We start from the raw sequence: 57671 nt of genomic DNA, 5'->3' as shown, positions 1-57671 counted from the left end.
CCGGCCGGACCGCCACCGGGCCCGACCTCGCCCTCGCCGGCCAGCTGGATGCGCGTGCCGTTGTCGACACCGGCCGGGATCTTGACCGTGAGCGTGCGCCGGGAGCGGACTCGGCCGTCACCCGCGCACTCCGGGCACGGAGTGGGGACGACCGTGCCGAAGCCCTGGCACTGCGGGCACGGCCGGGACGTCATGACCTGGCCCAGGAAGGACCGGGTGACCTGCGAGACCTCACCGCGGCCGCGGCACATGTCACATGTCTGGGCGGAGGTGCCGGGGGCCGCGCCCTCGCCGTTGCAGGTGTTGCAGACGACGGCCGTGTCGACCTGGATGTCCTTCGTCGTGCCGAAGGCCGCCTCGTCGAGCTCCACCTCGATGCGGATCATCGCGTCCTGGCCACGGCGGGTGCGCGAGCGCGGTCCGCGCTGCGACGCCGTGCCGAAGAACGCGTCCATGATGTCCGAGAAGTTCCCGAAGCCACCGGCTCCGAAGCCGCCCGCGCCGCCGCCTCCGGCCTGCGAGAGCGGGTCGCCGCCGAGGTCGTAGACCTGCTTCTTCTGCGGGTCCGACAGCACCTCGTAGGCGGCGTTGATCTCCTTGAACCGCTCCTGGGTCTTCGGATCGGGGTTGACGTCCGGATGCAGCTCGCGGGCGAGCCGCCGGAAGGCCTTCTTGATCTCTTCCTGCGACGCGTCGCGGCGCACGCCGAGTACGGCGTAGTAGTCCGTGGCCACTACGACTCCGCCAGGATCTGTCCGACGTACCGTGCCACTGCGCGTACCGCTCCCATCGTTCCCGGGTAGTCCATGCGGGTCGGTCCGACCACGCCGAGCTTGGCGACTGCCTCGCCGCCCGAACCGTAGCCGACCGACACGACGGACGTGGAGTTGAGTCCTTCGTGGGCGTTCTCGTGACCGATACGGACGGTCACGCCCGGATCCTTCGCCTCGCCGAGCAGCTTGAGGAGCACGACCTGCTCCTCCAGCGCCTCCAGCACCGGCCGGATCGTGAGGGGGAAGTCATGACCGAAGCGGGTCAGATTGGCGGTGCCGCCGATCATCAGCCGCTCCTCGTTCTCCTCGACGAGCGTCTCCAGAAGCGTGGAGAGCACCGTGGAGACCGTACCCCGATCCTCGTGCTCGAACGCCTCCGGGAGGTCCTCCACCAGACTCGGCACATCCGCGAAACGGCGGTTCGCCACCCGGCTGTTGAGCCGCGCGCGCAGATCCGCGAGCGAGGCCTCGCCGAAGGGCGCCGGGCAGTCGACCACCCGCTGCTCGACCCGCCCGGTGTCCGTGATCAGCACGAGCATCACGCGCGCGGGCGCCAGGGAGAGCAGCTCCACGTGCCGCACGGTCGACCGGGTCAGCGACGGGTACTGCACGACGGCGACCTGGCGCGTGAGCTGCGCGAGCAGCCGTACCGTACGCGCCACGACGTCGTCGAGGTCGACGGCGCCCTCGAGGAAGTTCTGGATCGCGCGCCGCTCGGGCGCGGTCATCGGCTTGACGCCGGCGAGCTTGTCCACGAACAGCCGGTAGCCCTTGTCGGTGGGGATGCGCCCGGCGCTGGTGTGCGGCTGGGCGATGTATCCCTCGTCCTCCAGGGCGGCCATGTCGTTGCGGACGGTCGCCGGGGAGACGCCGAGGTTGTGCCGCTCGGTGAGGGCCTTGGAGCCCACCGGCTCCTCGGTGCCGACGTAGTCCTGGACGATGGCGCGCAGCACCTGAAGCCTGCGTTCACTGAGCATCGCGCACACCTCCAGAAGTCTCCGCCTGCTGCCCTGCCGGTCGCGGTCTGGCACTCTGCGCATGCGAGTGCCAGCATTCCCCGGCCCAGTGTACGGCGGTGGGGTACACCCCCGGCAAGGCTGGTCGTGCGGCGCCGTGCCCCGGGCGGGGCGCACGGCTAGCGTCGCCGTATGACGGTGACTTGGGAAGAGCTGGGGTGGGAGCGCTTGGCCGCCGGGGTGGGGCGGTGCCGGCTTCCGGTGTGGGACTGCACGGCGGGGCTGGTCGCCGGTGCGGACGCGGTCCTGATGATCGACGCGGGGTCGAGCCCGGCCGAGGGCGCGCGGTTGCACGAGCAGGCGCAGTCGCTCACCGGCCACCGTGTGACACATCTCGCGCTGACCCATCCCCACTTCGACCATGTCTTCGGGGTCGCGGCGTTCCCGGGCGCGGAGATCTTCGGCGCGGTGGGCGTGGACGCGGTGCTGACGCGCGTGCGGGACCGCCAGGAGCTGCGCGCGGACGCGGTACGCAACGGCCTGGCGGAGACCGTCGCGCGGGAGTCGGCGGACCGGCTGGTCCCGCCCCGCCACCTGGTGTCCGGCGAGTGGACCCTGGACCTGGGCGGCGGGCGCCAGGTGCTGCTGGCGAACGTCGGCCCGGGGCACACCGCGCACGACCTGGCCGTGCTGGTGCCCGGCGACCCGGAGGTCGTCTTCTGCGGCGACCTGGTCGAGGAGTCCGGCGAGCCCCAGGCGGGCCCCGACGCCGTGCCGTCGCACTGGCCGGCCGCCCTGGACCGCCTGCTCGGCCTGGGCGGCGAGGACGCGCTGTACGTACCCGGTCACGGAGCGGTGGTGGACGCGGCGTTCGTCCGGGCCCAGCGGGACGCGCTGGCGACCCGTTTCGGCGTGTCTCCGTGACCGCCCACCGGCTTCTCCTATCGTCATGCGAATGCGCCAGTACTCTCCGGACCTGACCCCGCCGTGGAAGAAGCCCCAGCCGGTCCCCGAGGTCCCGGCGGAACCGGGCCTGGTGGTCGAGGAGCCCGGCACCGGCTTCTGCGGGGCGGTGATCCGCTGCGAGGCGGGCACGGTGACGCTGGAGGACCGCTTCGGCAAGCACCGCGTGTTCCCGATGGAGCCGCGCGGGTTCCTGCTGGAGGGCAAGGTGGTGACGCTGGTCCGCCCCGCGCCGGGCAGCCCCGCGCGCCCCACCCGTACGGCCTCCGGCTCGGTCGCCGTCCCCGGCGCACGCGCGCGCGTGGCCCGCGCCGGCCGCATCTACGTCGAGGGCCGGCACGACGCCGAGCTGGTCGAGAAGGTGTGGGGTGACGACCTGCGCATCGAGGGCGTGGTCGTGGAGTACCTGGAGGGCGTGGACGACCTCCCGTCGATCGTCGACTCCTTCTCCCCCGGCCCCGACGCCCGGCTCGGCGTCCTGGTCGACCACCTCGTACCGGGCTCCAAGGAGTGGCGCATCGCCCAGTCGGTGACGAGCGACCACGCGCTGGTGGTGGGCCACCCGTACATCGACATCTGGGAGGCGGTGAAGCCGGCGTCCCTCGGCATCGAGGCGTGGCCTTCGGTGCCGCGCGGGCAGGACTGGAAGACGGGGGTGTGCCGGGCGCTGGGGTGGCCGGAGAACACGGGCGCGGCGTGGCAGCGGATCCTGTCCGGGGTGCGGTCGTACAAGGACCTGGAGCCGGAGTTGCTGGGTTGTGTGGAGCGTCTCATCGACCACGTGACCGTGCCCTGACGTTTGCCGAGTCGTTCACACATCGGGCCTGGTGGTCTGCTCTCCGCCACCGCGGAGGTGGTCCCTCGATCAGTTCGTCGACGCTGCCGAGCAGCTCGTGCTCCCCGCCGCAGCGGGGGTCGGCCCTTCAGTCCACCAGGTCCCGCACCACCGCATCCGCCAGCAGCCGCCCCCGGAGGGTGAGCACCGCGCGCCCCTCCTCGTACGGCGTCTCCTGGAGGAGACCGTCCGACAGGGCGCGGCGGGCGGCGGCGAGGCCCTGGTCCCGCAGCAGTGACAGCGGAGCTCCCTCCCGCAGCCGAAGCTCCAGCAGAATCCGCTCGACCCGCCGGTCCTCCTCCGACAGCACCTCACGCCCGGCCCCGGGCGAACGACCGGCCGCCAGCGCAGCCGCATACGCGCCCGGATGCTTCACGTTCCACCACCGCACCCCGCCCACATGACTGTGCGCACCGGGCCCGGCCCCCCACCAGTCGGCCCCCCGCCAGTACAGCTCGTTGTGCAGGCACCGCCCCGCCTCCGAGGTCGCCCAGTTCGACACCTCGTACCACTCGAACCCCGCGCCCGAGAGAACCTCGTCCGCGATCAGATACCGGTCGGCGTGGACGTCGTCGTCGGTCATCGGCACCTCGCCCCGCCGGATCCGGCGCGCCAGCTGCGTCCCCTCCTCCACGATCAGGGCGTACGCGCTGACATGGTCCGGCCCGGCCCCCAGCACGGCGTCCAGCGACGCCCGCCAGTCGTCGTCGGACTCCCCCGGCGTGCCGTAGATCAGGTCGAGGTTCACGTGCTCGAACCCGGCCGCCCTGGCCTCCGCGACACACGCCTCGGGCCGGCCGGGCGTATGCGTACGGTCCAGCACCTTCAGCACGTGCTGCCGCGCGCTCTGCATCCCGAACGAGATGCGGTTGAAGCCCCCCTCGCGCAGGGCCGCCAGATACGCCGGATCCACCGACTCCGGGTTCGCCTCCGTCGTGACCTCGGCGTCCGCCGCGAGCCCGAACTCGTCCCGGACGGCCTGCAGCATCCGCACGAGATCCCCGGCGGCCAGCAGCGTCGGCGTACCCCCGCCGACGAACACCGTACGGACGGGACGCGGATCGTCCCCCAGGACCTTGCGGGCCAGGCGGATCTCGTCGACGAGCGTCTCGGCGTAGTTGTCGCGGGAGGCGAGCACGCCGCCGGTGCCGCGCAGCTCGGTCGCCGTGTACGTGTTGAAGTCGCAGTAGCCGCAGCGGGTCGCGCAGTAGGGAACGTGCAGGTAGAACCCGAGCGGGCGGTCGGCGGCCCCGGCTAGGGCGGACGCGGGCAGCGCGCCGTCCTCGGGGACCGGCTCGCCGTCGGGGAGTGCGGAAGGCATGCCTTCCATTGTCCAGCACCCGGGCGGTGACTCCGCCTGGAGCAGTGATCACTCCGCCTGGAGCACCAGCAGCGCCAGATCGTCCGCCGGCGGCCGCGCCCCGAACTCGTGCACCAGCCGCTTGATCCGCTCGGCTATCAGCTCGGCGTCCAGCCCTACGCAGCCCGCGAGCGCCGCCGCGAGTCCGTCCCCGTCGTCGAACTGGCGGGACCCGGAGCGGCGCTCGGTCACGCCGTCGGTGACGCACAGCAGCGTGTCGCCGGAGCGCAGCTCGAAGGTCTCGCTGGTGTACGTGGCGTCCTCGACGACGCCCAGGAGGGTCTGCGGCTGCGCGCAGGCGTGGACCTCGCCGCCCGCCCCGAGCAGCAGGGGCAGCGGGTGCCCGGCGGAGGCGACGGTGCAGCGGAGGCCGCCGTCGAAGGGGACCAGCTCGCCGTACAACAGGGACAGGAAGCGCGTCTGGGGGCCGTCGCCGGGCGGGGTCGGGCGGGCGCCCGCCGCCACCAGTGCCCGGGCCGCCGCGTCGGCGGCCTCCGTGGCGTCGTCGAGCAGGAGCTGGTTGAGGCGGTCGAGGACGTCGGCGACCCGGTAGCCCTCGCGGGCCAGCAGCCGCAGCCAGGGCCGGGCCAGGCCGATGACGACGGCGGCCTCGGGCCCCTTGCCCTGGACGTCGCCGACGGCGAAGCACCAGCGGCCGTCGCCGGCCGGGAACAGGTCGTAGAAGTCGCCGCTGGGCCCGCCCTTGTCGCACGGCTCGTAGACGAGGGCGCTGCGCACCCCGGGGATCTCGGCCACGGCACCGGGCAGCAGCCCGCGCTGGAGGACGGCGCTGATGGTGGCCTGGCGGGCGTACTGGCGGGCCGCGCCGATGGCGAGCGCGACGCGGCGGCTCAGGTCCTCGACGAGGCCGGTGATCTCGTCGGGGAAGCCGGCGGTCCCGGACCGTCCGATGACGAGGGTGCCCAGCGGACGTCCCCCGGCGACCAGCCGGTACGCCAGTGCCTGGCCCGGCGCACCGGGCGCGTCGCCGAGCGCCTCACCGGGCCAGGGGTAGTCGACGGGCCCGGATCCTGGAGGATCGGACGGAGGCGGCGGTTCCTTCTCCAGCGCCCACCGCAGCTCCTCGATGTGGTTCTCGCTGCCGTGCCAGACCCGGGCCAGCCGGGGCCCGCCCGCTCCGGCCCCGCCGCCCCAGCCGCCGCCGGTGGCCTCGTCCTCCAGCCAGACCGCGCACCAGTCGGCCAGCCGGGGCACGATCAGCTGCCCGGCGAGGGCGGCGACCAGGTCCTCGTCGAGCTGCCCGGCGAGCAGGTCGGAGGCCTCGGCGAGGAAGGAGAGGGCACCGCGGCCCAGCCAGACGCCGTCGGGGCCGTCCCGCCCGTCGCTGCCCTCGTGCCGGTCCCGCCAGTCCCGCAGGTCGTTCCAGTCCCGGCAGTCGCGCAGGCCGTGGTGGTCCCGGGAGTCGTGGTGGTGCTCGGAGTCGTGGTGGTGACCGACGTCAGGGTGGTCCCAGGAGTCCCCGCGGTCATACGCCCAGCCCTGGCGAGGCTCCGGCGCCAGAATCTCCGCCACCCGCAAGCCGCGCGCCAGCGCCTGCTCCCCGGCGTACGCCTCGATCTGCTCCCCTGCCGCACCCCCCACGGCGGGCAACCGCGCCCATACGGTCTTCCGCCCCGTGCGGTACGTGATCCCCCACGCCTCGGAGAGCGCGCCGACGAGCCGCAGGCCGCGCCCGTACTCGGGGGTGTCGTGCGGCGTCTCCGGCTCGCCGCCGCGCGGGGCGCGGGAGGGGTGGTGGTCGCAGACCTCGACGACGAGCGCGGCCGTGGCCTGGTCGTCGCCTTCCAGCCGGCACTCCATCTCGACGTCCGTGCCCGCGTGCACGACGGCGTTGGTGACGAGTTCGCTGACGACGAGCGCGGCGTCGTCGGCGAGGCGGTCGGTGAGGTGCTCGGCGCCGGGCAGGCCGCGCTCGGTCCACTCGGCGAGCGCCGCGCGCACCAGGGCGCGTGCGGCGCCCGGCGCGAGGGAGCTGCCGGACAGGGTCGCGCGCGCCCGCGCGCACTCCTGCGCGAGCGCCCCGACAACCGGCATGGGCGCCCCGGAAACCGGCACAAGCGCCTCGGCAGCCGGCACGGGCCCCTCGGCAACGGGCCCTTCATGAGCGGGCACGGGCATCTCCCCAGCGTGTGCAGGCGCCTCAGAGGCACGGGAAGCGGTCTCCCGTTGCGTCGGAATGGCCCCCATGGGCAGCTCCCCGGGCAGTTCGTACGAATACGCCACAGTCGATGCCGACAGAGTGACAGACTGACCACGCCCATAAGCGCCGAGTTACCGAAGTGGGCCGCCATGAGTGAGAACAGTGCTACTCCTGTGGTCGAAGACCGGTACGAAGACGGTCAGATTCGTGCATCCGATCTGCGTCCGCTGCTCGCGGCCATGACAGCCGCACGCGACGGCGACTTCACGAAGGTGCCGGAATCCGGCCACGGGATGGTGGCCGAACTCACCGCGGTCTTCAACCAGATCATGGACCGCAGCGTCCACTTCACCACCGAGGTGCGGCGCGTCAAACGCGAGCTGGTGCGGCACGGCCGGCTCGACGAGCGGCTCTCGGCGAGCCCGGGGCAGGGCCTGTGGACGTCCCGCGTCGACGACGTCAACCAGCTGCTCGACGCCCTGGTCGCCCCGGCGGCGAACGCCACGCGCGTGCTGGACGCGGTGGCCGGCGGCGATCTGACCCAGCGGGTCGATCTGCACGACGGGACCCGCCAGTTACGCGGCGACCTGCGCCGCCTCGGCCGGGCCGTGAACAAGATGGTGGACCAGCTGTCCCTGTTCACCGGCGAGGTGACGCGGGTCGCCCGCGAGGTCGGCACCGAGGGCCGGCTCGGCGGCCGGGCCAAGGTGCGGGGACTCTCGGGCAGTTGGCGGGATGTGACCGAGGCCGTCAACACGATGGCGGCCCGGCTGACGGCTCAGGTGCGGGACATCGCGGCGGTGACGACGGCCGTGGCGCGCGGCGACCTGACCCGCACGGTCACGGTCGAGGCGACCGGCGAGCTGCTCGAACTGAAGCTCACCGTCAACACGATGGTGGACCAGCTCTCCGCCTTCGCCGACGAAGTGACCAGGGTGGCCCGCGAGGTCGGCACGGAGGGCCAGCTGGGCGGCCGGGCGCAGGTGCGGGGCGTCTCGGGGGTCTGGAAGGACCTCACCGACAACGTCAACTTCATGGCGTCGAACCTGACCTCGCAGGTCCGCAACATCGCCCAGGTGACGACGGCCGTGGCCAACGGCGACCTGTCCCAGAAGATCACGGTCGACGCCCGCGGCGAGATCCTCGAACTCAAGTCGACCATCAACACGATGGTGGACCAGCTCTCCGCCTTCGCCGACGAGGTCACCCGGGTCGCCCGCGAGGTCGGCACCGAGGGCAACCTCGGCGGCCGGGCCCAGGTCCGGGGCGTCTCCGGCGTCTGGAAGGACCTCACCGACAACGTCAACTTCATGGCCGACAACCTCACCTCCCAGGTGCGGAACATCGCGCTCGTCTCCACCGCCGTCGCCCAGGGCGACCTCGGCAAGAAGATCACGGTGGAGGCCAAGGGCGAGATCCTGGAGCTGAAGTCGACGATCAACACGATGGTCGACCAGCTCTCCGCCTTCGCCGACGAGGTCACCCGCGTGGCCCGCGAGGTCGGCACCGAGGGCAACCTCGGCGGCCAGGCGCAGGTCCGGGGCGTCTCCGGCGTCTGGAAGGACCTCACCGACAACGTCAACTTCATGGCGCTGAACCTGACCTCCCAGGTCCGCAACATCGCCCAGGTGACGACGGCCGTCGCCAACGGCGACCTCTCCAAGAAGATCACGGTCGACGCCCGCGGCGAGATCCTCGAACTCAAGGACACCGTCAACACGATGGTGGAGCAGCTGCGCGCCTTCGCCGACGAGGTCACCCGGGTCGCCCGCGAGGTCGGCACCGACGGCCGGCTCGGCGGCCGGGCCCAGGTGCTGGGCGTCTCCGGCGTCTGGCGGGACCTGACGGACAACGTCAACTCCATGGCCGACAACCTCACCTCCCAGGTGCGCAACATCGCCCAGGTCGCGACGGCCGTGGCGCAGGGCGACCTGTCCCGGAAGATCGACGTGGACGCGCGCGGCGAGATCCTGGAGCTCAAGACCACCATCAACACGATGGTCGACACGCTGTCCTCCTTCTCCTCGGAGGTCACGCGCGTGGCCCGCGAGGTCGGCTCCGAGGGCCGACTCGGCGGTCAGGCGAGGGTCGAGGGCGTCTACGGCACCTGGAAGCGCCTGACGACCAACGTCAACGAACTCGCGCTCAACCTCACCACCCAGGTCCGCGCGATCGCCGAGGTCGCCTCGGCCGTGGCCCAGGGCGACATGTCCCGCTCGATCACGGTGGAGACGCAGGGCGAGGTCGCCGAGCTGAAGGACAACATCAACCTGATGGTGGCCAACCTGCGCGAGACGACCCGCGCGAAGGACTGGCTGGAGTCCAACCTGGCCCGCCTGGCCGCCCTGATGCAGGGCCACCGCGACCTGATGGAGGTCGCCGACCTCATACTCAGGGAACTGACCCCGCTGGTGAACGCCCAGTACGGCGCCTTCTACCTGGCCGACCCGGAGGAGGACGGCGCGGCGGTCCCCACCAAGGGCCTGGCCTTCATCGCCGGCTACGGCGCCGCCCAGGACGCGACCGTCGAGACCGGCGGCCTGCCCGTGCACGGCCTGGTCGCGCAGGCGGCCCGGGAGAAGAAGCGGATCCTGGTCGAGGGCGCCCCGCCCGACTACATCAAAATCAACAGCGGCCTCGGCGAAGCCGCCCCCACCACCATCGTCATCATCCCGATCCTCTTCGAGGACAAGCTCCTCGGTGTCATCGAGCTCGCTTCCTTCTCCCGCTTCTCCGATGTGCACCTGGCGTTCTTCGACCAGTTCGTCAACACCATCGGCGTCGCCATCAACACGATCATCGCCAACTCCCGCACGGAGTCCCTGCTCGGCGAGTCCCAGCGTCTCGCCAGGCAGCTCCAGGAACGCTCGGACGAACTCCAGAAGCAGCAGGGCGAGCTGCAGCGCTCCAACGCCGAACTGGAGGAGAAGGCCGCCCTGCTGGCCACGTCCTCGCAGTACAAGTCGGAGTTCCTGGCGAACATGTCGCACGAGCTGCGCACGCCCCTGAACTCCCTGCTGATCCTGGCCCGGCTGCTCTCCGACAACCCGGACGGCCATCTCTCCGAGCAGGAGGTGCAGTTCGCGACGACGATCCACCGCTCGGGCTCGGACCTGCTCCAGCTGATCAACGACATCCTGGACCTGTCGAAGATCGAGGCGGGCCGGATGGACGTACGCCCCAAGAGGCTCCCCCTCATCAAGCTGCTCGACTACGTCCACGCCACCTTCCGCCCGCTCACCCTCGACCGGGGGCTCGCCTTCGAGGTGGCGGTCGGCGAGGACGTACCGCGCGAGATGTACTCCGACGAGCAGCGGCTCCAGCAGATCCTGCGCAACCTGCTCTCCAACGCGATCAAGTTCACCGCGAACGGCAAGGTCGAACTGCGGGTGGACCGCGTGCGGGACACCGAGCACGGCTCTGTCCGCGACACCGACGACGTCATCGCGTTCACCGTGTCCGACACCGGCATCGGCATCGCGCCGGAGAAACTCGCGGTGATCTTCGAGGCGTTCCAGCAGGCCGACGGCACCACCAATCGCAAGTACGGCGGCACCGGCCTGGGCCTGTCCATCAGCCGGGAGATCGCGGGCCTGCTCGGGGGCCGGATCGTGGCCGAGAGCGAACCCGGCAAGGGCTCCACGTTCACCCTCTACGTCCCCGTCGTCAGTCCCGGCGACACGGCACCCGCCCCGCTCCCCGAGGCCCGCCCGGAACTCCCCCTGCCGCTCCAGCCGACGGCCGGCTCGTTCCCCTCCTCCCCCGACACGGACGACGCCTGGCCCGCACCGACCAGGCTGGAGGCGTGGACGTCCGGCAGGCCCGGCCGGATCCTGCCCGGGCGGCGGGTGCTGATCGTGGACGACGACATCCGCAACGTCTTCGCCCTCACCCATGTCCTGGGCCGGGTCGGCATGACCGTGCTGTACGCGGAGAACGGCCGCGAGGGCCTCGAGACCCTGGAGCGCGGCGCCGACGTCGAACTGGTCCTGATGGACATCATGATGCCGGAGATGGACGGCTACGAGACCATCTCCGCCATCCGCCGCACACCCCGCTGGGCGAGCCTGCCGATCGTGGCGCTGACCGCCAAGGCGATGCCCGGCGACCGGGAGAAGTCCATCGCCCGCGGCGCCAACGCCTACGTACCCAAGCCGGTGGACATCGACCGTTTGTTGACGGTCGTGTGCGATCTTCTGGATCCCGAGGCCGCGGAAGAAAAGGCATGAACAGAATCCAGGACCTCAAACGCCGCGCAGGGGAGATTACTTAGGGGCGCGGGGCTGTGTCGATGTGCGGCTCCGCCGCGTGGGCGCGAACAACCACAACGGATCCGCAGCCGCCCGCGCGCCCCGCGCCACCCCTTACGCCTCGCGGGACCCTTCGTACATCTCCTCGATCAGATGCTTGTACTCCCGCTCCACCACCGGCCGCTTCAGCTTCAGGCTCGGCGTGATCTCGCCGTGCTCGATATCGAGATCCCGCGGCAGGAGACGGAACTTCTTGATGGTCTGCCACCGCTGAAGCCCCTCGTTGAGCTGCTTCACATACCCGTCGACCATGTCGACGGTCTGCGGCGCCGCCACGATCTCCGTGTACGACTTCCCCTCCAGCCCGTTCTCCTTGGCCCACTCGGTGATGGCGACCTCGTCGAGCGCGATCAGCGCCGTGCAGAAGTTCCGGTCGGCCCCGTGCACCAGGATGTTGGACACGTACGGGCACACCGCCTTGAACTGCCCCTCGACCTCCGCAGGCGCGATGTACTTGCCGCCCGACGTCTTGATGAGGTCCTTCTTGCGGTCGGTGATCCGCAGGTACCCGTCGGGCGACAGCTCGCCGATGTCCCCGGTGTGGAACCAGCCGTCCGGCTCCAGCACCTCGGCGGTCTTCTCGGGCAGCTTGTGGTAGCCCTCCATGATCCCCGGGCCGCGCAGCAGGATCTCCCCGTCCTCGGCGATGCGGACCTCCGTGCCGGGCAGCGGCTTGCCGACCGTACCGGTGCGGTAGGCCTCGCCCGGATTCACGAAGGACGCGGCGGAGGACTCGGTCAGGCCGTAGCCCTCCAGGATGTGGATGCCGGCGCCGGAGAAGAAGTACCCGATCTCGGGGGCGAGGGCGGCCGAACCGGAGACGCACGCCCGCAGGTTGCCGCCGAAGGCCTCCCGGATCTTGGCGTACACCAGCGCGTCGGCGACCTTGTGCTTCGCGCCCAGCCCGAACGGCACGGACGCGGTCCCGGTGCGCCGGAAGTTGTCCTGCGCGACCTTGGCGTACTCGCGGGCGACCTCGGCGGCCCACTGGAAGATCTTGTACTTGGCCCCGCCGCCCGCCCGGGCCTTCGCGGCGACGCCGTTGTAGACCTTCTCGAAGATGCGCGGCACGGCCGCCATGTACGTCGGCCGCACCACCGGCAGATTCTCGATGATCTTGTCGACGCGGCCGTCCACGGCGGTGACGTGCCCGACCTCGATCTGGCCGGAGGTGAGCACCTTGCCGAAGACGTGCGCGAGCGGCAGCCACAGGTACTGCACGTCCTCGCCGCTGACGAGGCCGGTCGCGGCGATCGCCTTCGCCATGTACGACCAGTTGTCGTGCGGGAGGCGCACGCCCTTGGGGCGGCCGGTGGTGCCGGAGGTGTAGATGAGGGTGGCCAGCTGGTCCTTGGTGAGCGCGCCGACCCGCTCCCTGACCAGCTCGGGGTCCTTCTCCAGACGGGCCGCGCCGCGCTTCTCCAGCTCGTCGAGGGTGAGGATCCAGTCGGCGGTCTCGGCACCGGCGGGGTCGATGACCACCACATGGGTCAGCTCGGGCAGCTCCGCGCGCTTCTCCTTCGCCTTGGCCAGCTGCTCGGCGTTCTCAGCGATGAGCACCCGGCTCTCGGAGTCCGACAGGATGTACGCGGACTCCTCGGCGTTGGTCTGCGGGTACACCGTGGTCGTGGCCGCGCCGGCGCACATGATGCCGAGGTCGGCGAGGATCCACTCGATCCGGGTGGCGGAGGCGAGGGCGACGCGCTGCTCGGGCTGCACGCCGAGCTCGATGAGGCCCGCCGCGATGGCGTAGACCCGCTCGGCGGCCTGGGCCCAGCTCAGCGACTTCCACTCGTCCGGCCCCTGGCCGGAGGACGAGGGGACCGGATACCGGTAGGCCTCGGCGTCCGGCGTGGCCGCCACGCGCTCCAGGAAGAGGCCCGCCACGGACGGCGGACGGTTCTCGATCAAAGTCTGTGTGTCGCTCACGACATCCTCCGGGCCCGCGACAGTGCGGCTGGCTCAGGTGCGGCTGGTTTTGACTCACGAGGTGCTGGTCACAAGCCGTTGTTTAACTCGCGAGTAACTATCGAGCAGGGATCAGAGTAAAGGTCGACCGGCCCCTGCGTAAGGGTCCGCGGCCTGTCACTTCGTACAGACAGCTACCCCGTATACGCGCAGGGCCCGCCGCACTTTCGTACGACGGGCCCCCGTTCCACCCGGTTTGGGGTGTAACCCACGGTAATCCGTGATTACTTCTTGCCCTTGCCCGACCCCGCGCTGTCATCGCTCGACAGGACGGCGATGAAGGCCTCCTGCGGAACTTCCACGGAACCCACCATCTTCATCCGCTTCTTGCCCTCCTTCTGCTTCTCCAGCAGCTTCCGCTTACGGGAGATGTCACCGCCGTAGCACTTGGCGAGGACGTCCTTGCGGATGGCGCGGATGGTCTCGCGGGCGATGACCCGGGAGCCGATGGCCGCCTGGACGGGCACCTCGAAGGCCTGCCGCGGGATGAGCTCCTTGAGCTTGGCGACGAGCCGCACACCGTAGGCGTACGCCTGGTCCTTGTGGGTGATCGCGGAGAAGGCGTCCACCTTGTCGCCGTGCAGCAGGATGTCGACCTTGACCAGGCTGGAGGTCTGCTCGCCGGTGGGCTCGTAGTCAAGCGAGGCGTAGCCGCGGGTCTTGGACTTCAGCTGGTCGAAGAAGTCGAAGACGATCTCGGCGAGGGGCAGGGTATAGCGAATCTCGACCCGCTCCTCGGAGAGGTAGTCCATGCCGAGCAGGTCACCGCGCCGCGTCTGGCACAGCTCCATGATCGAGCCGATGAACTCGCTGGGCGCCAGGACGGTGGCCCGGACGACCGGCTCGTAGACCTCCGAGATCTTGCCCTCGGGGAACTCGCTCGGGTTGGTCACGGTGTGCTCGGTGCCGTCCTCCATGACGACGCGGTAGACCACGTTCGGCGCGGTGGCGATCAGGTCGAGCCCGAACTCGCGCTCCAGCCGCTCCCGGATCACGTCCAGGTGCAGCAGGCCGAGGAAGCCGACGCGGAAGCCGAAGCCGAGGGCGGCGGAGGTCTCCGGTTCGTAGACCAGGGCAGCGTCGTTGAGCTGGAGCTTGTCGAGGGCCTCGCGCAGCTCCGGGTAGTCCGAGCCGTCCAGCGGGTAGAGGCCGGAGAAGACCATCGGCTTGGGGTCCTTGTACCCGCCGAGCGCCTGCTCGGCCCCCTTGTGCTGGCTGGTGACGGTGTCACCGACCTTGGACTGGCGGACGTCCTTCACGCCGGTGATGAGATAGCCCACCTCGCCGACGCCCAGGCCGTCGGACGGCAGCATCTCCGGCGAGTTGGTGCCGATCTCCAGCAGCTCGTGCGTGGCGCCGGTCGACATCATCTTGATGCGCTCGCGCCTGTTGAGCTGCCCGTCGATGACACGGACGTACGTCACGACACCCCGGTAGGAGTCGTAGACGGAGTCGAAGATCATGGCACGGGCCGGGGCGTCCTTCACGCCGACCGGGGCCGGGACCTGCTCGACGACCTTGTCCAGCAGCGCCTCGACACCGAGCCCGGTCTTCGCGGAGACCTTGAGCACGTCGTCTGGCTCGCACCCGATGAGGTGGGCGAGCTCCTCGGCGAACTTCTCGGGCTGCGCCGCCGGCAGGTCGATCTTGTTGAGCACGGGGATGATCGTGAGGTCGTTCTCCATCGCCAGGTAGAGGTTGGCGAGGGTCTGGGCCTCGATGCCCTGGGCGGCGTCGACCAGGAGGATGGTGCCCTCGCAGGCGGCGAGCGACCGCGAGACCTCGTAGGTGAAGTCGACGTGCCCCGGGGTGTCGATCATGTTGAGGATGTGCGTGTTGCCCTTGTCATGGGTCGGGGCCCACGGCAGACGCACCGCCTGAGACTTGATCGTGATGCCGCGCTCGCGCTCGATGTCCATGCGGTCGAGGTACTGAGCGCGCATCTGCCGCTGCTCGACCACTCCGGTCAGCTGGAGCATCCGGTCGGCGAGCGTGGACTTGCCGTGGTCGATGTGCGCGATGATGCAGAAGTTGCGGATCAGAGCCGGGTCGGTACGGCTCGGCTCGGGCACATGGCTAGGGATCGCGGGCACGCAGGGTCCTGATTCTTGAGGCGTCCGCAGTGTCTGCGGTCTCGGGTCGGATCGATACGTAGCCTCCATGGTCCCACGGGTGGGGACCATGGACGGGTTTGGGCCGTGGATGGGCCCGCTGGTAGCCTGGGTGGCTGTGTCTCATGCCCTCTCGCAGGAGGCACAACCTCAAGAAATCACCGGTGCGGGGCCCCTGCGGTGCCGTGCCAGAACCTGAGAAGGCTCATTCGTGGCGAACATCAAGTCCCAGATCAAGCGGATCAAGACCAACGAGAAGGCCCGGCTGCGCAACAAGGCCGTCAAGTCCTCCCTGAAGACCGCGATCCGCAAGGCCCGCGAGGCCGCTGCCGCGGGTGACGTCGAGAAGGCCACCGAGTACCAGCGCGCTGCCGCGCGTCAGCTCGACAAGGCCGTCTCGAAGGGCGTCATCCACAAGAACCAGGCTGCCAACAAGAAGTCGGCGCTGGCTCAGAAGGTCGCCGCGCTCAAGGGCTGACATCTGATGTGACGCCGGGGGGAATCGAGCGGGCCCTCTCTCATCCGCTCCCGTCCGGCACCCCTCGGATCCGCGCGCGGCCTGCGTTCGCCACGCGGGCGCGGATCCAACAGCTTGAACCGAAGGCCGGGCGCCCTCCTGTTCCCCATGGGAGGCGGCCCGGCCTTCGGCCTGTTCAGGACCAGAACTCGTTGTTCTTGTCGATGTCCTCGACGCACTCGTCGATGTCGGTGACCTTGTCCCCGACGATCCGGAAGATGAGGGCTCCGGTGTCGTCGAGGCGCTTGCCGTTGCGCTCGGCTGTGAAACGGCTCATGCCGACCGCGTGACCGCGGCCGTCCACAGCGACGCCGATCAGTTCGGCGCGCATCGTCCCGTTGGTCTCCGCACCGAGCCGCTCGTACATCTCGATCATCGAGTTGACGCCTTTGAAGTCGCCCGACAGCGGGTGCTCTCCGGGCACGTGGTGTGTGGCGTCTCCCGCGATCAGTTCGCGCAAGGTGTCCATGTCACCGCGCGAGAAGGCCTCGAATCCCTTGCGGACCAGCGCTGCGTGGGGGTGTTCAGCCATGGCCTTCGCCACCTCTCCGTCACCTCGCGACGTACGGCTGATACACCCGATTCTCCTCCTCGGCAGGAGGAGGGCGACTCGATCACGGCACGGGCCTGGAGCCCGTCGGCGAACGGCCGGGCGGGCTGCTGTACCGGTGCGGCGGCGCGGAATTCGTGCCAGGTCCTCGCGGGCGTCCGGGTCGTCCGGGTCTTCCCGGGCGCCGGGTCGTCCGGGTCATCCGAATCCTCCGGGTCCTCCCGGGCGCCGGGTTGTCCGGGTCTCCCTGGCGCCGGGTCGTCCGGGCTCTTCTGGGTCGTCCGGGCCTTTCCGGGTCCTGCCCGCGGGCGCGCCCGGGTCATCCGGGTCTCTGGGTCGTCCAGGCCTTTCCGGGTCGTCCAGGTCTTCTGGGTCGTCCAGGTCTTTCCGGGTCCTTCGGGTCTTCTGGGAGCAGCCCGGAGGACAGGTGCCGCCGGGTGCCGCTAGCTCCGGCCCCGGGAGCGAGCCGCGCGGGCGATCGTGACCACCGCCTTCTCCAGGGCGTACGCGGGGTCGTCACCCCCGCCCTTCACTCCCGCGTCGGCCTCGGCCACCGCGCGCAGCGCCACCGCCACCCCGTCCGGCGTCCATCCCCGCATCTGCTGCCGCACCCGGTCGATCTTCCACGGCGGCATGCCCAGCTCCCGCGCGAGATCGGCCGGCCGGCCCCCGCGCGCCGACGACAGCTTGCCGATCGCCCGGACGCCCTGCGCCAGGGCGCTCGTGATCATCACCGGCGCCACCCCGGTCGCCAGCGACCAGCGCAGCGCCTCCAGCGCCTCCGCCGCCCGGCCCTCGACCGCCCGGTCGGCGACCGTGAAGCTCGACGCCTCGGCCCGCCCGGTGTAGTACCGCCCGACGACCGCCTCGTCGATCGTGCCCTCGACGTCCGCGACCAGCTGCGAGACGGCCGAGGCCAGCTCCCGCAGATCGCTCCCGATCGCGTCGACGAGCGCCTGGCACGCCTCCGGCGTGCCGGACCGCCCCACCGCCCGGAACTCCTGCCGCACGAACGCCAGCCGGTCCGCCGGCTTGGTCATCTTCGGGCAGGCCACCTCGCGCGCCCCCGCCTTGCGCGCCGCGTCGAGCAGGCCCTTGCCCTTGGCCGCGCCGGCGTGCAGCAGCACGAGCGTGATCTCCTCGGCGGGCGCCCCGAGGTACGCCTTCACGTCCTTGATCGTGTCGGCCGAGAGGTCCTGCGCGTTGCGCACGACCACGACCTTGCGCTCGGCGAAGAGCGACGGACTCGTCAGCTCGGCGAGTGTGCCGGGCTGCAACTGGTCCGAGGTGAGGTCCCGCACGTCCGTGTCGGCGTCGGAGGCCTTCGCGGCGGCCACCACCTCCTGCACGGCGCGGTCCAGCAGCAGGTCCTCCTGGCCCACGGCGAGCGTCACCGGGGCGAGGGGGTCGTCATTCGCAGTCTTCCTGGCCATCGCGCCAAGCATCCCACGCGGCACTGACAACGGGCCGGGCGCGGGGCCCAGGGCCGACGACGGGACGCGGCCGCTTTACGGCTCCTCCCGCCAGCCTTCCCACTCCCCCGCGAAGCTGTCCAGCTCCCCGGGGTCCAGCCGCCCTTCCTCGTCCCTCAGGACGACCAGCCACTGCGCGTCCTCGGCATCGTCCTCACCGGCCAGGGCGTCCCGCACGAGCCGCGGCTCCTCGACGACCCCGAACCGCTCCCCGAGCGCCTCCACCGCCTCTTCCGCGGCATCCCGGTCGGGCAGCACCAGCACATGTCGTACATCACTCACGCCGGACATTGTCCGACACCGCCGCGCCGCACGGCCGGTCAGCCCTTGCGCACGAGCTGCACATCGAGGTCGACCTTGATGCTCGGCCCGACCACCGCGATGCCCCGCGCCAGCATCGTCTGCCAGCTCACGGTGAAGTCGTCCCGGTGCAGCTCGGTCGTGGCCCGGCAGGCCGCCCGCACCTCGCCCTCCATGCCGTTGCCCAGCCCCAGGTACTCGGTGTCCAGCGTGACCGTCCGCGTCACGCCGTGCAGCGACAGCGCACCCGTCACGGCCCACCGGTTCCCGCCCCTGTGCACGAACCGCTCGCTGTAGAACTCCAGGGTCGGGAACCGCGCGACGTCCAGGAAGTCCGCCGACCGCAGATGGTCGTCGCGCATCCTCATGTTCGTGTCGATGGACGCCGCGTCGATCACCACGTGCATCGCCGACCGCTCCACCGGATCGGTGATCCGTACGACCCCCGCGAAGGACTTGAACTGCCCGTGGATCCGAGCCAGTCCGATGTGCCGTGCGGTGAAGCCGATCGAGGAGTGCGCCGGCTCGATCTCCCAGTCGCCCGGCGCGGGCAGCTCCGGCGGCCGGGCCACCTGGAGCGTCACCTCACCGAGCGACGCGAGCGCGTTCTCGCCGACCTGTGTGGTCGCCCGGTACGGCGTGTACCCCTCCGCCGACACCGCCAGCCGGTACTCCCCCGGAGGCACGGTCGTCACGAACGACCCGTAGGGATCCGCACCCCCGCTGACCACCGGGCGCCCCATGGCGTCGGTGACCGCGAACTCCGCGTGCCTGACCGGCTCGTGGACCGGGTCCAGCACCCGGCAGGCCAGCACCCCGGCGCTCGGCGGCGTCGGCACCGCCGCCAGGGGACTCGTCCGTTGCATCCGGTCGGTTCGGCTTCCCAGCCAGCGGCCGATCATCCACGACTCCCCTGTGTGACTCGAAATCGCCTGTTGATCACTGTTGATCATCTGTTACCGAAGACGCATTCGACCACCAGTGAGGCTTTCGAGGCAACACGGGACCACATCACGGGAATCCAGCACATGTGCCGGTACTCCGCATGAGTAGCCCCGTGTGGCCCGAATTGATCCCTAGCCGGGAGCGCGCACGGCCGGCACCCGGTCGAGCACGATCCCGAACCGCTCCCGGTACACCGCGAGCACCTCCTCGTCCGTGCCCAGCTCCCGCTCCTCCCGCGTCCCGTCGGCCGACGTCGCCTTGAGCCCGCGCCCGCTGAGCGTGATCCTCCCCCCGTCCTCCGTGACCCGCGAACAGACCAGCGAGCGCGTGAAGTGCGACACCGGCGACGTGCTGTGCCACCACGCCCCCGCCACGAAGTCGCCGAGCACCCGCGGCCGCACCTCCAGGCGGTACTGCGGCCTGCCGTCCCGGATCACGTCCAGGTCCGCCGCCTCCGCCGTGTCATGCCCACCGCGCACCCCGGCCGCGTCCGGCCCCGCCTCGACGATCCGGAACGTGCCCCCCGGATCCTCCTGCTCCCCCCGGTCCCCGAACTCCAGCGGCAGGTGGCTGTGCGCCCCGAACCCGACGTCGGCCAGCCAGTCGCCCCCGTCCACCGTCCGTACCCGCAGCGCGAGGTGGTCGTACGGGATCCCGAGCCGCCCCCCGTCCCCGTACACCCGCGCCGCGAGCAGCGCCACGTCGTACCCCAGCGCGGCCAGCAACGCCCCGAAGGCGCCGTTGAGTTCGTAGCAGAACCCGCCCCGCCGCGCGCCGACCACCTTGTCCAGCAGCCGCTTCTCCTCCAGCACGATCTCCTCGCCGAGATGGATGGAGAGGTTCTCGAACGGCACGGTCAGCAGATGGCGCAGGTGCAGCTCGCGCAGCACGTCGACGGTGGGCCACGCGGGGTGCTCGACTCCCAGACGGCGGAGATAGGCATCAAGCTGTGCTGAGTTCATGCCCTCAGTCTCGCGCCACCCGCAGCTCCCCGCCCCCGCCCCCGCCCACGACCGCCAGCGCGCCGTCCCGGTCCGTCCGCAGCACCGCCGCACCCCCGGCCCGCAGCGCCGCGACCGTGCCGGGCGCCGGATGGCCGTAGGGGTTGTCCTCGCCGCAACTGATGAGCGCCAGCCGCGGGGCCGCCCGGCGTATGAGGCCGGGGTCCTGGTAGGCAGAGCCGTGGTGGGCGACCTTCAGTACGTCCACGCCGTCCAGCGCCTCCGCCGCCGGTGACCTGGCCAGTGCCCGCTGGGCCGGAGGTTCGAGGTCCCCGAGGAGCAGCAGGCGCAGCCCGCCCGAGCGGACCAGCATGGCGACACTGGCGTCGTTCGGCCCCTCCGGCTCCGGGTGGGCCGGGAGCAACCACGGGTGCGCGTCCGGCGGAGGGCTCGGGGGCGGCCACACCACCTGCCAGGACAGCTCCCCCGTGCGCCGCTCCTCCCCCGCCGCCGCCCGCGTCACAGGAACCCGCCGGGCCGCCGCCGCCCTCCGCACGAACGCGGCCTGGTCCGCGGGCTCTTCGAAGCCGGTCGTCTCGATCGCGCCCACCGCCCGTCCCCGCAGCACTCCGGGCAGGCCCGCCACGTGATCGGCGTGGAAGTGGGTGAGCACGATCAGCGGGATCCTGGTGATGCCGAGGGCGCGCAGGCAGTGGTCGACGAGGTCCGGATCCGGTCCCGCGTCCACCACCACGCCCCTGCCCTCGCCCGCCGCGAGCACCATGGCGTCGCCCTGCCCCACGTCGCACATCACCAGCCGCCAGCCCGGCGGCGGCCAGCCGGTGACCACCCGGGTCAGCGGCGGCGGCTGCACCACCGCCAGCACCAGCAGCAGCCCGCACGCCCCGCACCACCAGGGATGCCCGAGCAGCCGCCGTCCGGCGAGCAGCACGACCAGGGTCACGGCGGCGAGCAGCGCCGCGCCCGCCCAACTGCCCGGCCAGTCCACTCCGCCGCCCGGCAGCGCCGCCCCGGCCCGGGCGACCTCCGCGATCCACTCGGCGGGCCACTGCGCGCACCACGCCAGGGCCTCGGCCACCGGCATCGCCACCGGGGCCGTGCCCAGTGCCGCGAACCCCAGCACGGTGGCCGGCGCGATCGCGAACTCCGCGAGCAGATTGCACGGCACCGCCACCAGGCTCACCCGCGCCGACAGCACGGCGACGACGGGTGCGCACAGGGCCTGCGCGGCGGCAGCGGCAGCCAGCGCCTCGGCGAGCCTCGGCGGCACCCCGCGCCGCCGCAGCCCGGCGCTCCAGCGCGGCGCGAGCGTGAGCAGGGCGCCGGTGGCCACGACGGACAGCAGGAACCCGTAACTCCGCGCCAGCCACGGGTCGTACAGCACCAGCAGCAGGACCGCCGTCGCCAGTGCCGGGATCAGGGATCTCCGGCGGCCGGTCGCGAGGGCGAGCAGCGCGACGGCTCCACAGGCCGCGGCCCGCAGCACGCTCGGGTCCGGTCGGCACACGACGACGAACCCGAGGGAGAGCACGCCTCCGAGCACCGCGGTCCCCCGCAGGGAGATACCGAGGCGGGGCGCGAGCCCCCGCCGCTCCACGTGCTGCGCCAGGCCCGGCGGCCCGAGCAGCAGCGCGAGCAGGATCGTGAAGTTGGCACCGCTCACGGCGAGTGTGTGGGTGAGGTCGGTCTCCTTGAAGGCCTCCTCCAGTTCCGGGGTGATCCGCGAGGTGTCCCCCACGACCAGCCCCGGCAGCAGCGCCCGGGCGTCCGCCGGCAGCCCGTCGGTCGCCTCCCGCAGCCCCGCACGAAGCCGCCCGGCGAGCCGCTGAGCCCTCGATGGTTCCCCCACCACCTGCGGTTCGGCCGCGCCCCGCACCCGCAGCACCGCCGCGACCCGGTCACCGCGCGTCATCGCGGGCGCCAGCCGCGCGCCGACCCGCAGCCGCGTCGACGGCAGCAGCCCGAGCCACGCCGACCGCACCGGCCCACCTGCCACACGACCGGGCGGGGACGAGTCCACGTCCACGACCATCAGCACCGGCGTCCGCGTCGCCACCGTCGAGCCACCCACCTCGTGGACGCGCCGCACCTCGGCGTCGATCAGCACCGCGGTCGGAGCCACATGGTCACCCCGGACCCTGGGACGGGTGAGCCGAGGATCGGAGGTGAGCTCGACCTCGGCGGTCACCGTCGCATACTCCCGCGCCAGGCCGGGCACGGGCCCCCGGCGCAGATCCGCCCCGTGCAGCCCGGCCGAGGCGGCGGCCGCGGCGACGCACAGCAGCACGGCGGCGGCCGAGGCCCGCGGCCAGGACGCCGGCCCTGGTCGCCGGCGCAGCGGCAGCAGGGCCACGGCGACCAGACAGCCGGTCACGATGGCCAGGACCCAGCCCGGCGACGCGTCCAGGACCAGCGCCGCCGTCGCCCAGGCCGCGAGGGCGGGTGGCACGAGGCGCAGGTCCGTGGGTCCCTCCTGGCGTGGGCGGGCGGTGCCCAGCCGCTTCCCGGAGGCGGCGTGCACGGCCGACCGGGCGGGGCGGGCAGCAGGTGCGGTCTCGTCCCACCGCTCCGGCGTGTCGGGGAGGCGCCTCATGGCCGTACGAGGTTCCGCAGGTCGGCGAAGCGGCGGTCGCCGATGCCGGTCACCTCGCGCAGCTCGTCCACGGAGCGGAAACCGCCGTGCTGCGTGCGGTAGTCGATGATGTGCTGCGCCAGCACCGGGCCGACGCCGGGCAAGGTGTCGAGCTGGTCCACGGTGGCCGTGCTGAGGGAGACCGGAGCCGCCGGCACCGCGCCGCCCGCCGCCGCACCGGCCGGGCCACCGGCAGCCGCACCGCCCGCCCCGGCCGCCCCGGCCCCCGTGGCCGGAGCCGGTCCGCCGACGATCACCTGCTCGCCGTCCACGAGGAAGCGGGCCCGGTTGAGCCCGTCCGTGTTCGTGCCCGGCTTCACGCCACCCGCCGCGCTCAGCGCGTCCGCGACACGCGAACCGGCCGGCAGCCGGTGGATCCCGGGATCACGGACCTTGCCGCCGACGTCCACGACGATCTCGGGCGCCTCCGCCTTCACCGGCCCGGCAGGCGCCCCGCCGGCGCCAGCCGTTCGCTCCTCCCGGGCCGGCGCGCTCTGCTCCCGCTCTCCGTACGGTGCCGCCGCGCGCACCACCTCGGGCGGTTGCACGGACTGCGTCCGGCCGGCCCAGAAGTGCTGCACGGCGAACGCCGCGGCGACGACGAGCACCACCGTCAGGGCGAGCACGCTCCGCCGCTCCAGACCACACCTGGCCTGCAACCACAGGGGCATGCGCTCCCGCAGCGCCAGGCCGGCCCGTTCCCGCCAGGCCCCTTCCGCCACGCGGCCGTCGCCGCTGTCCGCTCCGGCCGGGACGTCCGGCAAGGCGGCGACGGGCTCCGCGCCAGGTCCGACACCGGGCTCCGCGCCGGGTCCCGCGACGACCTCCCGCCGCTCGGGTCCGGACCGAGCACGGCCCCCGGCAGCCGTCTCCCCGATGGCCCCGGCAGACCCGAGTGCCCCAACAGCACCGGCGGATCCGGCAACCCCCGCAGCCCTGGCGGACCCGGCAACCCCGGACCCGGCAACCCCGACAACTCCAGCAGTCCGGGCAACCCCGACAGCCCCGGCAACCCCGGCACGCCACTCCCCACCGGGCGGCCCCTGCCCCGACTCCCGCCGCTCCCCGGCCCGTTCGACCGACCAGGCCCCTCCAGCCGACCCGTCCCGTCCATCTGGTCCGGCCCGTCCAGCCGACGACCCGTCCCGTCCATCTGGCCCGGCCCCTCCAGCCGACCCAACCGGCCCGGCCCCAGCTGACCCAACCGGCTCGGCAGGCTCGCCGAACAACACCTCCGCGCGCCGGCGGAGTTCCTCCGCCGAGCCATGACGATGCCGTGCCCGGCCGCGCGCGGCAGGCGGCCGACGGCGGTGACGGATGCGGCCGTCGGACCCGGGTCCACGGCCCGGGCCGCTGGTCGCAGTCGCTGTGCGTGAACGTGATCGAAGTGCCATGCGACGAGGATCGGCCACATCGGCCCACCCGCGATGATCTTGGTCAATTCCCGGGGACAACCCCCCGGTTGTGGAAAACTCCGCCCCTCACACGGGTGATCGGAGCCCCGCAGCAACGTTCACCGCGGCGAAACCACAACCGCCAGCAACCCGGGGCCCGTATGCGCCCCGATCACCGCCCCGACCTCGCTGACATGCAGATCGGCCAGCCCCGGCAGCCGCGCCCGCAACCGGTCGGCGAGGGCCGACGCCCGGTCCGGGGCGGCGAGATGGTGGACGGCGACATCGACCTGGGCGCTGCCCGCCCGGTCGGCCGCGATCTCCTCCAGCCGGGCGATCGCCTTCGACGCGGTGCGCACCTTCTCCAGCGGTCCGATACGCCCGTCGGCCAGTTGCAGTAGCGGCTTCACCGCGAGCGCCGAGCCCAGCAGGGCCTGCGCGGCCCCGATACGGCCGCCGCGGCGCAGGTAGTCGAGGGTGTCGACGTAGAAGTAGGCGGACGTGCCCGCGGCCCGCTTCTCCGCGGCCGTCACGGCCTCGTCCACCGTGCCGCCCGACTCGGCGGCCTCGGCCGCGGACAGCGCGCAGAACCCGAGCGCCATCGCGATCATGCCGGTGTCGACCACCCGCACCGGCACCGGCGCCCGCCGCGCGGCGACGACGGCCGCGTCGTACGTGCCCGAGAGCTCGGCGGACAGATGGAGGGAGACGATGCCGGTGGCGCCGGACTCGGCGACCTTGCGGTAGGTCTCCTCGAAGACCGCGGGACTGGGCCGCGAGGTCGTCACGGGGCGCCGCTTCTGCAAAGCCTGGGCGAGGGCGCGGGTCGAGATCTCGGTGCCCTCCTCCAGGGCCCGGTCGCCGAGGACGACGGTCAGAGGGACCGCTGTGATGCCGTGCCGCTCCATCGTCCGGGCCGGCAGGTAGGCCGTTGAATCGGTGACGATCGCGACATGGCGGGACATGAGCTGGAGGTTACCTGCCGTAGTGCCCGTGCGGCAGCCCGGCCCCACGGCGCCGCGACGCGCGTGGCCGGATCAAGTCGTGCTCTCGGGGCGGGGCTTCTTCTGCCAGGGGTAGGTGGGACGCGGCGCCGGCGGGGTGATGGCGGGCCGTGCCGGCTCGGGCGCCGGGCTCGACTTCGGGGTCTCCGGCCAGGTCTGCCCGGCCGTGGCGGCATCGGCGGCGGGTGCCTCGGGCCAGGGCGGCGGGGCGGTCCCGGACTCCGGCGACGTCGTCCAGTGCCGCAGCGCGCCGGCCTCCACGTCGATCTGCGCGCTGAGCGTGTCCAGGTCGTCCTCCGCGAAGCGGCGGGCGCGGTCGCGGGCCGCCCAGCGCAGCGCGTCCGCGGACCGCGTGATGCGCTCGGTGCGCTCGCGCAGCTCGGGCAGCCGCTCGTGGAGCGCGGTGCGGTCCGGCTCGGACTCCAGGCGCTTGAGTTCGTCGTCCAGCTCGTGCCCGTGCGCGCTGAGACGCTCGAACAGGCCGAGGGACTCCTTCAGGGACTCGTCCTCGGCGACGGCCGCGTGCAGCGCGTCCTGGGTGGCCCGCATGGACGTGCGCAGCTTCAGCCGGAGCTGGGCCAGTTCGCCCGCGGCGCCGGGCTGGGCGAAGGACTTGGCCCGCAGGGTGTGGTCCTCGACCGTGCGGCGGGCCTGGGTGATGCCGCGGTCCACGCCGCGCTTGGCGGCGCCGACGACCTTGACCGTCGCGTAGGCGCCCAACCCGAGAAAGAGCACGAAGAGCAGAGCGAATACTGCGATCACTGCTTCCACCGGCTCCTCCTCAGGATGTCGCGTGACGCCTCGCGTCGCTCTTCAACGGTAAACGCAACAGGCAGGTCCGGAGTTCCAGAAAGACCCCGAACCTGCCCGTAGGGGACCACCCGGAGAGTGGTCCGCAGTCCCTCGCGGCTACGCCGGAACGATGTTCACCAGCTTCGGCGCCCGCACGATCACCTTGCGGATCCCGGCCCCGCCCAGCGCGGCGACGACCTTCTCGTCCGCCAGGGCGGCCTTCTCCAGCTCGTCCTCGGAGATCGACGGCGAGACCTCCAGCCGCGCCTTGACCTTGCCCTTGATCTGCACGACGCACGTCACGGTCTCGTCGACCACGTACGCCGGGTCGGCCACCGGGAAGTCCTGGTGGACGACCGAGTCGGTGTGGCCCAGCTTGCGCCACAGCTCCTCGGCGATGTGCGGGGCCAGCGGCGCGACCATCAGCACCAGCGGCTCGGCGACGGAGCGGGGCACGGCGCCGCCGGTCTTGGTCAGGTGGTTGTTCAGCTCGGTGACCTTGGCGATGGCGGTGTTGAACCGCATGCCCTCCAGGTCACCGCGCACCCCGTCGATCGCCTTGTGCAGGGCGCGCAGCGTCTCCTCGTCGGGCTCGGCGTCGACGACGGTGACCTCGCCGGTCGTCTCGTCGACGATGTTGCGCCACAGCCGCTGCAGCAGCCGGAACTGGCCGACCACCGCGCGCGTGTCCCACGGCCGGGAGACGTCCAGCGGGCCCATCGCCATCTCGTACAGGCGCAGCGTGTCGGCCCCGTACTCGGCGCAGATCTCGTCCGGAGTGACGGCGTTCTTCAGGGACTTGCCCATCTTGCCCAGCAGCCGGGAGACCTTCTCGCCCTGGTAGTAGTAGGCGCCGTCGCGCTCCTCCACCTCGGCGGCCGGCACGGCGATGCCGCGGCTGTCGCGGTAGACGTAGGCCTGGATCATGCCCTGGTTGAACAGCTTGTGGAACGGTTCCGGGGAGGAGACGTGCCCCAGGTCGTACAGGACCTTGGACCAGAAGCGCGCGTACAGCAGGTGCAGCACGGCGTGCTCGGCGCCGCCGACGTACAGGTCGACGCCGCCGTGCGGCTGGCCCTCGCGCGGGCCCATCCAGTACCGCTCGATCTCCGGGTCGACCAGCTTCTCGCTGTTGTGCGGGTCCAGGTAGCGCAGCTCGTACCAGCAGGAACCGGCCCAGTTGGGCATGGTGTTGGTCTCACGCCGGTACTTCTTCGGGCCGTCGCCCAGGTCCAGCGTGACGTTCACCCACTCCTCGTTGCGCGACAGCGGCGTCTCGGGCTGGGTGTCGGCGTCGTCCGGGTCGAAGGTGCGCGGCGAGTAGTCCTCGACCTCGGGCAGTTCCAGGGGCAGCATCGACTCGGGCAGCGCGTGGGCGATGCCGTCCTCGTCGTAGACGATCGGGAAGGGCTCGCCCCAGTAGCGCTGGCGGCTGAACAGCCAGTCGCGCAGCCGGAAGTTGACGGTGCCCTCGCCGATGCCCTTGCTCTCCAGCCATGCGGTGATGCGCGCCTTGGCCTCGGCGACGCCCAGACCGTCCAGGGAGACGTCCGCGGCGGCGGAGTTCACGATCTCGGCGTCGTACGACACGAAGGCGTCGTCCCAGGTCGAGGTGTCCGTGCCCCGGCCGTCGGTCGGCTCGACCACGCAGCGGATCGGCAGCTCGAAGGCGCGCGCGAAGGCGAAGTCACGCGTGTCGTGGGCCGGGACGGCCATGATCGCGCCGGTGCCGTAGCCCATCAGGACGTAGTCGGCGATGAAGACCGGGATCTGCTCGCCGTTGACCGGGTTGGTGGCGTAGGCGCCGATGAAGACGCCGGTCTTGTCCTTCGCCTCGGCCTGGCGCTCCACGTCGGACTTCGAGGCGGCCTGCGCGCGGTAGGCGGCGACGGCCTCGCGGGGGGTGGCGTGGCCGCCGGTCCACACCTCGTGGGTGCCCTCCGGCCAGGCGCCCGGGGTGAACTTCTCCACCAGCGGGTGCTCAGGGGCCAGCACCATGTAGGTCGCGCCGAACAGGGTGTCCTGGCGGGTGGTGAAGACCGTGATGTGCTCGCCGTCGATCGGGAAGTCGACGCGGGCACCCTCGGAGCGGCCGATCCAGTTGCGCTGCTGCAGCTTGATGGCCTCGGGCCAGTCCAGCTCCTCCAGGTCCTCCAGCAGCCGGTCGGCGTAGGCGGTGATGCGCATGTTCCACTGGCGCAGCTTGGCCTTGAAGACCGGGAAGTTGCCGCGCTCGGAGCGGCCCTCGGCGGTGACCTCCTCGTTGGCCAGGACGGTGCCCAGCCCGGGGCACCAGTTGACCGGCGCGTCGGAGGCGTAGGCCAGCCGGAACTCGCCCAGGACGTCGGCCTTCTCCGCCGCGCTCAGCTCGCTCCACGCGCGCGTGTGGCCCGGTACGGGCCGCTCACCGGACTCGAACTCGGCGACCAGCTCGGAGATCGGGCGGGCCCGCCGGGCCTCGTGGTCGTACCAGGAGTTGAAGATCTGCAGGAAGATCCACTGGGTCCACTTGTAGTAGTCCGGGTCGATCGTGGCGAACGAGCGGCGCTTGTCGTGGCCCAGGCCCAGCCGGCGCAGCTGGGATTTCATGTTCTCCATGTTGGCTTCGGTGGACACGCGCGGGTGCGTGCCGGTCTGCACCGCGTACTGCTCGGCGGGCAGGCCGAAGGCGTCGAAGCCCAGGGTGTGCAGGACGTTGTGGCCGGTCATCCGCTGGAAGCGGGCGAAGACGTCCGTGGCGATGTAGCCCAGGGGGTGCCCGACGTGCAGGCCCGCGCCCGAGGGGTACGGGAACATGTCCATGATGAACTTCTTGGGCCGGGCGACGGTCTCCGGGTCGCCCGCCAGGTCGCCCTTCGGGTTGGGGGCGGCGTAGGTGCCGTCGGCGTCCCAGAAGTCCTGCCAGCGGGCCTCGATCTCGGCAGCCATGGCGGCCGTGTAGCGGTGCGGCGCCGCCACCTCGGAGGTGGCGGCGGGGTTCGTCTCGCTCATGATCCTCAAAGCTCCATCGATCGTCTCTGCCTGCGGCTGTGTGGTTCGAGAAACGAAAAATCCCCTCGCACAGGAGGGGACGCCGCGCCGATTCCGGCCACTCGACTCGTCCGGTGGCCGGGACTGATCAGCGCGGCCCGCTAAGCAGAAGGCGTACGGCACGCATGGCGTTAGGGTACCGCAGGCCCCCAGCGCGCCGCGACGCGCTTCCGGAGGGCCGTCTCGGTGCCCGAAGAGCTGAACCAGGGTCAAAAGTTACTTCGCGTAACAGTCACTAAGGGACATCACAACAACCACATTGTCCTTTGATAACAACGCAATAACTCAAACCTCGTACCCATCGGTATGGCTCCGCTTAGAGTGCGGCAGCGGGACCGCTGCTTTCCCGAACCGCTCGGAGTTGCCCCCATGAACCCTCATCGCAGTACCACCTCACTCCCCCCGGTCACCGGGACGTGGGGAGGCAGGTCGTGAACCCCTACGACTCCACGGCCGACGACTCCTTCGCCGAGTTCCTCAACTTCGGTGCGGGCGTGCTGTCCCTCGTGTGTCTGACCTGCTCGGTGATCTGGGGCCTGGTCGCCCAGGACCGGGTCCTCCTCGACGCGCGCAGGCGCCTCCTGGCGCAGGCCGTGCACCGGACCACGGCCGTCGCCTCGATCCTCTTCCTGCTGGTGCACATCGGGGTCAAACTGGCGCTGTCCCACACCTCGTGGATCGCCGCCGTGATCCCCTTCGGGCTGCTGCTCACCGACGACGAGCTGGTCGCGGGCAGGTCGTTCCTGATCGGCCTGGGCACCCTGGCGGGCATGCTCATGATCTTCGTGGGCGTCACCGGCGTACTGCGCAACCGCTTCGCCTCCCCCGCACCCGTCGCCGCCCGCTGGCGGGCCATGCACATGCTGGCCTACCCGGCCTGGTGCGCCGCCCTCGTGCACGGCCTCTACGCGGGTCGCGCGGCCGCGCCGATCTTCGTCGTCCTGTACTGCCTGTCCCTGGCCGGGGTGGCCGGAGCCCTCGCCCTGCGCGCGGCTCCGCGCCCGGTCAAGCGCAAGGTCGCCGACAAGATCGCCGCGCTCATCGGGCCCGGCGAGGGCCAGGGCCGCAGGGACCTGGAGGAGAGCCGGGCCCGGGCGGGCGCCGGCTCCGCGCTGCCCGGCTACGAGAGCCGGGACGCGTCCGCGCGGGCCATGGCGTCCCCGTCGGCGCCGCGGTACGAGAGGGCGGAGCGCCCCGCCGCGCCGCAGGAGCCGGTGAGCGGCTTCGCCGCGGCCTATCGGGCCGTCTCGGGCCCGCCGCGGGACCAGGCCTTCGCGCCGGGGCCGACCACCAGCATGGAGCTGCCGCTGGACCTGCAGCCCACCGAGACCATCCCGACCGTGGACGGACCCTCCAGCACCTCGGGCAACTGGCCGATCCCGTCCCCGCCCCCGGTCGGCGAGGCCCCGCCGTCGGCCTACGACCCCCTCCAGGACACGGGCTTCAACATCCCGCCCTACGACCCCCTGCGGGACACCGGACAAAGCATCCCGGCCTATGGCAATCCAGGCGCCGCCGGCTATGGATCGAGTGACGTGTACGACACGGGTGAGACGAACGCCGTCTACGACACGTACTACCCGAACGACACGTACAACAGCGGTCCCGCCACTGAAACACTGCCCGGTGCGTCCTACGACTTCGACGCACCGGGCTCGGGCGAACCTTGGAACACGCCTTCCGGAGGCTTTAAGTGAACGAGGCCCTGCCCGACGTACCCGAAGTCCGCGTGGTCGGCCTTCCCCAGCTCACGTCGGGCTTCGACCTTGTCGATCGGCTCGATCTGCCCATGCATCTGAAGGTGCACGGGCCGCTCGAGCCGATGGGCGGCGAGCAGCTCGCGCAACTCGCCGAACGCATCAACCTGAAGGGCCGCGGCGGCGCGGGCTTCCCCTTCCACAAGAAGCTGCGCTCGGTCGCCGAGGCGGCGATCAAGCGCGGCGTCCGGCCGGTCGTCGTGGTGAACGGCAGCGAGGACGAACCGGCCTGCCGCAAGGACACGGTGCTGATCAACCGTGCCCCGCATCTGATCCTGGACGGCGCGCTGCTGTGCGCCGAGGCGCTGGGTGCCCGCACGCTCGTGGTGGGGGTCACCCGTGAGTCCACACAGCGCTCCATGGAGGCCGCGCTCGCCGAGCGCGGCCTCAGCAACGGCCGCCGATCGGCCCTGCGCGCCCGTGTGCAGCGCAATCCGGTCCGCATGGTCACCGGCGCCGCCGCGTCGCTGATCCGCTCGATCGACGGCGGCCCGGCGATCCCGCCCGGCCGCAAGGTCAGCGCCTCGCAGAACGGCGTCGGCGGCGCGCCCACCCTGCTGTCGAACGCCGAGACCTTCGCCCAGCTGGCGATCGCCGCCCGCATCGGCCCGGAGCGCTACGGCAACACGGGCCTGTACGACGAGCCGGGCACCGTCATGCTCACGGTCTCCGGGGCGGTCGCCCGGCCCATGGTGATCGAGGTGCCGACGGGCGTGCCGCTGCGCTACGTCCTCCAGCTCGCCGGCGCTCCGCCGGTGCCGCAGGGCGTGCTCACCGGCGGCTACCACGGCAAGTGGATCGACGCCGCGACGGTCAACGAGGCGATCGTCTCCCGCAACTCGCTGGACGCGGTGGGCGGCTCGCTGGGCGCCGGCGCGATCCTGCCGATCAGTCAGGACACCTGCCCGCTGGGCGAGTCGCTGCGGGTCGCCCAGTGGCTGGCCGAGGAGAGCGCGGGCCAGTGCGGCCCCTGCTACCTCGGCCTGCCGGCCGCCGCGCGCGGCTTGGAGGACATCCTCAACGGCGGCGGTCCGGCGGCCCTGGAGGCGCTCAAGCAGGTCGCCAAGAACGTGAAGCGGCGCGGCGCCTGCTCGCACCCGGACGGCTCCGCGATGTTCCTGGAGTCGACCATCAAGGCGTTCACGGACGACCTGGCCGCGCACGTCCTCGGCAACGGCTGTGGACGACGCGTGGAGGGCGTTCTGCCGCTCTTCGAGGGGGGCAGGGCCCCGACGGGCATCCCGGGCGGCGGCGAGTCCGAGGAGAACGGCCCGAGCCGCCAGAAGATCTACGTCGACTGGACGCTGTGCCGGGGCCACGGCCTGTGCGCGGACATCCTCCCGGAGGTGTTCCAGCTGGGCGCCGACGGCTTCCCGACCGTGGCGCAGGCGCAGGTGCCGCGGTATGCCGAGGCCAAGGCTCTGCGCGCGGTGCGGCGCTGCCCGGCGCTGGCCCTGCGCATCGAGGAGGAGCGTTCGCAGGGCGCGCCCTCCCGCAACCTCCCGGTGCTCTCCCAGGGCCGCGGACGCCGCGCTCTCGGCCGCTGAACAGACCTACGGCGGGTTCCCCTCGGGGGAGCCCGCCGTACGCGTACACGGGCAGCACACACAAGAAGGCGGGCCATCCGATCGGATGGCCCGCCTTCTCATCTGCTGTGGAGCTAAGGAGAATTGAACTCCTGACCTCCTGCATGCCATGCAGGCGCTCTACCAACTGAGCTATAGCCCCTTGTTGTGGTCCGCCCGGTTTCCCCGGCGGCGACGCCAACATTACTGGTCCTCCGGGCCCAACACCAAATCGATTTCCCCTTGCCCGATATGACCGTTTTGTCGATCCTCCGAGCCTCCGAGCCTCAGGCCGTCACGAACGAATAGAACCGCTTGAGCGTGCAGTGCTCCTCCAGAAGCCGGCCGTAGATCGGCTCGCCCTCCAGCTCGCGGTACGTCTCGATCGGGTCGCCTTTTATGATCAGCGCCCGCGCGCACTCCTCGCACCAGTACTGGTAGTCGGGATTGATCGGCTCCATGTCGCGGACGATCGGAGTCCCGCTGCCGCACCAGTCGCACTTCCGCCTGTGTGCACCCATCGATCAGCTCCAGCTGTGGCCGCAGGCCGTGCACACGTAGGAGATCCCGCCGTTGTCGCCGAGCATCTGGGCCACGTGCGCGGAACCGCAGGAAGGGCAGCTGAGGCGGGTGGACATGTCCCGTGTCAACGCTGCTCCGAGGAGGTGGTCGACCTCCTCGAGGATGCTCGCAGGCATCGCAACTCCCTCCCGTCGGGCCGCGCCCCCTTCCGGCCGTTTGATTCTGCCACGGCCGGACCAATACGGTCAGCGACGCCTCAGTACCAGTCCGGACACGGCACGCGTCGCGACCGTAGAGGTATACGCCTCAGCGGGCCCGAGTGACTCAACCCGGGGCACGAAAAATCCCGCTCCCTGGACGGGAACGGGATCTTGACGTGGAGCTAAGGAGAATTGAACTCCTGACCTCCTGCATGCCATGCAGGCGCTCTACCAACTGAGCTATAGCCCCTCGCGTTCCTCCCCGCCGACCGGCGGGGCGAACAAGAAGAACTTTAGCCTGCGACCTGCCGGAAAGTGAAATCCGGGGGTCAGTCGTCGTCGCCGAGCACCGGTTCCGGCAGCGTGCCGGCGTTGTGCTCCAGCAGGCGCCAGCCGCGGGCGCCTTCGCCGAGGACGGACCAGCAGCAGTTGGAGAGTCCGCCGAGGCTCTCCCAGTTGTGGGGGTCCAGGCCGAGGAGGCGGCCGATGGTGGTGCGGATGGTGCCGCCGTGGCTGGCCACGACGAGCGTGCCGTTCTCGGGGAGTTTCTCGGCGTGCCGGAGCACCACGGGGGCGGCGCGGTCGGCGACCTCGGTCTCCAGTTCGCCGCCGCCGCGGCGCACGGGCTCGCCGCGCTTCCACGCGGCGTACTCGTCGCCGTGCCGGGCGATGATCTCCTCGTGCGTCAGGCCCTGCCAGACGCCCGCGTAGGTCTCGCGCAGTGCCTCGTCGTGGGTGACGTCGAGGCCGGTGAGCGCGGCGAGCTCGGCGGCCGTGTGCGCGGCCCGCCGGAGGTCGGAGGCGACGATCGCGTCCGGCTTCAGGGAGGCGAGCAGCCGGGCCGCGCGGCGGGCCTGGGCGACGCCGGTCTCGGTGAGTTCGACGTCCGTGGTGCCCTGGAAGCGGCGCTCCACGTTCCACGAGGTCTGGCCGTGCCGCCAGAGGATGACGCGACGGCCCCGGCCCGGCTTGCCGGCCTCGCTGAAGGCGCTCACCGCCAGTCTCCGTCCAGCTCCGCCGCCTCCTCGGCCGCCTGGAGCTTGGCGTGCTCCTCGGCCTTGCCGCGGGTGGCCCTGGCGTCCTCGGGGAGCTCCAGCTCGGGGCAGTCCTTCCACAGCCGCTCCAGGGCGTAGAAGACGCGCTCCTCGCTGTGCTGGACGTGGACGACGATGTCGACGTAGTCGAGCAGGACCCAGCGGGCCTCGCGGTCGCCCTCGCGGCGCACCGGCTTGGCGCCGAGTTCCTTCGAGAGGCGCTCTTCGATCTCGTCGACGATCGCCTTGACCTGGCGGTCGTTGGGCGCGGAGGCGAGCAGGAAGGCGTCCGTGATGGACAGCACGTCACTGACGTCGTAGCCGACGATGTCGTGCGCCAGCTTGTCGGCGGCCGCCTGGGCGGCGGTGTTGATGAGCTCCTGGGAGCGGTCGGTCACGGTCACTACAAGGCTTTCGGTCGGCGGTCACTTGCCACCAAGGGTCTCACGGACCGCCGACCGCCCCCCCACGCGATTGCCGGGATCACCTGGGGAGCACCCTCCTGCCACCTAGTCGGAGGAGGGCTTGTAGTCCTGGCCGAGGATCACGGAGACGTCGGCGCTCCCCGAGAGCCGGCCCTTGGTGACGGAGCCCGCGGGCAGGCCCAGGGTCTTGGCGACCTCGGTGGCGTTCGCCTTGTCGGCGGCGTCGCCGTAGACGACCTCGGACGTGGCCCGGGCGCCGGCCGTGCCGCCCTCCAGGAAGGTGAAGCCGCCGTTGAGGAGTACGACGCGGGCCTTCTCGGTGTTGTCCTCGACGCCGGTGGCGTTCTGGACAGAGACGCTGACCGCGGCGTCCTTGTCGGGGCTCTTGGCGGTGCCGCCGAGGACGTTCTTGACGACCCCCGCGCTCGCCTGGGCGCTGAGTGTGCCGTCGCTCTGGACGGGCAGCAGGTCCGTCCGGTAGTCGCCGCCCTTGGCGAGGTCGGAGAGCCCGGCGAGGAAGGAGCCGAGGTCTTTGTCGGTCAGGGACGGGTCCAGGATCTGCGCCAGGGTCTGGATCGTGGTCGTCGCGGCCTGCGGGTCGGAGGACATCTTGCGCAGGACGCCCTGCATGACCTGCCCGAAGCGCTCCAGCTGGGCGTTCTGGGCCTCGCCGGGGGCGCGGTAGGTGGCGTAGGCGACGGCCATCTTGCCGCTGAGGGTCTGGTCCCTGCCCTTGCTGACCAGGGGGGCCTCGCCCTTCTTCTTGGCGGCGGGGTCGGGGACGTCCGCATCGGTGTCGACGTCGATGTTGCCGACGAGGTCGACGAGGTTCTGCAGGTAGGGGGTGTCCAGGCGCCAGGTGCCCTGGATGTCGGTGCCGAGGACCGTGTCGAGCGCGTCGCGGGTGCCGTCGGAGCCGTCGTCCTCGACCGACTTGGCGAGGGTCGTCGTGGTGCCGTCGTCGCTGGTCAGGACGAGGGAGTTGGGCAGCAGGACGGTGGTGCCGCGCTTGGTGGTGGTGTTGTCGACGAGGAGGGCCGTGGAGGTGCCGCCGCCCTTGGTGTCGTGCAGGTGGACGACGATCACGTCGCGCTTCTGGGCGCCCGCGGCCGTCGCGGTGCCCGTCTTGGAGTCGTCGGAGGACAGGCCGGGCAGCTTCCCCGCGTACCAGAGGTAGCCGACGCCGCCGACCGCGGCGAGGGCGAGGACGACGACCAGGGCGATGACCCGGCTGCGGGCGCGGCGCCGGGCCTCCTCGCGCCGCTCGGTGCGGTTCTCGGTGAACTTCAGCCAGTCGATGACGTCTTCGGAGTTGTCGTCCGGCTCCTCGACGAAGGCGAACTGCTCGGTGTGGTACTCCCGGTCGGGGGCCTGCTCGTCCTCGGCCGGGCCGGCCTGCTGCGGGATGTGGGCGGTCTGCTGGGCCGTCTGCTCGGCGACCCGGGGCTGCCGGCCGGTGCCGTCCGCCGCCGCGGTCTGGCCGTAGGGGTCGTGCGGGCCGCCCTGGTGCGGGACGGAGGCGTACGGGTCGTAGCCGTGGGTGGGCGCGGGCTGCTGCGGGCCGGTGCCGTAGTCGTACGCGGGCGGGGACTGCTGCCCGGCCGTGCCGTACGGGTCGTAGCCGTAGCCCTGCTGGTGCTGCTGTCCCTGCTGGGTGTACGGGTCGTAGGCCTGCTGCTGGGTCTGCTGGGTTTGGACCTGCCGGTAGACAGGTTGGCCGTACTCGTCGTAGCCGACGAGTTCGTACTGGTCGCCCCCGTACCCAGGGTCGTATCGGTCGTTCACCGGTGCCCCTCTCGGCTCACTCGCCGCGGTACAGCTCGCGCTTGTCGATATAGCGCACGACTCCGTCGGGCACCAGGTACCAGATGGGGTCGCCCTTGGCGACTCTCGCACGGCAGTCCGTGGAGGAGATGGCGAGGGCGGGGACCTCTACGAGCGAGACGCCGCCCTCGGGGAGTCCTGGGTCGTTCAGGTGGTGGCCCGGCCGGGTGACCCCGATGAAGTGCGCGAGGGAGAACAGTTCCTCGCTGTCCCGCCAGGTGAGGATCTGGCCGAGCGCGTCTGCGCCGGTGATGAAGAAGAGGTCCGTGTCGGGGTTGAGCGCGCGCAGGTCGCGCAGGGTGTCCACGGTGTAGGTGGGGCCGCCGCGGTCGATGTCGATGCGGCTCACGGAGAACTGCGGGTTCTCGGCGGTCGCGATGACCGTCATCAGGTAGCGGTCCTCGGCCGGGGAGACGCTGCGGTGGCTCTTCTGCCAGGGCTGGCCGGTCGGGACGAAGACCACCTCGTCGAGGTGGAACGCCGCGGCGACCTCGCTGGCCGCCACCAGGTGCCCGTGGTGGATCGGGTCGAAGGTGCCGCCCATGACGCCGAGGCGGCGCTTGCCCGGCTGCGCGGGGCTCTTTCCGGGGCCGTCGATCTGGCGGGGCGCCGCGGCGGCACGGCGGGGCTCCGAGTGTCGCTCGGTGCCGCTCGCCGTGTCCGGTGCCGGGTCGTGCGGCGTCTCGTGCACCGGACCGGTAGGCATGTCCTGCTCTCCCATGCGTGCAGACCCTACCGGCCCTGCCTGAGGGCTCCGGCCGCCCCCGTGGTCCTCGGGGCACCCCGCCCGGGGCGCCCTGCCGGGCTCAGCGGTCGCGGTTGAAGCGGGTGGTGATCCACAGCAGGAGCAGCAGGATGAAGAGGGCGGCGCCACCGGTGAGGTAGGGGCTGAGACTCTCGTGGTTTCCGCCGTGCTCCTCGCCCTCGGCGGCGAGGGTGGTGACCAACTGGGCAGCGGTGCTGTGGAAGCTCATCTTCGGCAGGACCTATCGCGTGTGGGCGGGTTAAAGACGTCGGCTCATCGTAAGCGGGCGCCCCTCGCGCGATCACCCCGACTCCGCCTGTTTCCCGCCCCGCCGGGCCGCGCGCCCTGCCGCCGGACCCGGTCCCGGGGCCCGGCGGGGAACCTTCGCGTCGCCTCAGTCGTCCTTCCGTCTGTAGCCGCGCAGCAGGAACCACGCGGTCAGCGCACAGCCCACGATCATCACGAGGAGCACGATCCGGAGGATCCCCGGCCCCCCTTGCCGGTCGGCGGCGCCGGCGGCCTCGGCGAGCCAGGCGGCTGCGGGGTGGTGCTGCATGGCGGTGGTTCCCTTCGCTGTACTGCCCGACCACCGTAACTCCGCCTAGGCTGGGCTCAGCCTCGGGGAAGCAAAGGGCCGCACAAGGGGCCGCAAAGGTCACACAGACGCATGGGGGAAGACATGTCCGACGGCCACGAGCACAACGGGCACGAGCACGTGCCCAGCAGGCAGCGCAGGCGCTTCCCCGGGATCTCCTCGCGTACGTACGAGCACCCGGCCGACCGCTCCGCCCTGGTGGCGCTGCGCAAGCTGAGCGGTTTCGACACGGTGTTCAAGGCGCTCAGCGGCCTGCTCCCCGAGCGCAGTCTGCGGCTGCTGTTCCTGTCCGACTCGGTGCGGGTGTCGGACCAGCAGTTCTCGCATCTGAACGTGATGCTGCGCGACGCCTGCTACATCCTGGACCTGGAGAAGGTCCCGCCGATGTACGTCAACCAGGACCCGCAGCCGAACGCGATGTGCATCGGCCTGGACGAGCCGATCATCGTCGTCACGACCGGGCTCGTCGAGCTGCTCGACGAGGAGGAGATGCGGGCGGTCGTCGGCCACGAGGTGGGGCACGCGCTGTCCGGGCACTCCGTCTACCGGACCATCCTGCTGTTCCTGACCAGCCTCGCCGTCCGGGTCGCCTGGATCCCGCTGGGCAACCTCGCGATCATGGCGATCGTGACCGGCCTGCGCGAGTGGTTCCGCAAGTCGGAGCTGTCCGCGGACCGGGCGGGGCTGCTGGTGGGCCAGGACCTCCAGGCGTCCATGCGCGGCCTGATGAAGATCGCGGGCGGCAACCACCTGCACGAGATGAACGTGGACGCGTTCCTCGCCCAGGCCGAGGAGTACGAGGCGGGCGGCGACCTGCGCGACTCCGTGCTCAAGATCCTGAACGTGCTGCCCCGCTCCCACCCCTTCACCACGGTGCGGGCGGCCGAGCTGAAGAAGTGGGCCGAGTCGCGGGACTACCAGCGGATCATGGACGGCCACTACCCGCGGCGCGACGAGGACCAGGACACCTCGGTCCGGGACTCCTGGCGGGAGTCGGCGAACCACTACACCACGCATGTGAAGAGCTCCAAGGACCCGCTGATGAAGCTGGTCACGGACCTGGCCGGCGGCGCCGGCGACCTGGGCGACCGGGTCCGCCGCGGCTTCGAAGGCTTCACGAGCCCGGCTCAGAAGCCGCCCCGGGACCCGGGGACGCCGGGCTCGCCGGACGCGTCGGACTCTCCGGGGGAGGACCAGCCGCCGCGCGACGACAGGTGAGGCACCCGCCGGCCCGCAGGGCCGCCGAAGGCCCGCCTCACACCTTCGGCTGCGCGCTCGTCGCCAGGGAGCCGCACAGGGCCGTGGCGCTGCCCGTGGCGTAGGGGTCCGTGCCCGCGGGGCCGCCTTCCTTGGCCGTCTGCCCGGCGAGCAGGGGGCGGAGGTGGTTCGTGGAGTCCTCGGCGCAGGACAGCGGGCCGGCCTGGACGTAGGAGACGACGAGCTGGGCCTGGTGCAGGCGCAGATCGTCGCGGTCGAAGCGGAAGTGCAGCTCGCGCCGGACGGTGAACAGGGAGACCTCGGCCTTGTCACCGGCCCCGGCCGGCCGCAGCGCGTACACGAACGTGTGGTCCGCGGTGACCTCGAGCGTGGACGAGTCGGCCTCGGCGGCCTGGAGCGTGCCCTGCACGCGGATCCTGCGGTCGGCCAGCTCGGCCCGGGCGGGGTCGAAGCGGACGAGCCAGCCGGTGGGCGCGTGGCGTCCGTCCGCGGTGGGGCGGGAGAAGCTCTGGTCGAACTGGTCCAGCTGGTCCGGGTCGAGCAGGACGCGGACGGCCCGGACCTCACGGCCCGTGAGCACATCGGGGTCGAGGGCGGACCGGACGATGTAGTCCTTGGCGGTGGTCAGGGCGGTCACGACCTGGCTGTCGGAGAAGTGCGCGGTGCGTCGCGAGGCGGGCAGCGGCACCCCCTCCGCGCCGCTCTTGAACTGCGCGGCGGGGCTGTGCTCGTACAGGTACGCCGGGTCGGCCGTGCCGGGCACCTTTCCCTCGGGGGCGAGCGGGATGACGGTCATCCGCAGGGGCTCGACGGGCTCCGAGGCGGTGGGGGCCTGGTAGGGGTGCCGTACCCCCATGTAGATCGCGGTGCCGAAGGCGATGGCGATCAGCAGGACCAGGACCAGTGCCTGCCGGGACAGGCCCCGGCGCAGGGGCGGGCGGCGGCGCACGGCGGGCGCGTGGTCGGCGATGCGCTCCTGGGCGGAGAACTCCTGAAGGCGGGCAGCACGGACGAACGACTCGTCGAAGACGACGGATCGGTACTCGTCCTCGCCACCTCCGGGAGCGCCCTCGGGTGTCCCCTCCGGTGGGTCTCCAGGCCCGCCCATATCTTCAGGGTAGGTCGCCGGAAGCTCGGGTAAACGCCCAGCTGCGCCAGAAGTTCTGACAGGTTCTCACCAAGACGGGCGGGTTCCGGTCAGGGGTTGCGGGGGATCACCGAGACGGCCGGCTGGGAGTAGTCGGCGGACGCGGAGGGGGTGGCCCCGCTGCCCTGTTCCAGCCCGGTCGTGGCGGGCGGCGGCACGGGTTCCTCGCGGTGGGAGGACGCGCCCCGGTAGACCGCCGTGAACGCCAGCGCGACCATGCCGATGCCCATCACGAGGGCGAGCAGCCAGGCGACGGGGCGGTGCCAGCGGACCGGTTTGGAGTACGGCCCCGTACCGCCGTACGGGTCCTCCAGGAGGTCGGAGTCGTCCAGCTCGTCGAGGTCGGGATCATGGCCGAATGCGCGGTGGTCGTCCGGGTCGTACCCGTCGTCGTACCGCTCGCCTGTGGTGTGGGCGCGGCGCGCCTCCGCCTCGGAGGCCTCGGCTCTCGCCTGGGCGGCGGCCAGGAGGCGCTCCACGGCGGTCGGCTCGTGCACCACGGCCGCGCGTACGAAGGCCTCGTCGAAGACCACGGAGGCGAACTCTTCGTCCGACACCCCGCGGTCGTGGTCGTCGTCGGGCTCCCGGCCGTCCGGAAACGGCGTGCCCCCCACGTCCTCCGGCACGGATCCAGAGTAGACCTGGGGGGTCATTTTGGGCAGACGGTATGGAAATTCATCCGCCGGCTGAGACGGCTTTCACGGGGTTCCGGACGGAGCGCGCCCGGCCGGCCCGCGCCTGCCGGGCGCGTGTACGCCGCCCGGCACATGCCCGCGCGCCGGGTGCCGTACGCGGCTCAGCGCCGTACGTGGCCGTCCCCGGTGACGATGTACTTCGTGCTGGTCAGCTCCGGCAGGCCCATCGGGCCGCGGGCGTGCAGCTTCTGCGTGGAGATGCCGATCTCGGCGCCGAAGCCGAACTGGCCGCCGTCGGTGAAGCGGGTGGAGGCGTTGACGGCGACCGTGGTCGAGTCGACCAGTTGGGTGAAGCGGCGGGCGGCCTGCTGGGAGGTCGTCACGATGGCCTCGGTGTGGCCGGAGGTCCACAGCCGGATGTGCTCGACGGCCTTGTCCAGCGAGTCCACCACGGCCGCGGCGATGTCGTACGACAGGTACTCCGTCTCCCAGTCCTCGGCCGTCGCCTCGACGACGGTGGCCCTGGAGTCCTTGGCGTAGGCCTGCACGCGCTCGTCGGCGTGCACGGTGACCCCGGCCTCCGCGAGGGCGTCCAGGGCGCGGGGCAGGAACTCGGCGGCGATGTCCTGGTGGACCAGGAGGGTCTCGGCGGCGTTGCAGACGCCGACCCGCTGGGCCTTGGAGTTGATCAGGATCTCGACGGCCATGTCGAGGTCGGCCTGCGCGTCGACGTAGACGTGGCAGTTGCCGGTGCCGGTCTCGATGACCGGGACGACGGACTCCTGGACGACCGTGTTGATCAGGGAGGCGCCGCCGCGCGGGATGAGGACGTCGACCAGGCCGCGGGCGCGCATCAGCTCGCGCACGCTGTCACGGCTCTCGCCGGGCACGAGCTGGATGGCGTCGGCGGGCAGTCCGGCCCCGCCCACGGCGTCGCGCAGGACGCGCACGAGGGCGGTGTTCGACTGGTACGCCGAGGAGGAGCCGCGCAGCAGGACCGCGTTGCCGGACTTCAGGCAGAGGGCGGCGGCGTCGACGGTGACGTTCGGCCGGCCCTCGTAGATGATCCCGACGACGCCGAGCGGCACGCGGACCTGGCGCAGGTCGATGCCGTTGGGCAGCGTGGAGCCGCGGACGACCTCGCCGACCGGGTCGGGCAGCGCGGCGACGTCGCGCACGTCGGAGGCGATGGCGCGGACCCGCTCGGGGGTGAGCGTGAGCCGGTCGATCATGCCGTCGCTGATGCCGGCCTCGCGGGCTTTGGCGACGTCCTTGGCGTTGGCCTCGACGATCTCGCTCGTACGGACCTCCAGTGCGTCCGCGATGGCGAGCAGCGCGTCGTCCTTCTCGGCGCGTGGCAGCGGCGCGAGGCTCGCGGCGGCGGCCTTGGCGCGGTAGGCGGCCTCGGTGACCGGGGACATGGAGTCGTACGGAGAGAGCGTGGTCATGAGGGAAGGGTAGTGCGCGGAGCGGCTCCGTTCACGGCTCGTTCCACACCCCGAGACACCGCGCGAGACGGGCCGGACCGGGTCAAAAGGGGTGCACTCCCACCGGGGACGCCGGCGGCGGCCCGTATCCCTCGGCGATGCGCTGGTGGTAGGTCGCGCGGTCGATGACCTCCAGGCCGACGATCTCCCAGGGCGGCAGCCCGGCGGTCTGCCGGTGCTCGCCCCACAGGCGCAGGGCGACGGCGGCCGCGTCGTGCAGGTCGCGGGCCTCCTCCCAGTAGCGGATCTCCGCGTGGTCGACCGCGTAGCGGCTGGTCAGGAGGAAGGGGTGGTCGTGGGCGAGCTGTTCCAGGGCGCGCCGGACCTCTGTGAGCGGGGCCTCCCGGCCGGAGACGCTGAGGGTGACGTGCCACAGGCGCGGGGTGTCCGCGGGTTCCTCGCCCTCGAACCGGTCCCCGGCCGCCACACTGCTCAGGGCGCGCTCCTCGCCGGCCGCGCGGGAGCCGGCACCACCACGGGACCCCGCGGTCCCAGGGCGCACTCGTCTCACGACGGCCTCCTTCGCTCAGTGGCGCTGCTGCGGAACAGTTCCCTGGGACAAAGTTGAGCAGGCCGAAAGGGATCGCGTGGCGGTTTTGCGGAACGTCCACCACCGGGGACGGACGTTTCGACATATTACGGGTGCAGGACCACCAGGTCGTCCCTGTGTACGACCTCACGTTCGTACGCGGGTCCGAGTTCGCGGGCCAGTTCGCGGGTCGAGCGGCCGATCAGCCGGGGGATCTCCTTGGCGTCGAAGTTGACGAGCCCGCGGGCCACCGCGTGCCCCTCGGTGTCGCGCAGCTCCACGGGGTCGCCGGCGCTGAAGTCGCCCTCGACGGCGGCGATCCCGGCCGGCAGCAGGGACTTGCGGCGGTCCACCACGGCCTGCACGGCGCCGTCGTCCAGGGTGAGCGCGCCCTGCGGAGTGGAGGCGTGCTGGAGCCAGAGCAGGCGGTCGGCGGAGCGCTTGCCGGTGGGGTGGAAGTAGGTGCCGGTGTCCTGGCCGGTCAGGGCGTCGGCCGCGTGGATGGCGCTGGTGAGGACGACGGGGACGCCGGCGGCGGCCGCGATACGGGCGGCCTCGACCTTGGTGACCATGCCGCCGGTACCGACGCCGGCCTTGCCCGCGCTGCCGATCTCGACGCCGGCGAGGTCGGAGGGGTCGCGCACCTCGGCGATGCGGGAGGTGCCGGGCCTGCCCGGGTCGCCGTCGTAGACGCCGTCCACGTCGGAGAGGAGGACCAGCAGGTCGGCGTGGACGAGGTGGGCGACGAGGGCGGCGAGGCGGTCGTTGTCGCCGAAGCGGATCTCGTCCGTGGCGACGGTGTCGTTCTCGTTGACGATCGGGAAGGCGCCCATCGCGAGCAGCTTGTCCAGGGTGCGGGAGGCGTTGCGGTGGTGGGCGCGGCGGCTCATGTCGTCGGAGGTCAGCAGCACCTGGCCGACGCGGACGCCGTAGCGGGCGAAGGAGGCGGTGTAGCGGGCGACCAGCAGGCCCTGGCCGACGCTGGCGGCGGCCTGCTGCCGGGCCAGGTCCTTGGGGCGGCGGCGCAGGCCCAGCGGGGCGAGGCCCGCGGCGATGGCGCCGGAGGAGACCAGGACGATCTCGCGCTCCCCGCCGCTGCGGACCTTGGCGAGCACGTCGACCAGCGCGTCCACGCGGTCCGCGTCCAGGCCGCCGGAGGCGGTGGTCAGCGAGGAGGACCCGACCTTGACGACGATCCTGCGGGCCTCGCCCACGGCCTGCCTTGCCCCTGCCACGTCGCCGCCCGCCCCCTCACTTCGATTCGGTCGCTCACCAGGCAATCTACGGGACGGCCGGAGGGCGCGCGGCCCCGGTCCACGCTACGGACAGTACGGCTCGCGTCACGGGACGACGGCCGCCCTCCGGCCGTCCCGGCGACACGCACGGGCTGCCGCGCCGTGCGGCCCTGGGTTCGGCCGTCCCGGCGACACGCACGGGCTGCCGCGCCCTGCGGCCCTGGGCGGGCGCGAGCCACCGCCCACCTGCGACCCGTGACGCGCGCAGGCTGGGCCCGCCCTCCGGCGAACCCTGCGCGCGTAGGCCTGCGCGTGAGCCGTTGCCCCCTTCCGTCCCCGAACGCACGGCGAACCGCCGCCCCTGCGGCCCCCGGACGCGCACATGAGCCGCCACCCCCTGCGACCCCCGGACGTGCACATGAGCCGCCGCTCCTGCGGCCCGTGGGCAGGCGCGAGCCGCGCCCCCTCCCGCGCCCCCAGCGTGCGCGCAGACCCGCGCGTGAGCCGCCACCCCCTGCGGTCCCGACGCAACGCACGTGAGCCACCGCCCCTGCGCCCCCCGAACGCACGGCGAACCGCCGCTCCACCGGCCCCCGGACACGCACAAGCCGCCGCCCTCCCACGCCCCCAGGACACGCGCGTGTCGTCAGGAGGTCGCCGCGCGTTAACCCGGACGGCCGACCTGGGCCGACCCGACGCTCCTGGAGATCGCAGTGCCCGTACCCCTCCCCCGCCCACCGGCCCTGTTGAAGGGGCTGGTCGCAATCGTCCTGGCCGTCGCGTTCGCCGCGCAGGCGGTCGCGGCGCTGCTGCCCCACGTACCGCTGCTGCTCGCCGCGACCGCCGTCTCCCTGGCCACCGAGGGTGCCCTGTTCCGGTGGCAGCGCGGGGTGCTCTCCCTGTTCGCCAAGTCGCACGCGGACATCACCGTGCGCCACGTCCTGCGGGACCTGTTGCTCGTCGTGGCCCTGCTGCGGCTCGGCGAGCAGGACCGGGAGACGGTGTACGCCCCGCTGGTCGCCGGGCTGCTCGCCTTCTACGTGCTGCACTGCGCGATCCAGGCGGTCTCCGTCCTGGTGCGCCGCACCCGCACCCTGCCGGTGGTGACCCGGAACATCGACGCCTCGGCGCTGCGGCTCTCCCCGGCCCCGTCCGTGCTGCTGCGCCGCCCCGGGCACCGGCTGCTGGTGTTCGGCCTGCCGGCGACGGCCGGACTGCTGGCCGCCGCGCCGGGCGACCGGCCGGTGTACGCGGCCGCGGGCATCGCGCTCTCCCTCACCCTCGCGCTCACCGGCCTCGGCGCGCTGTCGCTCCGGCTGCTGCCGGGACGCCGCCCGGCCGGCGAGCAGGAGGTGCTCGAGTGGTTCGACGGGTGGCTGGCCGCGTACCGGCCGACCGTCGGGCTGTACTTCTCGGGCGGCGCCTCCTCGGCCTACCAGGCGAACATGTGGCTGGAGCCGCTCGCGAAGCTGGACGGCAGGCCGGTCATCGTGCTGCGCGAGCGGTTCATGGTGCAGAAGATCGCGGCGACGGACATCCCGATCGTGTGCCTGCCGAAGGTGTCCACGCTGATGCGTCTGGAGCACTCCACGCTCCAGGTCCTCATCCACCCGTCGAACTCCGGCAAGACCTCCCAGGTGCTGCGCATCCCCACGATCAAGCACGCCTTCGTCAACCACGGCGAGAGCGACAAGCTGTCCTCGTGCAACCCGTACGCGAAGGCGTACGACGAGGTGTGGGTGGCCGGTCCGGCGGCGCGCGAGCGGTACGCGCTGGCCGAGGTCGGCGTCGAGGACAAGGACGTGGTGGAGACGGGCCGCCCGCAGCTGGACGGGGTGACGCCCTACGCGGGTCCGCCGGCGGGGGCCTGGACGACCGTCCTGTACGCGCCCACCTGGGAGGGCTGGGACGGCAACCCCGGCAACACGTCGATCGTCGAGGCCGGTGAGAACCTCGTGCGGGCGCTGCTCGCGGACCCGGGCGTGCGGCTGCTGTACAAGCCGCACCCGCTGACGGGCTCGGTGGACCCGCGCGCGGGCGCCGCCGATCTGCGCATCCGCGAGCTGATCCGGGCGGCCAACCGGGAACGGGCGGGGGCGCGTCCGCCCGCCGGTGCGGAACTGACCGACCGGACCGCCGAGCTGGACCGGCTCACCACGTCCGTCTTCCGGACCGGGGCCGACACCGTCGAGCGGATGCTGGTGCAGTCGGCGCCGGAGCCGGGCCGCGCGGAGGCGGTGGCGCGTGCGACGGCGGCCTGGGAGGAGGCGTACTGGGCCGCGCTGCCGGAGGGTGAGCACCAGGTCATCACGGACGCCCGGCCCGCGCTGTACCCCTGCTTCAACGTGTCCGACCTGCTGATCAGTGATGTGTCGAGCGTGATCAGCGACTTCCTGGCGAGCGGGAAGCCGTACGCGGTGGCCAACACCAGCGGGCTGCCCGAGGACGCCTTCCGTACGGCGTTCCCGACGGTCGCGGCGGCAACGGTGCTGACGCCGGACGCGGCCGGGGTGCCGGACCTGCTGGAGACGGTCCGCCACCCGGAGAAGGACGGGCTGGCCGAGGCGCGGGCCGCGCTGAAGCTGCGTCTGCTGGGGCCGGCCGAGCCGTCGTCGCAGGAGCGCTTCGACGAGGCCGTGCGGGCGCTGTGCACGGAAGCCCGGGACCACCGGGTGCGGGTGGCGGAGCGCCTGGCCGCGGAACTGCCCGGCCAGCGCACCGGGACGGCCGTCCCGACCGCACCGCGCTGACGGACAGGACGGCGGGACAGCGGGACGACCGCGGGGCCACGGGGAGTGACATCCCGTGGCCCCGCGCCGCTGTGGGCGTCGTGTCAGCGCCCGCCCGCGTTGTTCACGCCGCCGGCCGCATCTCCCGGGACGTCAGCACACGCCGCGCCTTGCGCACCGCTCGCCGCATGAACGTGTCGACGCCGCCCTCCCGGTAGCCCGGGAAGACGCGGGCCTCGCGGGGCTCGGCGAGGTAGACCGAGTCGGGTATGCCCGCGGCCCGGTCGCGGAAGTGCGGGTAGACCAGGTAGACCCGGCGGCCCTTCTTCTCCAGGAGGGCCGCCGCCTGCTTCTTGGCCTTGACGAACTTCACGACCTCCAGCAGCAGTTCGGGACGCTGCTCGGCGACCAGGTGCAGGCGCAGCCGCTCGTGGACCTTGAGGCGCTGGGCGACGCCCTCCGTCCAGTAGGCGTCCATCAGCGGCTTGGCCAGCTCGAACTTGTGCCGGCGGATCTCCTCGCTGTCCGTGAGGTACTTGGGTCCGAACTGCGGCAGCAGCGTGACGAGGAAGGGCCGGACCATCAGCTGGTCGCGCCGGCCGCCCGCGGGGACGTGCTCGGCGATGAGGTTCATCAGGGCACGCGCGGAGTCGAAGCGCAGGGTGTAACTGCCGCTCTTGGTCACGTGCTTGCCGTCGTCCCGGCCCACCAGGTAGTAGCAGGTGTGGTCGGCGACCACGGAGACGCCGTCCGCCCGCAGGTACGCCTCCATCGTGAACAGCGCGTCCTCGCCGGTGAACAGCGACTCGTCGAACCGCATGCCGTGCCGCTCCAGCAGCTCGCGGCGGAACAGCTTCTGCGCGCTGAGCGTGAACTTGATGTTCGAGGAGTAGACGTCCGTCCGCTCCACCGTCCTGCCCCACATGGACTTCGGGGCGGAGCGGTTGACGCCCTCGACCTTGCCGAGGACGACGTCCGTGCCCGCGCGGTCGGCCATGGCGACCATCCGCTCCAGGGCCTCGGGGCCCAGCCGGTCGTCGGCGTCGAGGAAGAAGACGTAACGCCCGCTCGCCTTGTCCAGGCCGACGTTGCGCGGGCCGCTCGGGCCGCCGGAGTTCTCCTGCCGGACCACCAGGACGTGCATGGGGGCGCGCTCGGCGAACTCCTCCAGGTACTCCCCTGTCCCGTCCGTCGAGCCGTCGTCCACCGCGATGACCTCGATGCGCGCCGGATCGAGGGTCTGCGCCTCCACGGACGCCAGGCACTCGATCAGGTACGGCATCGCCTCGTACGCCCCGATGATCACGCTCACATCAGGCTGCGCAACGGTCACGTTTCCCCCTAGTCAATGGGATATTCCCCCCGTATCGCCTCTTTCGCTACTTGGTAGACGTGTGATCGAGGCAAGCGGTTGCCTCAAACGCAGGTTTTAGTGAGCCACTTCACATGGTGAACCGACAGGAAACGGGAAGGCGAAAGGGTTCGGCCCCCGAGGAAGACTCCTCGGGGGCCGAACCCTTCAGCAGGTCGGCGGCGGTTCAGCCCGCGCCGACTCCGTCCGTCTCACCGGCCGCGGACCGCTGCCCGGGCACGGCGTTGGCCAGCTCGGCCTCGGCGGTGGCGGCCGCGACCCGGGACTCCTGGCCGACGTTGCGCGTCTCGGCCTTGAGGGCGAGGTTCGCGACGGCGGTGTTGAACTGGTCGATGGAGGCCGGCTCGTCCGGACCCAGCAGGTACTGCTTGAGCTCCTTGCGGTCCTCGGCCAGCGGGTCGGCGGCCGGGTCGCGCACGGCGCTCAGCAGCTCGCCCAGCTCCTTCGCGCTGTTGGACAGGATCACCGCGGCACGCACCGCCGTGTTGTTCCGCTTGAACTCCTCGGCGCCCACCTCCGCGGAGTCCGTGACCGCGTACGGCTTGCCGCTCGCGATGAAGTCGGAGACCACGCTGGAGATGTCCGAGACCATCGCGTCGGAGACGTTGAAGCAGTCGTACAGCCGCGGCTCGGCGCCGGTGATGACGCGGTGCTCCCAGGTGGGGAAGGCACGCCAGTAGGCGTCGTTCCACTCGGCGCGCAGCCGGGCGACCTCCTCGTGCCGGGCGACGTCGACCAGCCCGTCCCGGGTGGCCTCGGCCTCGTCGCGGCCCTTGTCGCCGCCGGTGCCGACCAGCTGGGCGATGCGGGCCTCGATCCGGGCCAGCTCCGTCTTGGCCTGCGCCTGGGCGGCGGTGTCGGCCGTGAAGCGCGCGTCGGCGGCCCGCTCGGCGGCGGCCTTCCGGACCAGGGCCGTGATGCGCTGGTGGGCGGCGCCGGCCTCCTTGCTGACCGTGCCGGTGAAGGGGTGCGGCTTGTACAGCACACGGACCGGCGGGTCGGCCGCGACCAGCTTCTTCACGATGTTCTCGCCGGCCAGCACGATCGACGTGTTGCCCGGGTTGCCGTCCCAGCCCTCCCAGGTGGGGGCGTACAGCACGGTCGGGATACGACCGTCCGGGACACCCTGCCAGGTCTGGATCGGGGCGAGCTGCGGGCGGCCGACCTCGACAATGTCGTCGTCGCGGACCCCGACGTCGGCGATGGCGTAGCGGTCGCGGCCCGCGCGGCCGGCGGTCCACACCTCGTCGTAGACCTTGCTGAACGGGTTGACGCTGGCGAGCTTGTCGCTGTCGCCGTGGCCGATGAAGACGTGCTTCATGGTGGGCACGCGCAGCATGTGGATGTTCTTGCCGACGTTCGCCGCGTAGAGCGCGACCCGCACCGTGGACAGGTCCAGGTTCATCAGGTGCACCCCTCCGGGCACGCAGATGACGGGGACCGTGGTCGGCGCCAGGTTGTTCAGGATGGCCCGCTCACGCAGGATGATCAGCGGCTTGGAGTCCAGGTTCTCCATGGTGTCCAGCCACATGTTGACCTGGTAGGCGGAGTCCTTCGAACCGGAGAAGTACAGGACCGTCTCCGGCTGGTACTCGCCCAGCCAGTCGTCGACGGCGGCCAGGACCTTCTCCGCCTTCGGCGGGATCTTCCGGCCGCGTACGTACGGCACGAGGGCCAGGACGTACAGGCTGCTGAGCGCCACCGTGATGCCGATGCCGACGAAGCCGACGAGGGCCGACTTCATGTGCGCGGCGACCAGGATGCCGGCGACCGCCGCGAGGTCGAGGTGCAGCATCTTCTCGGCCGAGCGGTGCAGCAGCCCGCGCGGCGGGGCGTCCGGGATGCGGATGCGGGACTTGAGGTCGATGTTGCGCGTGGCGACCGGCATCCGGCGGCGGTTGCGGATCAGCGTGACCAGCGCGCCGTGCGGGGCCTGCAGACCGTAGAAGGCGATGAAGCAGGCGATCGCCCCGTAGTAGATCAGGTTGTCCGCGTAGGACAGCCGGGCCAGCAGCAGGATCAGCAGCAGCTGCCGGATCAGGAAGCGGATCGACAGGCCGGCCCGGACCTTGCCGAGGCGGTTGATCAGATAGCTGCCCTTGCGGTGCAGATAGTGGTCCGCCAGGTACGTCACGGCGGCCGCTGCCGCGAAGGCGGGGACGCTCGGGACGAGCGCGGCCAGCATGAGGGCGGGGAAGCCCGCCACCATGAGGACCGCCGCGGCCAGCTCGGCCGCGCTGCCCACCCGGGCGACGCGAATAGCGGTGGATATCACGGAGAAACCTGCTCTTGGGAGGGGTGTGCCGGTCTTGTTCGGAAATGCGGCTGGTCTGTGAATATTCGCGGGACGGGATGGATTCAGGCCCCTGCGAACACTCCTGTGAACGAACCCGTTAACAGGAGGGCGCAGAGGCCTGAATTACTGAAGTCTATTTGGCGTCAATTATTACACGCCGTCCTGCCGGTCCAGCACCGAGGCCAGCGCCTGCTCGAAGCCGGACGCGCGGGCCGCACCGGCCGTCGGGTCCTGCTGACGGACGTCGATGACGTGGCCGGTCAGCTCGGACAGCAGCACGTCCAGCGAGGTGCGGGCCACGGCCTCGGAGGACAGCAGGGAACCCGCGGGCTCCTGGCCGAAAGCCTTCGTGCGCATCGGGGTGGCGGTGCGCTCGGGGTTGATGCAGTTGACGCGCACGCCGTCGCCGGCCCACTCGTCGGACAGCGCCTGGGTGAGGTTCACCATGGCGGCCTTGGTCGAGGAGTACAGGCTGTACTCGGCGCGACCGCGGGTGTAGCTGCTGGAGGTGTACAGCAGCAACTGGCCCTTGGTCTCGGACAGGTACTTGTACGACGAACGGGCGATCTGCACCGGGGCCAGGTAGTTGACCTTCAGCGCCTCCTCGATGGTGGCGTTGTCGGTCTCCGCGAGCTTGCCGATGCGCAGCACGCCGGCGGTGTTCACCACGTAGTCGATGCGGCCGGTCTCGGCGTACGCCTTGGACAGCGCGTCGTCGACCTCCTCCGGGTTCTCCACGTGGGTGCCGGTGGTGGAGCGGCCCAGCGCGTAGACCGAGGCGCCGTAGGACTCGGCGAGTTCGGCGATGTCCTTGCCGATGCCGTAGGAGCCGCCGAAGACGACGACCGTCCTGCCGGTCAGCAGCTCGCGGTAGGCCTCCTCGGAGACCTGCTCGGGCGCGGCCGTGGAGGCGAGCTGGAAGAGCTTGTCGGCGATGAAGACGTCGACGGGCTGGGTGACCTTCATGTTGTACTCGTCACCCGCGACGACGTGGATCGGCACGTCCGGCAGGTACTTGAGCACCACGGAGCAGTCGTCGGTGGCCTGGAAGTTGGGGTCGCCGGCGGCGACCTCGTAGGCCCGCTTGATCGTGGACAGCTTGAAGGCCTGCGGGGTCTGGCCGCGGCGCAGCCGGGAGCGGTCCGGGATCTCGGTGATGAACTCGCCGTCCTCGCCGTGCGTGCGCGTGACGATGATGGTGTCCGCGGACGGGATGGCCACGTCGACCGCCTGGTAGCGCTCCAGCGCCGTGACGCAGTCGTCGATGACGCGCTGCGACAGCAGGGGGCGCACGGCGTCGTGGAAGAGGACGTTGACGTCCTCGCCCTCGGCCAGGCCCTCGCCCAGGGCCGAGATGGCGCGCTCGGTGGTCTCGTTCCGCGTGGAGCCGCCCTCGATGATCCTCGAGACCTTCTTGAATCCGGCCTTCGCGACAATCTTCTCGATATCGGGCACATAGCCCGGCGCCATCAGCACGATGATGTCGTCGATGGACTCGGCGTTCTCGAAGGTGGTCAGCGTGTGCTCGATGACTGCCTTGCCGGCGATCTTCAGCAGCTGCTTGGGGATCGACAGACCCACCCGCTGACCGGTGCCACCGGCCAGGATCACTGCGGTGGTACGGGGCTTGGCTATGTGCTGGGACACAGGTGACCTACCTTGGGGCGACAGGGAACTCGGAAATGGTCCCACTTGTGGTTACCGCAGTGCAAGGTGAGCGACCTCTGCCGCATATGTGCGCGCAACCTGCCATTCACCTCCCGCTCCTGGTGATTGGCGAGACGGCTGCGCGGGCCCCGGAGAAATGCGCTGTGAGTAACTCCACAGAAGCTCAGCGACATCGGAGCAGCTCGGGACGGCGGTGACCGAGGACCTTCACGAGTTCCTTGGACGTTGTGACGATGTCCGGTGCACGGTACGCGCTTTGGCGGGGCCCCGCGTACCGGCTCCGCCGCTCGCCCGGCCGTTCATTGCCGCGGAATTCCTGGTCAAGATTCCGCAGCATTTCGGTCTCGGCCCGAGCAATACGCGGCAGGCCCGGGGGCGGACTTCTCACACGGCCCGCCCGTCCCGTACGACGAAGAGCCCGGCACTCCGAGGAGTACCGGGCTCACGCGCGCGTCGGTCAGGGACCGGGTCAGACCACCTCGACTCCAGGCCGGCCGGCCTCGACCCGCAGCTTGGCCAGCGTGCTCGGCGTCGCGCTCGGCTGCCGCACGGTGTCGACCACCCTCACCTGCGCGTCGATGCCGGCCCGGCGGATGTCGAAGAGGTGGTAGCCGCGGTGCGCGTCGAGCAGCTTCCAGTGCGGGTTGTCCGGCCGCCGCGGGTCCCACTCCTTGCGGAAGGCCGCCTGGTCCTGGTCGCCGTTGCTGGAGATGGAGGTGCCGACGAACTCGGCGCCGACGACCGCGGAGTCCGGGTCGGCGTAGTCCTCCTTGAGGTCGCTGATCATCGTCAGGTGCCGGTCGCCGGAGAGCACGACCGGGTTGCGGACCTGCTTGAACTCCTGGAGGAACCGGTTGCGTTCGGCCTGGTAGCCGTCCCAGGCGTCGTAGAACCAGAGCTTGCCCTCGCCGACCTTGAGGTCCGTCTCGGCCATCATGATCTGCGAGGCGATCAGGTTCCAGCGGGCCGGGGAGTCCTGGAGTCCGCCCAGCAGCCACTGCTTCTGCCGGGCGCCCAGCATGGTCAGCGACGGGTCCTGGGCACCGGCCTGGCTGGTGGCCTGGTCGCTGCGGTACTGCCGGGTGTCCAGGACGTTGAGGCGGGCCAGGCGGCCGAACTCCAGGCGGCGGTACATCCGGATGTGCGGGCCGTTCGGGACGGCGGTGGCGCGCACCGGCATGTGCTCGTAGAACGCCTGGTAGGCCGCGGTCAGCCGGGCCACGAACGCGTCGTGCGGCTGCTTGTCCGGGTCCTGCGGGATCTCACCGGCGAAGTCGTTGTCCACCTCGTGGTCGTCGAAGCTCACCACGAACGGCGCGTTCGCGTGCATCGCCGCCAGGTCCGGGTCGGTGCGGTACTGGGCGTACCGGTTGCGGTACTGGACGAGGCTGAACGGCTCGCCGGTGCCCTCGTGCCGTCGCAGGGCCGTCGCCGAGGGCGTGGACTCGTAGATGTAGTCGCCGACGAACACCACGACGTCCGGGTCCTGGTCGAGCATGTCTGCGTACGGCGTGAAATAGCCGTGCTGCCAGTTCTGGCAGGAGGCCAGCGCCATGCGCAGGGAGCCACCGGAGCTGTAGGGGTGGGGCGCGGTGCGGGTGCGGCCGACGGGCGAGAGCTGGCCGCTGGTGCGGAAGCGGTACCAGTACGTACGGTCCGCGCGCAGCCCGCGTACGTCCACGTGAACGCTGTGCCCGTACTCGGGCCGGGCCTGGGCGGTGCCCCGGCGGACGAGCTTTCTGAACCGCTGGTCCTCCGCGACCTGCCACTCCACCGGCACCACGCGGTCGGGCATCCCGCCGCCGTTCAGCGGGTCCGGGGCGAGCCGGGTCCACAGCACGACGCCGTCCGGGAGCGGGTCCCCGGAGGCGACGCCAAGGCTGAACACCCCGTCGGGCAGCGGCGTCTCGGCCGCGTGGGCGGCGGCCGGAAGCCACAGCTGGGCGGAGGCCGCGGCGCCGAGCACCGCGGCACCGGCGGTCAGAAAGCGGCGTCGGTCGGGGGACACTGCTCCGGTCATCGGCTGACTCCCTTACCTCGCTGGCCACATGGGGACACTGGGAAGCTTCACGCTCGCGGGCGGTCCGCCCGCTGAACGCCGGGGTTCACGTACATGACAACTAAGCAGACAACAGGAGACCTGCCGCAGCGCTGGAACAAGCCGTTACCGGGGCGGGTCTGACGGATGATCAGTGAGCGAAACCGGTGGACCAGAGCGGTCTGCCGGGTCGGCTGCGGCGGCAGGTCAGCGGGCGAAGCCCGCGCCGAGGGCGGAGCCGTCCGCCACGGTGCCGAGGGTGCCCGCGCCGAAGCTGACGGAGCCGGTGGCGGCGGGCGCGTTGACCGGGTTGGGGAACGCCCAGACCGCACCGTCCCGGTTCTCGCCGGTGGCGCCGGCGAACAGCTCGGCCCGGCCGTCGCCGTTGACGTCGAGCAGCTTGGTGTCGGCGCCGAAGAAGTCGTTCTGCTCCGCCGTGCCCGGGACGTTCGCGGTGTTCTGGTTCATGGACACGGCGCCGTCTCCGGTCAGCTCGGACTTCCCGCCGCGCAGGACGGTGATCTGGCCGGCCGCGTACACGTCCCCGATGTCCTCGCCGCCGCTTCCGGTGCTGACGTCCGCGTAGCCGTCGCCGTTGACGTCGGCGACCGAGACGCCCCCGCCGAAGCCGTCGCCCCACTCCGGGCTGCCGGGCACGTAGGGAGTGTCCTGCGTGATGACCGTCGTACGGGAGGTGTCGGGTCCGGCGGCCGAGCCGTACACGACGCCGACCTGACCGCCCTTCAGTAGTGGGTCGTCGATCGGGACTTCACCGGAGCCGTCGCGCGGGCGGCCGATGACGAGGTCGGCGTAACCGTCCTGGTCCACGTCGCCGATGCCGAGGCTCTCGCCGCCGCGCGTGCGGGTGCCGTCGGGGTTCGTCAGCGGGGCCGGGGCGCTCAGGCCGTCCGGGGTGCCGCGCAGGTAGACCGCGCGGCGGTGCTTGGCGTCCGGGTCGTGCAGGTCGTCGTCGCCGCGGTCGTGGAGGAGCCCGACCAGGTCCGTGATGCCGTCGCGGTCGATGTCGCCGGCGGCCACGTCGTCCGTGACGTACTCGGCCTCGAAGGCGAGCGTGCGGCTGCTCGCGGCGCCGGAGGTGCGGTCGAACGGCCCGTGCAGCAGGCGGTTGCCGGTGGCGAGGTCGAGACGGCCGTCGCCGTCGAAGTCGCCGAGCGCCGGGTGGCGGGGGTCGACGCGGTCGGCCTCGGTGCCGGTGGCCACGGCCGTACCGCCGGACAGGCCCCGCGGCCCGCCCCACAGCACGGCGAGCGTGCCGGCGCTGATGACGTCCCCGACGTCCTCGCCCTGCGAGCCGACGACCAGGTCGGCGTAGCCGTCGCCGTCCAGGTCACCGGCGGCGAGACCGTCGCCGTAGTGGTCCTCGGCCTCCGCGGCACCGGGTATGCCCGGGGTGTCCTGGCTGAGGACCTGCTTGCGGGTGAGGTCGATGCCCTTCGCCGAGCCGTACACGACGGCCACGTACCCGGCGCGGACCTTGCCGCCCACCGTGCCGCGCGGGGCACCGACGGCCATGTCCTGGTAGCCGTCCCCGTTGAAGTCGTCGTGGAGCTCCGCCGCGGTGGACTCGGCGGCGGGCGCGGCGTGCGCGGCCATCGGGGTGGTGACGGCCGCGACGACGGCGACGGCCGCCGCGGCCGTTCGGCCGAGCCTGCGCTTGCTCATGGACTGGGGCACGTGAACTCCGGTGATCCGCTGGGCAGTTGCCGCACGGAGCAGAACAAGATCCGCTCCGCACCGCCCAGTACGACTCACCGGACAACGACTTGGTTGCCCCGAAGTCCGCCGCGCGTTCGCTTCCCGTTAACCCGGGAACGCTCAGAACGGCTCGAAGTCGTCGAACTCCCGCTGCGCCTCGTCCCGCTCGGCCTGCCGGTCCCTGCGGCGCTGCGCGGCCGGCCGCGCAGCGTCCAGCCGGTGGTCCTCACCGCGTCGGCCGAGCATCTCGGCTCCGGCCATCACGGACGGCTCCCAGTCGAAGACCACGGCGTTCTCCTCCGGGCCGATGGCGACGCCGTCACCGCTGCGGGCCCCCGCCTTCATCAGCTCTTCCTCGACCCCGAGCCGGTTGAGCCGGTCCGCCAGGTAGCCGACCGCCTCGTCGTTGTTGAAGTCGGTCTGCCGCACCCACCGCTCGGGCTTCTCGCCGCGCACCCGGAACAGCCCGTCGGCCTCGCGCGTCACGGTGAAGCCGGTGTCGTCCACGGCCTTGGGCCGGATCACGATCCGGGTGGCCTCTTCCTTGGGCTTAGCGGCCCGCGCCTTCGCCACGAGCTCCGCGAGGGCGTACGACAGCTCCTTCAGCCCCATGTGGCCGACGGCCGACACCTCGAACACGCGGTACCCGCGCGCCTCCAGGTCGGGCCGCACCATGTCGGCCAGGTCCTTGCCGTCCGGTACGTCGATCTTGTTAAGGACGACGATCCGCGGACGGTTGTCCAGCCCGCCGTACTGCCGCAGCTCCTCCTCGATGGAGTCGAGGTCGGAGACCGGGTCCCGCTCCGACTCCAGCGTGGCGGTGTCCAGGACGTGCACGAGCACACTGCACCGCTCCACGTGCCGCAGGAACTCGAGCCCCAGGCCCTTGCCCTGGCTGGCGCCCGGGATCAGCCCGGGCACGTCGGCGATCGTGTACACCGTCGAACCGGCGGTGACGACCCCGAGGTTGGGCACGAGCGTGGTGAAGGGGTAGTCGGCGATCTTCGGCTTGGCGGCGCTCAGCACCGAGATCAGGGACGACTTGCCTGCGCTCGGAAAGCCGACCAGTGCCACGTCGGCGACCGTCTTCAGCTCCAGGACGATGTCCCGCACGTCCCCCGGCTCGCCGAGCAGCGCGAACCCGGGCGCCTTGCGCCGCGCGGACGCCAGCGCCGCGTTGCCGAGCCCGCCCCGGCCGCCCTGCGCGGCCACGAACGACGTGCCGTGCCCGACCAGGTCCGCCAGCACGTTGCCCGCCTTGTCCAGCACGACCGTGCCGTCCGGCACCGGCAGGACCAGGTCCTCCCCGTCCTTGCCGAAGCGGTTGCCGCCCTCGCCGGGCTTGCCGTTGGTGGCCTTGCGGTGCGGGGAGTGGTGGTAGTCGAGGAGGGTGGTGACGGACTGGTCGACGGTGAGGATCACGTCCCCGCCGCGACCGCCGTTGCCGCCGTCCGGCCCGCCCAGCGGCTTGAACTTCTCACGGTGGACGGAGGCACAGCCGTGGCCTCCGTTACCCGCGGCGACATGCAGCTCGACGCGGTCCACGAAGGTGGTCATGGTGGGTGCCTCCAGAAGTACGTACGAGATTTACTTGTTCAACGAGATGTACTTGTTCAACAAGCGAAAGGCGGACCCGCCTTCCCGCACGGGAAGTGAGGTCCGCCTCGCGAGGATGTTCCGATCAGGCGACCGGAACGATGTTCACGACCTTGCGGCCACGGTGGGTGCCGAACTGCACCGAACCGGCCTGGAGCGCGAACAGCGTGTCGTCGCCGCCACGGCCGACGCCCGCGCCCGGGTGGAAGTGGGTGCCGCGCTGACGGACCAGGATCTCACCAGCGTTGACGACCTGACCGCCGAAGCGCTTCACGCCGAGGCGCTGAGCGTTGGAGTCACGAC

General features: G+C 71.7%; 44 protein-coding genes and 2 tRNA genes (2 of these 46 cut by a window edge). 8 read left to right on the top strand and 38 right to left on the bottom strand.

The features are described 5' to 3' along the window. Together dnaJ and hrcA are read right to left on the bottom strand one after the other, a co-directional pair. Positions 1-734 carry the 5' portion of a molecular chaperone DnaJ gene (gene dnaJ, locus IE255_RS02705; protein ID WP_190048452.1) on the bottom strand. It extends 403 nt beyond the left edge of the window, so 734 of the gene's 1137 nt are visible here — the first part of the coding sequence; its start codon is at positions 732-734; the stop codon falls past the left edge of the window. Further along, a complete protein-coding gene (hrcA, locus tag IE255_RS02700; protein WP_031111606.1) occupies positions 734-1750 on the bottom strand; it encodes a heat-inducible transcriptional repressor HrcA in 1017 nt (338 codons plus the stop codon). The genes dnaJ and hrcA overlap by 1 nt, the downstream gene beginning before the upstream one ends. Before the next feature lie 171 nt (positions 1751-1921). Here hrcA and IE255_RS02695 point away from each other — a divergent pair, with 171 nt between their 5' ends. Together IE255_RS02695 and IE255_RS02690 are read left to right on the top strand one after the other, a co-directional pair. Beyond that, positions 1922-2653, top strand: a complete 732-nt coding sequence (locus tag IE255_RS02695; protein WP_190048451.1) for an MBL fold metallo-hydrolase — start codon at positions 1922-1924, stop codon at positions 2651-2653. A gap of 31 nt (positions 2654-2684) precedes the next feature. Next, positions 2685-3488 carry a DUF3097 domain-containing protein gene (locus IE255_RS02690; RefSeq protein WP_190048450.1) on the top strand — a complete coding sequence of 268 codons (804 nt, stop codon included), beginning with the start codon at positions 2685-2687 and terminating at the stop codon, positions 3486-3488. Between the two features lie 127 nt (positions 3489-3615). Here IE255_RS02690 and hemW read toward each other — a convergent pair whose 3' ends face one another. Together hemW and IE255_RS02680 are read right to left on the bottom strand one after the other, a co-directional pair. Then, a complete protein-coding gene (hemW, locus tag IE255_RS02685) occupies positions 3616-4848 on the bottom strand; it encodes a radical SAM family heme chaperone HemW (RefSeq protein WP_190048449.1) in 1233 nt (410 codons plus the stop codon). A gap of 48 nt (positions 4849-4896) precedes the next feature. Further along, a complete protein-coding gene (locus IE255_RS02680) occupies positions 4897-7095 on the bottom strand; it encodes a SpoIIE family protein phosphatase (protein WP_372487567.1) in 2199 nt (732 codons plus the stop codon). Positions 7096-7197: 102 nt separating this feature from the next. Between IE255_RS02680 and IE255_RS02675 the strand changes: the two genes are divergently transcribed. Next, entirely contained in the window at positions 7198-11277 is a 4080-nt protein-coding gene (locus tag IE255_RS02675) for a HAMP domain-containing protein (RefSeq protein ID WP_190048447.1), read from the top strand. A 135-nt stretch (positions 11278-11412) separates the two neighbouring features. Here IE255_RS02675 and IE255_RS02670 read toward each other — a convergent pair whose 3' ends face one another. Together IE255_RS02670 and lepA are read right to left on the bottom strand one after the other, a co-directional pair. Beyond that, the gene (locus IE255_RS02670) at positions 11413-13287 is read right to left on the bottom strand and encodes an AMP-dependent synthetase/ligase (RefSeq protein ID WP_190048446.1); all 1875 of its coding nucleotides are present in this window, start codon (positions 13285-13287) and stop codon (positions 11413-11415) included. A gap of 263 nt (positions 13288-13550) precedes the next feature. Beyond that, on the bottom strand, positions 13551-15419 hold the full coding sequence (gene lepA / locus IE255_RS02665) for a translation elongation factor 4 (protein ID WP_190048445.1): 1869 nt from the start codon (positions 15417-15419) through the stop codon (positions 13551-13553). A 229-nt stretch (positions 15420-15648) separates the two neighbouring features. On the opposite strand from lepA, the gene rpsT reads away from it, so the two are divergent. Next, positions 15649-15915: a 30S ribosomal protein S20 gene (gene rpsT / locus IE255_RS02660; RefSeq protein ID WP_010042013.1), complete on the top strand. Its 267-nt coding sequence runs from the start codon at positions 15649-15651 to the stop codon at positions 15913-15915. Positions 15916-16090: 175 nt separating this feature from the next. Here rpsT and IE255_RS02655 read toward each other — a convergent pair whose 3' ends face one another. The 10 genes from IE255_RS02655 to leuS form a co-directional block, all read right to left on the bottom strand. Next, positions 16091-16486, bottom strand: a complete 396-nt coding sequence (locus IE255_RS02655; RefSeq protein WP_190048444.1) for a nuclear transport factor 2 family protein — start codon at positions 16484-16486, stop codon at positions 16091-16093. 461 nt (positions 16487-16947) lie between these two features. Next, positions 16948-17937, bottom strand: coding sequence for a DNA polymerase III subunit delta (gene holA, locus IE255_RS02650; RefSeq protein ID WP_190048443.1), 990 nt, complete (start codon positions 17935-17937; stop codon positions 16948-16950). 75 nt (positions 17938-18012) lie between these two features. Then, on the bottom strand, positions 18013-18258 hold the full coding sequence (locus tag IE255_RS02645) for an RNA-binding protein (protein WP_190048442.1): 246 nt from the start codon (positions 18256-18258) through the stop codon (positions 18013-18015). 38 nt (positions 18259-18296) lie between these two features. Beyond that, a complete protein-coding gene (locus tag IE255_RS02640; protein WP_190048441.1) occupies positions 18297-19178 on the bottom strand; it encodes a YceI family protein in 882 nt (293 codons plus the stop codon). Positions 19179-19352: 174 nt separating this feature from the next. After that, positions 19353-20183, bottom strand: a complete 831-nt coding sequence (locus IE255_RS02635) for an arylamine N-acetyltransferase family protein (RefSeq protein ID WP_190048440.1) — start codon at positions 20181-20183, stop codon at positions 19353-19355. A 4-nt stretch (positions 20184-20187) separates the two neighbouring features. After that, on the bottom strand, positions 20188-22776 hold the full coding sequence (locus IE255_RS02630; protein ID WP_229906259.1) for a ComEC/Rec2 family competence protein: 2589 nt from the start codon (positions 22774-22776) through the stop codon (positions 20188-20190). Beyond that, entirely contained in the window at positions 22773-23693 is a 921-nt protein-coding gene (locus tag IE255_RS02625; RefSeq protein ID WP_372487568.1) for a ComEA family DNA-binding protein, read from the bottom strand. Before IE255_RS02625 ends, IE255_RS02630 begins: the two co-directional genes overlap by 4 nt. Positions 23694-24328: 635 nt before the next feature. After that, positions 24329-25174, bottom strand: coding sequence for a DegV family protein (locus IE255_RS02620; protein WP_190048439.1), 846 nt, complete (start codon positions 25172-25174; stop codon positions 24329-24331). Between the two features lie 72 nt (positions 25175-25246). Then, positions 25247-25984: a hypothetical protein gene (locus IE255_RS02615; RefSeq protein ID WP_190048438.1), complete on the bottom strand. Its 738-nt coding sequence runs from the start codon at positions 25982-25984 to the stop codon at positions 25247-25249. 138 nt (positions 25985-26122) lie between these two features. Then, a complete protein-coding gene (leuS, locus tag IE255_RS02610) occupies positions 26123-28996 on the bottom strand; it encodes a leucine--tRNA ligase (protein WP_190048437.1) in 2874 nt (957 codons plus the stop codon). A gap of 470 nt (positions 28997-29466) precedes the next feature. Between leuS and IE255_RS02605 the strand changes: the two genes are divergently transcribed. After that, complete coding sequence (locus IE255_RS02605) at positions 29467-30732, top strand: cytochrome b/b6 domain-containing protein (RefSeq protein WP_190048436.1); 1266 nt, start codon at positions 29467-29469, stop codon at positions 30730-30732. Continuing rightward, positions 30729-32339, top strand: a complete 1611-nt coding sequence (locus IE255_RS02600) for an NADH-quinone oxidoreductase subunit NuoF family protein (protein ID WP_190048435.1) — start codon at positions 30729-30731, stop codon at positions 32337-32339. Before IE255_RS02605 ends, IE255_RS02600 begins: the two co-directional genes overlap by 4 nt. Before the next feature lie 108 nt (positions 32340-32447). Here the strand turns inward: IE255_RS02600 and IE255_RS02595 are convergent. From IE255_RS02595 to IE255_RS02550, 10 genes are all read right to left on the bottom strand, one after another. After that, positions 32448-32520, bottom strand: a tRNA-Ala gene (locus tag IE255_RS02595). 124 nt (positions 32521-32644) lie between these two features. Further along, positions 32645-32878, bottom strand: coding sequence for a hypothetical protein (locus tag IE255_RS02590; RefSeq protein WP_006136074.1), 234 nt, complete (start codon positions 32876-32878; stop codon positions 32645-32647). A gap of 3 nt (positions 32879-32881) precedes the next feature. Next, complete coding sequence (locus IE255_RS02585) at positions 32882-33055, bottom strand: hypothetical protein (RefSeq protein ID WP_114252414.1); 174 nt, start codon at positions 33053-33055, stop codon at positions 32882-32884. A gap of 201 nt (positions 33056-33256) precedes the next feature. After that, positions 33257-33329, bottom strand: a tRNA-Ala gene (locus tag IE255_RS02580). Between the two features lie 79 nt (positions 33330-33408). Further along, entirely contained in the window at positions 33409-34080 is a 672-nt protein-coding gene (locus IE255_RS02575) for a histidine phosphatase family protein (RefSeq protein WP_267974767.1), read from the bottom strand. Continuing rightward, positions 34071-34517: a ribosome silencing factor gene (gene rsfS, locus IE255_RS02570; RefSeq protein WP_190048433.1), complete on the bottom strand. Its 447-nt coding sequence runs from the start codon at positions 34515-34517 to the stop codon at positions 34071-34073. The genes IE255_RS02575 and rsfS overlap by 10 nt, the downstream gene beginning before the upstream one ends. Positions 34518-34622: 105 nt before the next feature. Further along, a complete protein-coding gene (locus tag IE255_RS02565) occupies positions 34623-36323 on the bottom strand; it encodes an LCP family protein (protein WP_190048432.1) in 1701 nt (566 codons plus the stop codon). 16 nt (positions 36324-36339) lie between these two features. Then, complete coding sequence (nadD, locus tag IE255_RS02560) at positions 36340-37083, bottom strand: nicotinate-nucleotide adenylyltransferase (protein ID WP_190048431.1); 744 nt, start codon at positions 37081-37083, stop codon at positions 36340-36342. A gap of 85 nt (positions 37084-37168) precedes the next feature. Beyond that, positions 37169-37336, bottom strand: a complete 168-nt coding sequence (locus IE255_RS02555) for a hypothetical protein (protein WP_190048430.1) — start codon at positions 37334-37336, stop codon at positions 37169-37171. 165 nt (positions 37337-37501) lie between these two features. After that, on the bottom strand, positions 37502-37663 hold the full coding sequence (locus IE255_RS02550; RefSeq protein WP_190048429.1) for a hypothetical protein: 162 nt from the start codon (positions 37661-37663) through the stop codon (positions 37502-37504). A 123-nt stretch (positions 37664-37786) separates the two neighbouring features. On the opposite strand from IE255_RS02550, the gene IE255_RS02545 reads away from it, so the two are divergent. Beyond that, positions 37787-38920 carry a M48 family metallopeptidase gene (locus tag IE255_RS02545; protein WP_190049324.1) on the top strand — a complete coding sequence of 378 codons (1134 nt, stop codon included), beginning with the start codon at positions 37787-37789 and terminating at the stop codon, positions 38918-38920. Positions 38921-38957: 37 nt separating this feature from the next. Here the strand turns inward: IE255_RS02545 and IE255_RS02540 are convergent, their stop codons facing one another. From IE255_RS02540 to proB, 5 genes are all read right to left on the bottom strand, one after another. Next, entirely contained in the window at positions 38958-40028 is a 1071-nt protein-coding gene (locus IE255_RS02540) for an SCO2583 family membrane protein (protein ID WP_190048428.1), read from the bottom strand. Positions 40029-40117: 89 nt separating this feature from the next. After that, positions 40118-40693, bottom strand: a complete 576-nt coding sequence (locus IE255_RS02535; RefSeq protein WP_443732521.1) for an SCO2584 family spore wall biosynthesis protein — start codon at positions 40691-40693, stop codon at positions 40118-40120. 170 nt (positions 40694-40863) lie between these two features. Further along, positions 40864-42150: a glutamate-5-semialdehyde dehydrogenase gene (locus IE255_RS02530; protein ID WP_190048426.1), complete on the bottom strand. Its 1287-nt coding sequence runs from the start codon at positions 42148-42150 to the stop codon at positions 40864-40866. Positions 42151-42232: 82 nt separating this feature from the next. Then, positions 42233-42700 (bottom strand): DUF8830 family protein, encoded by a 468-nt coding sequence (locus IE255_RS02525; RefSeq protein WP_505016479.1) that lies wholly within the window; start codon positions 42698-42700, stop codon positions 42233-42235. A gap of 125 nt (positions 42701-42825) precedes the next feature. Beyond that, on the bottom strand, positions 42826-43932 hold the full coding sequence (gene proB / locus IE255_RS02520) for a glutamate 5-kinase (RefSeq protein ID WP_190049322.1): 1107 nt from the start codon (positions 43930-43932) through the stop codon (positions 42826-42828). A gap of 734 nt (positions 43933-44666) precedes the next feature. Here proB and IE255_RS02515 point away from each other — a divergent pair. Then, on the top strand, positions 44667-46703 hold the full coding sequence (locus IE255_RS02515) for a hypothetical protein (protein ID WP_190048425.1): 2037 nt from the start codon (positions 44667-44669) through the stop codon (positions 46701-46703). 103 nt (positions 46704-46806) lie between these two features. On the opposite strand, the gene IE255_RS02510 is transcribed toward IE255_RS02515, so the two are convergent. The 7 genes from IE255_RS02510 to rpmA all read right to left on the bottom strand — a co-directional run. Further along, positions 46807-48015: a glycosyltransferase family 2 protein gene (locus IE255_RS02510; protein WP_190048424.1), complete on the bottom strand. Its 1209-nt coding sequence runs from the start codon at positions 48013-48015 to the stop codon at positions 46807-46809. 205 nt (positions 48016-48220) lie between these two features. Continuing rightward, positions 48221-50299 carry a CDP-glycerol glycerophosphotransferase family protein gene (locus IE255_RS02505; protein WP_190049321.1) on the bottom strand — a complete coding sequence of 693 codons (2079 nt, stop codon included), beginning with the start codon at positions 50297-50299 and terminating at the stop codon, positions 48221-48223. A 201-nt stretch (positions 50300-50500) separates the two neighbouring features. After that, on the bottom strand, positions 50501-51997 hold the full coding sequence (locus tag IE255_RS02500; RefSeq protein ID WP_190048423.1) for a bifunctional cytidylyltransferase/SDR family oxidoreductase: 1497 nt from the start codon (positions 51995-51997) through the stop codon (positions 50501-50503). 490 nt (positions 51998-52487) lie between these two features. Then, complete coding sequence (locus IE255_RS02495; protein ID WP_190048422.1) at positions 52488-54038, bottom strand: alkaline phosphatase D family protein; 1551 nt, start codon at positions 54036-54038, stop codon at positions 52488-52490. 225 nt (positions 54039-54263) lie between these two features. Beyond that, positions 54264-55739 (bottom strand): FG-GAP-like repeat-containing protein, encoded by a 1476-nt coding sequence (locus tag IE255_RS02490; protein WP_229906257.1) that lies wholly within the window; start codon positions 55737-55739, stop codon positions 54264-54266. Positions 55740-55892: 153 nt separating this feature from the next. Continuing rightward, on the bottom strand, positions 55893-57329 hold the full coding sequence (gene obgE / locus IE255_RS02485; protein ID WP_190048420.1) for a GTPase ObgE: 1437 nt from the start codon (positions 57327-57329) through the stop codon (positions 55893-55895). Between the two features lie 124 nt (positions 57330-57453). Further along, positions 57454-57671, bottom strand: partial view of a 50S ribosomal protein L27 gene (gene rpmA / locus IE255_RS02480; protein WP_010041940.1) — the 3' portion only. 37 nt of this gene lie beyond the right edge of the window; only the last 218 of its 255 coding nucleotides appear in the window; the start codon falls outside the window, past its right edge; the stop codon is at positions 57454-57456.

The sequence above is a fragment of the Streptomyces lomondensis genome (genome assembly GCF_014651035.1).
Lineage (GTDB): Bacteria > Actinomycetota > Actinomycetes > Streptomycetales > Streptomycetaceae > Streptomyces > Streptomyces lomondensis.
This window is presented reverse-complemented; position numbering and strand designations above follow the sequence as displayed.

Excerpts from the sequence above, each read along its gene's own strand:
- IE255_RS02495 (WP_190048422.1), bottom strand. The coding sequence starts at position 54,038 with ATGACCGGAGCAGTGTCCCCCGACCGACGCCGCTTTCTGACCGCCGGT.
- IE255_RS02555 (WP_190048430.1), bottom strand. The coding sequence starts at position 37,336 with ATGAGCTTCCACAGCACCGCTGCCCAGTTGGTCACCACCCTCGCCGCC.
- holA (WP_190048443.1), bottom strand. The coding sequence starts at position 17,937 with ATGGCCAGGAAGACTGCGAATGACGACCCCCTCGCCCCGGTGACGCTC.
- IE255_RS02635 (WP_190048440.1), bottom strand. The coding sequence starts at position 20,183 with ATGAACTCAGCACAGCTTGATGCCTATCTCCGCCGTCTGGGAGTCGAG.
- obgE (WP_190048420.1), bottom strand. The coding sequence starts at position 57,329 with ATGACCACCTTCGTGGACCGCGTCGAGCTGCATGTCGCCGCGGGTAAC.
- IE255_RS02675 (WP_190048447.1), top strand. The coding sequence starts at position 7,198 with ATGAGTGAGAACAGTGCTACTCCTGTGGTCGAAGACCGGTACGAAGAC.
- IE255_RS02620 (WP_190048439.1), bottom strand. The coding sequence starts at position 25,174 with ATGTCCCGCCATGTCGCGATCGTCACCGATTCAACGGCCTACCTGCCG.
- IE255_RS02680 (WP_372487567.1), bottom strand. The coding sequence starts at position 7,095 with ATGGGGGCCATTCCGACGCAACGGGAGACCGCTTCCCGTGCCTCTGAG.
- IE255_RS02545 (WP_190049324.1), top strand. The coding sequence starts at position 37,787 with ATGTCCGACGGCCACGAGCACAACGGGCACGAGCACGTGCCCAGCAGG.
- IE255_RS02590 (WP_006136074.1), bottom strand. The coding sequence starts at position 32,878 with ATGGGTGCACACAGGCGGAAGTGCGACTGGTGCGGCAGCGGGACTCCG.
- nadD (WP_190048431.1), bottom strand. The coding sequence starts at position 37,083 with ATGGGAGAGCAGGACATGCCTACCGGTCCGGTGCACGAGACGCCGCAC.
- IE255_RS02550 (WP_190048429.1), bottom strand. The coding sequence starts at position 37,663 with ATGCAGCACCACCCCGCAGCCGCCTGGCTCGCCGAGGCCGCCGGCGCC.
- leuS (WP_190048437.1), bottom strand. The coding sequence starts at position 28,996 with ATGAGCGAGACGAACCCCGCCGCCACCTCCGAGGTGGCGGCGCCGCAC.
- IE255_RS02530 (WP_190048426.1), bottom strand. The coding sequence starts at position 42,150 with ATGACCACGCTCTCTCCGTACGACTCCATGTCCCCGGTCACCGAGGCC.
- IE255_RS02490 (WP_229906257.1), bottom strand. The coding sequence starts at position 55,739 with ATGAGCAAGCGCAGGCTCGGCCGAACGGCCGCGGCGGCCGTCGCCGTC.
- IE255_RS02585 (WP_114252414.1), bottom strand. The coding sequence starts at position 33,055 with ATGCCTGCGAGCATCCTCGAGGAGGTCGACCACCTCCTCGGAGCAGCG.
- hemW (WP_190048449.1), bottom strand. The coding sequence starts at position 4,848 with ATGCCTTCCGCACTCCCCGACGGCGAGCCGGTCCCCGAGGACGGCGCG.
- IE255_RS02630 (WP_229906259.1), bottom strand. The coding sequence starts at position 22,776 with ATGAGGCGCCTCCCCGACACGCCGGAGCGGTGGGACGAGACCGCACCT.
- IE255_RS02540 (WP_190048428.1), bottom strand. The coding sequence starts at position 40,028 with ATGGGCGGGCCTGGAGACCCACCGGAGGGGACACCCGAGGGCGCTCCC.
- IE255_RS02695 (WP_190048451.1), top strand. The coding sequence starts at position 1,922 with ATGACGGTGACTTGGGAAGAGCTGGGGTGGGAGCGCTTGGCCGCCGGG.
- IE255_RS02690 (WP_190048450.1), top strand. The coding sequence starts at position 2,685 with ATGCGCCAGTACTCTCCGGACCTGACCCCGCCGTGGAAGAAGCCCCAG.
- hrcA (WP_031111606.1), bottom strand. The coding sequence starts at position 1,750 with ATGCTCAGTGAACGCAGGCTTCAGGTGCTGCGCGCCATCGTCCAGGAC.
- IE255_RS02655 (WP_190048444.1), bottom strand. The coding sequence starts at position 16,486 with ATGGCTGAACACCCCCACGCAGCGCTGGTCCGCAAGGGATTCGAGGCC.
- IE255_RS02640 (WP_190048441.1), bottom strand. The coding sequence starts at position 19,178 with ATGATCGGCCGCTGGCTGGGAAGCCGAACCGACCGGATGCAACGGACG.